The sequence below is a fragment of the Ruegeria sp. AI2 genome (assembly GCF_056541275.1).
Window position 1 is genome coordinate 55027 of record NZ_JBQFYB010000005.1, and the last position, 56551, is coordinate 111577.

At 58.4% G+C, this 56551-nt stretch carries 53 protein-coding genes, 2 tRNA genes and 1 pseudogene (2 of these 56 running past the window's edge); 25 read left to right on the forward strand and 31 right to left on the reverse strand.

The window, feature by feature from the left end; translation table 11 throughout:
• Positions 1 to 69, reverse strand: partial view of a FliH/SctL family protein gene (locus ACR0LL_RS11750; protein ID WP_480586847.1) — the 5' portion only. The gene continues 528 nt to the left of window position 1, outside the view; 69 of the gene's 597 nt are visible here — the first part of the coding sequence; its start codon is at positions 67 to 69; its stop codon lies beyond the left edge, outside the window.
• Complete coding sequence (fliF, locus tag ACR0LL_RS11755) at positions 69 to 1652, reverse strand: flagellar basal-body MS-ring/collar protein FliF (protein ID WP_480586850.1); 1584 nt, start codon at positions 1650 to 1652, stop codon at positions 69 to 71. Before fliF ends, ACR0LL_RS11750 begins: the two co-directional genes overlap by 1 nt.
• Before the next feature lie 118 nt (positions 1653 to 1770).
• Here fliF and ACR0LL_RS11760 point away from each other — a divergent pair, with 118 nt between their 5' ends.
• The 5 genes from ACR0LL_RS11760 to ACR0LL_RS11780 are packed head-to-tail and all read left to right on the forward strand — an operon-like array spanning position 1771 to position 6402.
• Positions 1771 to 2268 carry a flagellar basal body-associated FliL family protein gene (locus tag ACR0LL_RS11760; RefSeq protein WP_480586853.1) on the forward strand — a complete coding sequence of 166 codons (498 nt, stop codon included), beginning with the start codon at positions 1771 to 1773 and terminating at the stop codon, positions 2266 to 2268.
• A gap of 9 nt (positions 2269 to 2277) precedes the next feature.
• Positions 2278 to 2760 (forward strand): DUF6468 domain-containing protein, encoded by a 483-nt coding sequence (locus ACR0LL_RS11765; RefSeq protein WP_480586856.1) that lies wholly within the window; start codon positions 2278 to 2280, stop codon positions 2758 to 2760.
• Complete coding sequence (locus ACR0LL_RS11770) at positions 2757 to 3341, forward strand: MotE family protein (RefSeq protein WP_480586859.1); 585 nt, start codon at positions 2757 to 2759, stop codon at positions 3339 to 3341. Before ACR0LL_RS11765 ends, ACR0LL_RS11770 begins: the two co-directional genes overlap by 4 nt.
• A gap of 47 nt (positions 3342 to 3388) precedes the next feature.
• Positions 3389 to 4258 (forward strand): flagellar motor stator protein MotA, encoded by an 870-nt coding sequence (motA, locus tag ACR0LL_RS11775; RefSeq protein WP_209505140.1) that lies wholly within the window; start codon positions 3389 to 3391, stop codon positions 4256 to 4258.
• Positions 4255 to 6402, forward strand: coding sequence for a hypothetical protein (locus ACR0LL_RS11780; RefSeq protein WP_480586862.1), 2148 nt, complete (start codon positions 4255 to 4257; stop codon positions 6400 to 6402). Before motA ends, ACR0LL_RS11780 begins: the two co-directional genes overlap by 4 nt.
• Positions 6403 to 6459: 57 nt before the next feature.
• On the opposite strand, the gene ACR0LL_RS11785 is transcribed toward ACR0LL_RS11780, so the two are convergent.
• A complete protein-coding gene (locus tag ACR0LL_RS11785) occupies positions 6460 to 7827 on the reverse strand; it encodes an MmgE/PrpD family protein (protein ID WP_480586864.1) in 1368 nt (455 codons plus the stop codon).
• Positions 7828 to 7946: 119 nt separating this feature from the next.
• Complete coding sequence (gene betB, locus ACR0LL_RS11790; RefSeq protein ID WP_480586867.1) at positions 7947 to 9401, reverse strand: betaine-aldehyde dehydrogenase; 1455 nt, start codon at positions 9399 to 9401, stop codon at positions 7947 to 7949.
• A 187-nt stretch (positions 9402 to 9588) separates the two neighbouring features.
• On the opposite strand from betB, the gene ACR0LL_RS11795 reads away from it, so the two are divergent.
• A complete protein-coding gene (locus tag ACR0LL_RS11795) occupies positions 9589 to 9918 on the forward strand; it encodes a hypothetical protein (RefSeq protein ID WP_480586870.1) in 330 nt (109 codons plus the stop codon).
• 3 nt (positions 9919 to 9921) lie between these two features.
• Here ACR0LL_RS11795 and ACR0LL_RS11800 read toward each other — a convergent pair whose 3' ends face one another.
• Both ACR0LL_RS11800 and trhO read right to left on the reverse strand, forming a co-directional pair.
• The gene (locus ACR0LL_RS11800; RefSeq protein WP_480586873.1) at positions 9922 to 10434 is read right to left on the reverse strand and encodes a potassium channel family protein; all 513 of its coding nucleotides are present in this window, start codon (positions 10432 to 10434) and stop codon (positions 9922 to 9924) included.
• A gap of 65 nt (positions 10435 to 10499) precedes the next feature.
• Entirely contained in the window at positions 10500 to 11405 is a 906-nt protein-coding gene (gene trhO, locus ACR0LL_RS11805) for an oxygen-dependent tRNA uridine(34) hydroxylase TrhO (protein WP_480487027.1), read from the reverse strand.
• 97 nt (positions 11406 to 11502) lie between these two features.
• Here trhO and pncA point away from each other — a divergent pair, with 97 nt between their 5' ends.
• Positions 11503 to 12096 carry a bifunctional nicotinamidase/pyrazinamidase gene (pncA, locus tag ACR0LL_RS11810; RefSeq protein WP_480586875.1) on the forward strand — a complete coding sequence of 198 codons (594 nt, stop codon included), beginning with the start codon at positions 11503 to 11505 and terminating at the stop codon, positions 12094 to 12096.
• Here pncA and ACR0LL_RS11815 read toward each other — a convergent pair.
• Entirely contained in the window at positions 12093 to 12626 is a 534-nt protein-coding gene (locus tag ACR0LL_RS11815) for a hypothetical protein (RefSeq protein ID WP_267364920.1), read from the reverse strand. The genes pncA and ACR0LL_RS11815 overlap by 4 nt on opposite strands.
• A gap of 164 nt (positions 12627 to 12790) precedes the next feature.
• Here ACR0LL_RS11815 and pncB point away from each other — a divergent pair, with 164 nt between their 5' ends.
• Positions 12791 to 14083 (forward strand): nicotinate phosphoribosyltransferase, encoded by a 1293-nt coding sequence (gene pncB, locus ACR0LL_RS11820; RefSeq protein ID WP_480484546.1) that lies wholly within the window; start codon positions 12791 to 12793, stop codon positions 14081 to 14083.
• A 57-nt stretch (positions 14084 to 14140) separates the two neighbouring features.
• On the opposite strand, the pseudogene tnpA reads toward pncB, so the two are convergent.
• Together tnpA and ACR0LL_RS11830 are read right to left on the reverse strand one after the other, a co-directional pair.
• Positions 14141 to 14550: pseudogene (gene tnpA, locus ACR0LL_RS11825) on the reverse strand (IS200/IS605 family transposase); the annotation flags it as partial.
• Positions 14551 to 14625: 75 nt separating this feature from the next.
• A tRNA-Thr gene (locus ACR0LL_RS11830) sits at positions 14626 to 14701 on the reverse strand.
• 238 nt (positions 14702 to 14939) lie between these two features.
• Here ACR0LL_RS11830 and ACR0LL_RS11835 point away from each other — a divergent pair.
• Genes ACR0LL_RS11835 through arsJ form a run of 3 tightly spaced genes read left to right on the forward strand, consistent with a single transcriptional unit; the run spans position 14940 to position 18030 of the window.
• The gene (locus tag ACR0LL_RS11835; RefSeq protein WP_480586879.1) at positions 14940 to 15773 is read left to right on the forward strand and encodes an arsenate reductase/protein-tyrosine-phosphatase family protein; all 834 of its coding nucleotides are present in this window, start codon (positions 14940 to 14942) and stop codon (positions 15771 to 15773) included.
• The gene (locus ACR0LL_RS11840; RefSeq protein ID WP_480586882.1) at positions 15770 to 16768 is read left to right on the forward strand and encodes an ArsJ-associated glyceraldehyde-3-phosphate dehydrogenase; all 999 of its coding nucleotides are present in this window, start codon (positions 15770 to 15772) and stop codon (positions 16766 to 16768) included. Before ACR0LL_RS11835 ends, ACR0LL_RS11840 begins: the two co-directional genes overlap by 4 nt.
• Positions 16765 to 18030, forward strand: coding sequence for an organoarsenical effux MFS transporter ArsJ (gene arsJ / locus ACR0LL_RS11845; RefSeq protein ID WP_480586885.1), 1266 nt, complete (start codon positions 16765 to 16767; stop codon positions 18028 to 18030). Before ACR0LL_RS11840 ends, arsJ begins: the two co-directional genes overlap by 4 nt.
• A gap of 201 nt (positions 18031 to 18231) precedes the next feature.
• Here arsJ and ACR0LL_RS11850 read toward each other — a convergent pair.
• Positions 18232 to 18308: transfer RNA gene (locus ACR0LL_RS11850), tRNA-Arg, on the reverse strand.
• A 115-nt stretch (positions 18309 to 18423) separates the two neighbouring features.
• On the opposite strand from ACR0LL_RS11850, the gene ACR0LL_RS11855 reads away from it, so the two are divergent.
• On the forward strand, positions 18424 to 19449 hold the full coding sequence (locus ACR0LL_RS11855) for a LacI family DNA-binding transcriptional regulator (RefSeq protein WP_267366879.1): 1026 nt from the start codon (positions 18424 to 18426) through the stop codon (positions 19447 to 19449).
• Positions 19446 to 20657, forward strand: coding sequence for a winged helix-turn-helix domain-containing protein (locus ACR0LL_RS11860; RefSeq protein WP_480586887.1), 1212 nt, complete (start codon positions 19446 to 19448; stop codon positions 20655 to 20657). The genes ACR0LL_RS11855 and ACR0LL_RS11860 overlap by 4 nt, the downstream gene beginning before the upstream one ends.
• Before the next feature lie 3 nt (positions 20658 to 20660).
• Here the strand turns inward: ACR0LL_RS11860 and ACR0LL_RS11865 are convergent, their stop codons facing one another.
• Together ACR0LL_RS11865 and hpaR are read right to left on the reverse strand one after the other, a co-directional pair.
• Entirely contained in the window at positions 20661 to 21359 is a 699-nt protein-coding gene (locus ACR0LL_RS11865) for a fumarylacetoacetate hydrolase family protein (protein WP_480586889.1), read from the reverse strand.
• Between the two features lie 601 nt (positions 21360 to 21960).
• Positions 21961 to 22395 carry a homoprotocatechuate degradation operon regulator HpaR gene (gene hpaR / locus ACR0LL_RS11870; protein WP_480586891.1) on the reverse strand — a complete coding sequence of 145 codons (435 nt, stop codon included), beginning with the start codon at positions 22393 to 22395 and terminating at the stop codon, positions 21961 to 21963.
• Between the two features lie 188 nt (positions 22396 to 22583).
• On the opposite strand from hpaR, the gene ACR0LL_RS11875 reads away from it, so the two are divergent.
• The gene (locus tag ACR0LL_RS11875) at positions 22584 to 23354 is read left to right on the forward strand and encodes an HpcH/HpaI aldolase family protein (RefSeq protein ID WP_480586893.1); all 771 of its coding nucleotides are present in this window, start codon (positions 22584 to 22586) and stop codon (positions 23352 to 23354) included.
• A 4-nt stretch (positions 23355 to 23358) separates the two neighbouring features.
• Here the strand turns inward: ACR0LL_RS11875 and ACR0LL_RS11880 are convergent, their stop codons facing one another.
• On the reverse strand, positions 23359 to 24501 hold the full coding sequence (locus ACR0LL_RS11880; protein WP_480586896.1) for a DUF3095 domain-containing protein: 1143 nt from the start codon (positions 24499 to 24501) through the stop codon (positions 23359 to 23361).
• 140 nt (positions 24502 to 24641) lie between these two features.
• Here ACR0LL_RS11880 and ACR0LL_RS11885 point away from each other — a divergent pair, with 140 nt between their 5' ends.
• From ACR0LL_RS11885 to ACR0LL_RS11905, 5 genes are all read left to right on the forward strand, one after another.
• Positions 24642 to 25814, forward strand: coding sequence for an MFS transporter (locus tag ACR0LL_RS11885; RefSeq protein WP_480586898.1), 1173 nt, complete (start codon positions 24642 to 24644; stop codon positions 25812 to 25814).
• Positions 25815 to 25835: 21 nt separating this feature from the next.
• Entirely contained in the window at positions 25836 to 26867 is a 1032-nt protein-coding gene (locus tag ACR0LL_RS11890; RefSeq protein WP_480586900.1) for a glycosyltransferase family 4 protein, read from the forward strand.
• A 103-nt stretch (positions 26868 to 26970) separates the two neighbouring features.
• Complete coding sequence (locus ACR0LL_RS11895) at positions 26971 to 27993, forward strand: aspartate-semialdehyde dehydrogenase (RefSeq protein WP_267367255.1); 1023 nt, start codon at positions 26971 to 26973, stop codon at positions 27991 to 27993.
• A 123-nt stretch (positions 27994 to 28116) separates the two neighbouring features.
• Positions 28117 to 29748 (forward strand): DUF4139 domain-containing protein, encoded by a 1632-nt coding sequence (locus tag ACR0LL_RS11900; RefSeq protein WP_480586903.1) that lies wholly within the window; start codon positions 28117 to 28119, stop codon positions 29746 to 29748.
• 217 nt (positions 29749 to 29965) lie between these two features.
• Complete coding sequence (locus tag ACR0LL_RS11905; protein ID WP_480586906.1) at positions 29966 to 30883, forward strand: endonuclease/exonuclease/phosphatase family protein; 918 nt, start codon at positions 29966 to 29968, stop codon at positions 30881 to 30883.
• Between the two features lie 267 nt (positions 30884 to 31150).
• Here ACR0LL_RS11905 and ACR0LL_RS11910 read toward each other — a convergent pair whose 3' ends face one another.
• Entirely contained in the window at positions 31151 to 31801 is a 651-nt protein-coding gene (locus ACR0LL_RS11910) for a carbonic anhydrase (RefSeq protein ID WP_267363919.1), read from the reverse strand.
• A gap of 144 nt (positions 31802 to 31945) precedes the next feature.
• On the opposite strand from ACR0LL_RS11910, the gene ACR0LL_RS11915 reads away from it, so the two are divergent.
• From ACR0LL_RS11915 to ACR0LL_RS11925, 3 genes are all read left to right on the forward strand, one after another.
• Entirely contained in the window at positions 31946 to 32335 is a 390-nt protein-coding gene (locus ACR0LL_RS11915) for a hypothetical protein (RefSeq protein WP_480476854.1), read from the forward strand.
• 63 nt (positions 32336 to 32398) lie between these two features.
• Positions 32399 to 33781 (forward strand): leucyl aminopeptidase family protein, encoded by a 1383-nt coding sequence (locus tag ACR0LL_RS11920; RefSeq protein ID WP_480586909.1) that lies wholly within the window; start codon positions 32399 to 32401, stop codon positions 33779 to 33781.
• Entirely contained in the window at positions 33778 to 34515 is a 738-nt protein-coding gene (locus ACR0LL_RS11925; RefSeq protein WP_480586912.1) for a C40 family peptidase, read from the forward strand. Before ACR0LL_RS11920 ends, ACR0LL_RS11925 begins: the two co-directional genes overlap by 4 nt.
• On the opposite strand, the gene ACR0LL_RS11930 is transcribed toward ACR0LL_RS11925, so the two are convergent.
• The 14 genes from ACR0LL_RS11930 to ACR0LL_RS11995 all read right to left on the reverse strand — a co-directional run bounded on the left by ACR0LL_RS11930 (position 34512) and on the right by ACR0LL_RS11995 (position 48972).
• Positions 34512 to 34862: a DUF2794 domain-containing protein gene (locus ACR0LL_RS11930; RefSeq protein WP_209598949.1), complete on the reverse strand. Its 351-nt coding sequence runs from the start codon at positions 34860 to 34862 to the stop codon at positions 34512 to 34514. The genes ACR0LL_RS11925 and ACR0LL_RS11930 overlap by 4 nt on opposite strands.
• Positions 34863 to 34935: 73 nt before the next feature.
• Positions 34936 to 36600, reverse strand: a complete 1665-nt coding sequence (locus ACR0LL_RS11935) for an ABC transporter permease (protein ID WP_480586914.1) — start codon at positions 36598 to 36600, stop codon at positions 34936 to 34938.
• A gap of 122 nt (positions 36601 to 36722) precedes the next feature.
• Positions 36723 to 37940: a phenylacetate--CoA ligase family protein gene (locus ACR0LL_RS11940; RefSeq protein WP_480586916.1), complete on the reverse strand. Its 1218-nt coding sequence runs from the start codon at positions 37938 to 37940 to the stop codon at positions 36723 to 36725.
• A gap of 19 nt (positions 37941 to 37959) precedes the next feature.
• Entirely contained in the window at positions 37960 to 38793 is an 834-nt protein-coding gene (locus ACR0LL_RS11945) for an ABC transporter ATP-binding protein (protein ID WP_480482435.1), read from the reverse strand.
• Between the two features lie 111 nt (positions 38794 to 38904).
• On the reverse strand, positions 38905 to 40188 hold the full coding sequence (locus ACR0LL_RS11950; protein ID WP_480586919.1) for an ABC transporter substrate-binding protein: 1284 nt from the start codon (positions 40186 to 40188) through the stop codon (positions 38905 to 38907).
• A 74-nt stretch (positions 40189 to 40262) separates the two neighbouring features.
• On the reverse strand, positions 40263 to 41339 hold the full coding sequence (locus tag ACR0LL_RS11955; protein ID WP_480482437.1) for a branched-chain amino acid ABC transporter permease: 1077 nt from the start codon (positions 41337 to 41339) through the stop codon (positions 40263 to 40265).
• A gap of 3 nt (positions 41340 to 41342) precedes the next feature.
• A complete protein-coding gene (locus tag ACR0LL_RS11960; protein WP_209506939.1) occupies positions 41343 to 41600 on the reverse strand; it encodes a hypothetical protein in 258 nt (85 codons plus the stop codon).
• Between the two features lie 3 nt (positions 41601 to 41603).
• Positions 41604 to 42590 carry a branched-chain amino acid ABC transporter permease gene (locus ACR0LL_RS11965; RefSeq protein ID WP_267363929.1) on the reverse strand — a complete coding sequence of 329 codons (987 nt, stop codon included), beginning with the start codon at positions 42588 to 42590 and terminating at the stop codon, positions 41604 to 41606.
• A gap of 29 nt (positions 42591 to 42619) precedes the next feature.
• Positions 42620 to 43438, reverse strand: a complete 819-nt coding sequence (locus tag ACR0LL_RS11970) for an ABC transporter ATP-binding protein (protein WP_480559234.1) — start codon at positions 43436 to 43438, stop codon at positions 42620 to 42622.
• A gap of 78 nt (positions 43439 to 43516) precedes the next feature.
• Positions 43517 to 45490 (reverse strand): AMP-binding protein, encoded by a 1974-nt coding sequence (locus ACR0LL_RS11975; RefSeq protein WP_480586922.1) that lies wholly within the window; start codon positions 45488 to 45490, stop codon positions 43517 to 43519.
• A gap of 306 nt (positions 45491 to 45796) precedes the next feature.
• Positions 45797 to 46408, reverse strand: coding sequence for a hypothetical protein (locus ACR0LL_RS11980; RefSeq protein ID WP_480586924.1), 612 nt, complete (start codon positions 46406 to 46408; stop codon positions 45797 to 45799).
• Between the two features lie 88 nt (positions 46409 to 46496).
• Entirely contained in the window at positions 46497 to 46895 is a 399-nt protein-coding gene (gene mutT / locus ACR0LL_RS11985; protein WP_267363933.1) for an 8-oxo-dGTP diphosphatase MutT, read from the reverse strand.
• A complete protein-coding gene (gene argJ / locus ACR0LL_RS11990; protein WP_480586927.1) occupies positions 46892 to 48118 on the reverse strand; it encodes a bifunctional glutamate N-acetyltransferase/amino-acid acetyltransferase ArgJ in 1227 nt (408 codons plus the stop codon). Before argJ ends, mutT begins: the two co-directional genes overlap by 4 nt.
• A 5-nt stretch (positions 48119 to 48123) precedes the next feature.
• The gene (locus ACR0LL_RS11995; RefSeq protein ID WP_480586929.1) at positions 48124 to 48972 is read right to left on the reverse strand and encodes a peptidylprolyl isomerase; all 849 of its coding nucleotides are present in this window, start codon (positions 48970 to 48972) and stop codon (positions 48124 to 48126) included.
• A gap of 177 nt (positions 48973 to 49149) precedes the next feature.
• Between ACR0LL_RS11995 and secA the strand changes: the two genes are divergently transcribed.
• The 3 genes from secA (at position 49150) to ACR0LL_RS12010 (ending at position 54466) form a co-directional block, all read left to right on the forward strand.
• A complete protein-coding gene (gene secA / locus ACR0LL_RS12000; protein ID WP_480586931.1) occupies positions 49150 to 51867 on the forward strand; it encodes a preprotein translocase subunit SecA in 2718 nt (905 codons plus the stop codon).
• Between the two features lie 100 nt (positions 51868 to 51967).
• A complete protein-coding gene (locus ACR0LL_RS12005) occupies positions 51968 to 52885 on the forward strand; it encodes a hypothetical protein (RefSeq protein WP_480586934.1) in 918 nt (305 codons plus the stop codon).
• 24 nt (positions 52886 to 52909) lie between these two features.
• On the forward strand, positions 52910 to 54466 hold the full coding sequence (locus tag ACR0LL_RS12010) for a phosphate ABC transporter substrate-binding/OmpA family protein (RefSeq protein ID WP_480586937.1): 1557 nt from the start codon (positions 52910 to 52912) through the stop codon (positions 54464 to 54466).
• Positions 54467 to 54469: 3 nt separating this feature from the next.
• Here ACR0LL_RS12010 and radC read toward each other — a convergent pair whose 3' ends face one another.
• The 3 genes in view from radC to ACR0LL_RS12025 are tightly spaced (at most 35 nt apart) and all read right to left on the reverse strand, a layout consistent with a single transcriptional unit that may run on beyond the window.
• Entirely contained in the window at positions 54470 to 55225 is a 756-nt protein-coding gene (gene radC, locus ACR0LL_RS12015; protein WP_480586940.1) for a RadC family protein, read from the reverse strand.
• Positions 55226 to 55260: 35 nt separating this feature from the next.
• Positions 55261 to 55995 carry an ABC transporter permease gene (locus ACR0LL_RS12020; RefSeq protein ID WP_480538346.1) on the reverse strand — a complete coding sequence of 245 codons (735 nt, stop codon included), beginning with the start codon at positions 55993 to 55995 and terminating at the stop codon, positions 55261 to 55263.
• Positions 55992 to 56551 carry the 3' portion of an ABC transporter ATP-binding protein gene (locus ACR0LL_RS12025; protein ID WP_480586943.1) on the reverse strand. It continues 169 nt past the right edge of the window, so 560 of the gene's 729 nt are visible here — the last part of the coding sequence; its start codon lies beyond the right edge, outside the window; its stop codon occupies positions 55992 to 55994. The genes ACR0LL_RS12020 and ACR0LL_RS12025 overlap by 4 nt, the downstream gene beginning before the upstream one ends.

Here is a 56551-nt window from a genome sequence, read left to right on the forward strand (position 1 = left end):
GTCCAGAAACAGAACGGCTCCGGCGCTGGTTCGGGTGGTGAAATCCTCAAGCAGATGAGCGATGGACATCACACGCGCTCCTCACCTTCTTCAAGCCAACTGCGCAGGATCTCGACCGTTTCTTCCTGTTTGTCGCCGATCATTGCGCGCAACCGATCAACCGGGTCCCCGATGGCACTGACTCCAAGCACGGGAACGGTCCCTTGTTGGGGCAGCGGCGTGAACTCTGCCGTTCCGTCCGCCGCGATTTCACCGGTCAGGACCGACGGGGGCGGAGCCCCCCCCTCCGCAGCTGGCAACAGCGCCGGGACCATCGCAGGTTTCATCAGGATCGGACGGATCACGAACAACGCCAGCACCAGCGACACCAGCGCCAACGCTGCCATCTGGATCAGTGACATGGCGTCCAGATGGATGTTTTGCCAAAGCGAAGAGGAAACCAGCGTGCCTTGTGGCGAGACCGTTGGTAAATCCAGCGATTTCAGAGTGATGACATCCCCGCGCGCGGCGTCAAATCCCACAGCCGAGGCCACCAGCTCTTCAAGTGCGTCGAGTTCCGTCTGCGGCAGCGGTGTGAAGGATTCAGCGCCCGAGGCATCCACCGCCCGCGTTCCGTTGACCAGAACGGCAACCGTAAGGCGTTTGATCGCACCGGGGGCGGTGTGCACCTCCAGCTCGGTTTCGGAAACCTCGTAATTCACCCTCTCACGTGTCTGGGTCGCGGTCGAATTCGATTCGTCCCCCCCCGCGCCATCGCCGTCGGGCAGGTTTGAGGCCACGGTGACATCGGCTGACTGGTTGCGCGCGCTGTCGGAGCGTTCCTCGACATCTGTACTGATCGCCACCCTGCCCTTGGGGTCAAAGCGCCGCTCACGCAGGGATTCTGTCCTGGTTTCAGTATCGACAGAAACCTCGACAACGGCATTTCCCGTACCAACGCGTGCTTCGACCAGACGCAGAACCCGTTCCCGCAACTGCCGGGCTTTGTCATCTGCCGTATCGGCGGCCACGGCGGTGTCCTGCCCGCCAATCACGGACCCGTTCGAATCGATCACTGTCACGCTTTCAGGTGACAGACCACTAACGGCCGAGGCGACAAGAAACCGGATAGCCTTGGCCTGATCGCCGGAGATCTCGCCCCCCGAGGGCACCAGATAGACCGAAGCCGTCGGTGCGACGCTGCGCTGAAACGGATTGGCAGAGCCATTGGCGATATGAACGCGGGCCTGGCTGACATGCGGGCTGCCCACGATTGTGCGCGCCAGTTCACCCTCTTTCGCGCGCCAGTAGGCGGCATCAAACATCTGGGAAGTGGTGCCGAAACCGTTCAGCGAATCAAGCAGTTCGTAGCCCTTGGTGCCGTTGGCAGGCAGGCCTTCGCTGGCCAAAGTCATCCGCAGCTCGTCCCGCTGTGCGCCCGAGACGTAAATTGATCCGCCCCGAATCTCGTAGGCCACGCCACGCTGATCCAGCGCGCGCACGATATCCCCGGCGGCCCCGCTTTCCAGACCCGCGTAAAGCAGGGTCATCGACGGCGCTGTCGCAAGGCGCGACATTCCGAGGATCCCCAGAAACACCAGCACAACCGCACCGGCAACGACGATTTGTTTACGCCTGTCCAAACTTGCCCAGACAGTTCCGATCTGCTGCACGCTCACCTCCGACTCGCCGACATTCTGCCCCGCGCATCCTCTGTTTGGACGATTGCCCTTAACAATCGGTTAGTCCCTGCAAGGTTATGACAGGACAGATCACAGGAATGAGGACGTCATGACCGACGCAACGGCTGAACAGGCGGAAACCCCGGAAAAGAAGGGGAAAAAAGGAATGATCGTCGGGGTGATTCTGGCCATCGCCGGTGCCGCCGGTGGGTATTTCCTGACCTCGTCCGGGCTGCTGCCGCTGGGGAACAAGGCCGAGAAGGCGGAAAGCCATGACTTGGAAAAGGAAGAACCGGCCAAGGCATTGGCGGATGTTGCCTTTCTCGATTTGCCGCCGGTGATCGTTTCGGTGAATTCCGGCGGCGCGCGGCATCTGAAGTTTCACGCACAGCTTGAGGTTAACGCCCCGTACATGACTGACGTGGAAAAAATGCGACCGCGAATCATGGATGTCCTGAACGGGTATCTGCGGGCCGTCGAACTAAAAGATCTTGAAGATTCACTGGCGTTGATGCGCATCCGGGGCCACCTGCTGCGCCGCATCGAGATTGTCGTTGGCGAAGGTCGCGTGCGCGATGTGCTGGTGGTGGAATTTGTTCTGAACTAGGAGGCGAAATTGGAGCTGATTGCGGATATTTTGCTGGTCGCCGGCGCCATGGGTGCGGGTCTGTATTGTTTTGTGCTGTCGCGCCGTCTCAAGCGTTTTGCTGATCTTGAAAAGGGCGTTGGCGGCGCGGTGGCGGTGCTGTCGACCCAGGCGGAAGAGCTGCGGAGATCACTGGATGATGCGCGCAATGCCTCTGATCAGTCGGGCGATCAGCTTAGGGCACTGACGGCGCGTGCCGAAACGGTGGCACAGCGGCTGGAACTCATGATGGCGTCAATGCACGACGTCGTGCCCGAAAAAGACGCTGACCCCCAACCCGAGGCAGAGGTTTCAGCGACAAGCACCACCACCGAAGTTCCGGAGAGCGTGAAGCACGAAGGCAAACCCGAGCCGAAGGCCAGCGAAGCCGCTACGCCCGAAGAACAGACACGCGCACCTGAGGGGCTGATGTTCTTCCGGCATGACCGCAAGCAAGGCGAGGCGCAGGCATGAGCCGCCCGCGGATCAACACTCCCAACGTGCGGTCCCGTGGAGGTGTGCTTGCCGTGATCTCATTGCTGATGATCGGCTCGGCCACCATTCGCATCGGGCTGGAAGCCGGACCCGCCTTTGCCAAACCAGCCAAACCTGAGGCGGAACACGATGAACCCGCCCCGTCCGACACCCGTGACATGCAGGTTCTGCTGACCGAGCTTCTGCGCCGGGAAGAGCGTGTCAAACAAAAGGAAGACATGCTGCGCGAGCAGGAAAACGCTTTGGAAATCGCGGGTCAAGCTATCGAGATGCGCATGGCCGCGCTTGAGGAGGCCGAAGAGGCGTTGCGCACCACTCTGGCGCTGTCGGACAGGGCGGCGGAAAACGACCTGACGCGCCTGACCGATGTCTATCAGAACATGAAGCCGAAAGACGCGGCCGCGCTGTTCGAAACCATGGACCCGACCTTTGCCGCCGGGTTTCTGTCACGCATGTCACCGGATGCGGCAGCCGGGGTTCTGGCGGGGCTCAGCCCCGAAACGGCCTATACGATCAGCGTTGTCATGGCGGGTCGAAACGCCTCGACCCCGCAGGAATAGCTGCCCGTGTTCCCCGCGATTGCAACACACATAGCCGGAGATCTCAGATGATTGGAATTGTTGGAATTGTCGTCATTTTCGTGATGGTCTTCGGCGGCTATCTGGCCGCTGGCGGCAAGATGACCATCATTCTAAAGTCGCTTCCGTTTGAAATGATGATGATCGGTGGTGCCGCGGTTGGTGCCTTTTTGATCAGCAACGACATCGGCGGCGTGAAACACACGATCAAGGACATGGGGAAGGTCTTTAAAGGCCCGAAATGGAAGCCCGAGGATTACCGCGACCTGTTGTGCCTGCTGTTTTCCCTCATCCGCATTGCCCGTGCCAATCCGGTAGAGGTGGAACAGCATATCGAAGACCCCGGCAGCTCGGACCTGTTTTCGTCCTACCCCAGAATTCAGGCCGACAAGGAAGCGGTTGATCTGATTTGCGACACGATGCGGTCCGCGGCGATGAATTACGACGATCCGCATCAGGTCGAAGAGGTTCTGGAGAAACGGATGGAAGCGAATTTCCACCATGCCCTGCATTCGAGCCACGCCTTGCAAACCGTGGCCGACGGCCTGCCCGCGCTTGGAATTGTCGCCGCCGTTCTGGGGGTAATCAAGACAATGGGGTCCATTGATCAGCCACCGGAAGTTCTGGGAAAACTGATCGGCGGCGCCCTTGTGGGTACGTTTCTGGGTGTCTTTCTGGCCTACGGTCTGGTTGGTCCCTTTGCGGCCAAGCTGAAATCCGTTGTCGAGGAAGACAACCACTTCTATCAGTTGATCAAGGAAGTTTTGGTTGCAAACCTGCACAACCACAATGCTGCCATGTGCATTGAGGTCGGACGCCAGAACACACCAACGCATAACCGCCCCGGTTTCTCTGAGCTTGAGGATGCGTTGAAAGAGCTCAAACGGGCCGCGGCATGAGGCAAATCGGGACATTGGTTGCAGCACTGATCACGCTTGCAACGGCCGCAACCTCTGAAGAGGTGACTGTGCGGTCCGGTGAACATGACGGCTACACCCGGCTGGTTTTCACCGTTCCACCGGATACGGGCTGGGTTCTGAGCCAACGCAAGAACGGCGCCAAGCTGGCAATTGACCTGAAGGGTGTCACATTTCGGACGGGTTCGGTGTTCGGGCGGTTGACATCAGATCGGCTGGCCGCGCTGTCGCAGGCGCAACCCGGTGGCGCGCTTGAGCTAGAATTCGGGTGCGCCTGCACGGCGTCGGCGTTCCTGTTTCGAAACTCGATGATCGTTTTGGACATTGCGCCAGCAATAGCCCTGCCGCCCTTGCTTGCGGAAATCCCTCCGCCGACCCGAAAAAAACCGGCAGCGCCGAAAGCTTCTCCCGCGGAACACAAGCTTCTTTCACAGCTGGACCTGCCGCTTCTGACCGGGAAGACGCACGGGATCAGGGATCAGTTGTCGACCCGTCTGGTGCAAGGGGCGGATCGTGAGCTGCTGGACCTGAATCTGGCACCTGTCGGACCGCGCCGTTCTGCCTCGTCCGAGGCCGTGACGCTGTTACCCGGATTGACATCGAACATCCGCGTGACCTCGGTTCTGGATGATCTGCAGGACATTCTGAACTCTGGTTTGCAGCAGATCGATAACAACCCGGTTTGTATCTCAACGGCTGAACTGGGCTTCACGACTTGGTCCGGGACGCGCCCGTTTCCAGAGCAGGTGTCCGTCCTGCGCACCGCCCTGTACAAAGAGTTCGACCGTCTTGACGCGGAAAGCGCGCTGAAGCTGGCAAAGCTCTATGCCTATAACGGCTTTGGGGCCGAGGCGCTGAAGGTTTTGCAGTTATTCAACACCCCATCGGATGAGATTGGCCGTGTTGAAGGGATTGCACGGCTGGTGGATGAGCGGCCAGCACAGGTTTCAAATCCATTCAGGGGCCAGCAACGGTGCAACAGCGACGTCGCACTTTGGGCCGTGCTATCTGAGGGAAAGTTGGCACCTGATGCACATCTTGAAGCCATCGAACACAGCTTTGCAAAGCTGCCAGAGCATCTTCGCCGCCACCTTGGCGCGCGACTTTCGGATATCCTGACAGACGCGCAGGAACTGGAGGCCGCGCGAAGGATCATGCGTTCGGTCGACCGGATTGAACAGAACCCGTCCCCGAACGCCACGCTGGCCCGTGCTGGCGTCGCCGAAGCCGAAGGCGACAGCGCCCTTGAAGAGGCGCTGCTGACCGAGGTCACGACCTCGGCCGGGGCCAAGTCCGAGGCGCCGGTGGCTTTGGCGCGGCTGGTGGAAAAGCGATGGTCCGACCGCAAGACCGTGTCCTCCAAGGAACTTGAACTGGCCGCGTCTTACGCGATCGAGTTCCGGCGATCTGAACTGGGCCCGATGATGAACCGCACCCATGCGATTGCCCTGGGTCTGAGCCAGGATTTCGACAGCGCATTCGATGTGATCCAGTCTTTGCCAGACGGTTCGGACAGCAACAGCGCTTTCAACCGTCACCTGCAATTGCTGGCAGAACGCTCAGACGACCTTACCTTTTTGCGTCAGGTCACATTGGTGCAGCAGTCGGGTCGGGCGGCGGCGCTATCCACGGATACCGCGATTGCACTGGCCGAACGCCTGGCCGTGCTTGGCTTTGCCGATCAGGCCGTTGCGCTGACAAACAGGCCTGAAGATCAGGCCCGGCGGTCAGAGCGTGCCCGTCTGCGCGCCCGTGCGGCGTTGTTGTCTGACCGCCCGCAACAGGCCATGCTTGAGCTGGCCAATGATACCTCGGACGAGGCGCTCGTCCTGCAGGCGCAGGCGTTGGACAAGGTGCAGGACTATGCGGCGGTGGCCGAACTCATGCAGAACCGCGGGCAACAGGAAGAAGCAAACCGATACCTATGGCTGGCCGGGTTACCGGAAGAAAGGATTGGGCCCTCTGACGGAAAGTACGCAAGCCTCAACCAAACCTCCGAGGCCCTTTTGGCCCCGCCGGTTCGCGTGTCAGGCAAGCCGTTGGCGGATGCGGGAAGCCTGCTGGAGGACAGTCTGGCAACGCGGCAGAGGATCGTCGAAATGCTGAACACGGTCAGGGTGGAGTGAGGTTTCCCAGCCAACCGGTCCAGTTGCCCGGATCGTTGCAGGCGGGTCGGGTACAGTTCACGGTTCTGGTGGATCAAAAATCAGCGGTGTCAGGTCTGCATACCGCGCGCTTTTGTCCGGCCAGCCAAGTATCACACGACGGATGCGGTCGGCACGATCCTGTCCAAGCACAGGGGCCGCAAACTGCGTATACTTGGCGATGACATCGTCCCGTGACATGGGGGCCTCGGGGCCGCCGCGGGCACGGATATCCCCGGATTTCAGAACACGGCCATCCGTTGTCGTGATCGTGACGTCTGCCCAGCGCCCTTCGGGAAACCGGGCGCTGTGGTGTTCGCTTTCCGCGACCGTGATGCCGGACATCAGATTGGCGACCGCAGGATCAGACAGGCCAGACCCTGAGATATGTTCAACGCCGATGCGCCCGTAAACGGCCTGAACTGCCACGGCAAATGGCAGGGAATACTGCGCTTGCGAGGTTGTTTCGGGCAGTCCCGCAAAAAGGCAGGCCGCCTGATGAAAGCTATTGATATGCAAAGTTTCGATTCGCGCGCTGGTCAGGTCATGCGCGATCATGACAGCGCGCACGCCATCAATCGCGGCATGGGCCCAGCGACAGATCGGATAGGGTTTCACGTATTGATGTTCGACCTGCCAAAAGGTGCCCAGATCCTCCCAGTAGGGTGTGACCTCTTCCGCCTCGATGGTGATGGCGGGCGCGCCGGTAAAGCCGCGTTCGGCCAGAACAGCGGCGGACAGCCCCACCATCGCGCCCCAGCCCGACCCGTCATGCAGCATTGTGGGGTTGGCAATCTCGCGCATCATCTGGCTGCGTGGACCGTGATATTCGGCGATCCCCATCGCCTGCTGCATCTGGTCGACAGATAATCCGCGCAGGCGCGCCGCCATCGCAACCACGCCAAGCGCGTTCCAGGCACCGGATGTGTGGTAATCGCTGACACTGGCGTGCAGCGATAGGCCCGCGCGCCCGGCCACCTCGTACCCGGTAACGACCGCCGCCAAAGCCTCGGGTCCGGTCAGGTTCGGGCAATGTTCGGCCAGTGCAGCCAGCGCTGGCAACACGACCACCCCGATATGGCCCTTGGTGGGGTTATATCCGTCGTGACCGTCCAGATTGTCGGTTTGCGTGGCGGCAGCATAGGCGGCACCCGCCATGCTGACAGTGCGGCCATCGAACAGCATCCGTGCGCCATATGCAGGAATTGTGCTGGCATAAAGCAATGCCGCCGTGTCCCGCGCGATCACACCTGCCTGCATCGGGCCGGATGCGATCAGGATCCCCATCGTGTCGAGCATCATCAGCGCCGCAGCCTCTAGTGCGCTTTCAGGCATGTCCGAGGCCGCGCGGGTCAGCGTGAAATCGGCAACCCTGGAAAATGTATTTGTCTGCGGGTTATGCGTCATGAGAGCTCTCCTGTCGGGCGGGGCCGGTACAGGAAAGTCAGCCACAGGTAAGGGCGGGCTTGTACTCTGTTCCCGACGCCAAATGTCGGGAACAGAGGAAAACGAACGAAGAAAAGACCCTAGTAAGGGGCTTCGACGTCATTCATGGAAACGTAGACTGTTTTCATTTCCGAAAAATGGTTGATCGCCAGCTTCGAGTTCTCGCGTCCGACACCCGACATTTTCGATCCCCCAAACGGGGCTTCGACCGGGGCAAGGTTATAGGTATTGATATAACAGGTTCCCGCCTCGAACCCGGCCACAACACGGTGCGCGCGGGTCAGGTCATTGGTGAACACGCCTGCGGCCAGACCAAATTCAGTGTTATTGGCACGGGCCATGACCTCGGATTCCGTGTCGAAATCCAGCACCGACATGACGGGGCCAAAAATTTCCTCGCGCGCGATGGTCATGTCATCGGTCACATCCGCAAAAACGGTTGGCTGCATGTAGAAACCGTCGCCTTCGATCCGGTTGCCGCCGAAGACCAGCCTTGCGCCCTCGGCCCTGGCTTTGTCGACATAGCTCAGCGCGATGTTCAACTGGTTTTCGCTGACCATCGGGCCAAAGCTGACGTCCTCGTCCATCGGATCACCGATTTTGGCGTTGGCCAGACGTTCGGACAGGCGTTTCAGGAAGGCATCCTTGATACCTTTTTGCACAAAGACGCGGGTACCGTTGGAACAGACCTGGCCCGATGAATAGAAGTTGCCAAGGATCGCGCCGGACACCGCGTTTTCGATGTCGGCATCGTCAAAGACGATCATCGGAGATTTGCCGCCCAGTTCCATGGTCACGTGCTTCATACCGTCAGCTGCCGCGGCATAAACCTTGCGGCCTGTCGGCACCGATCCGGTCAGCGAGACCTTGGCCACACGCGGATCGGTGACCAGCGCGGCGCCTACGTCGCCATAGCCCTGAATCACGTTGTAGACACCCTTGGGCGCACCGGCCTCGACAAGAATCTCGGCCACTTTCAACGCCGAAAGAGGCGTGGTTTCCGAAGGCTTGAAGACCATCGTATTGCCGCAGGCCAGCGCCGGGGCACCTTTCCAGCAGGCAATCTGCGTGGGATAATTCCACGCCCCGATGCCGACGCAAACGCCCAGCGCCTGACGGATGGTGTAAACGAAATCGCCACCGCCCAGCGGAATATGCTCGCCGGTCAGAGAGGCGGCCAACCCGCCGAAATATTCCAGCGCATCCGCACCTGATGTGGCATCTGCCACCGTAGTTTCCTGAATCGGTTTGCCGGTGTCATGGGTTTCCAGAACCGACAGGTCATAATTGCGGTCGCGCATGATGTCAGCCGCGCGGCGCAGAATGCGGCCGCGTTCTGTTCCGGTCAGTGCGGCCCAGGCTGCCTGAGCGGTTTTCGCGCTGTTCAAAGCCTTTTCCACAATCGCCGGTGTCGCCGAATGCAGGCGGGCTATCACCTCGCCGGTTGCGGGGTAGATCACGTCAATGGCCGTGCCATCGGTATCCTCGACATAGGCGCCGTCGATGAAATGGCTGGCCTTGGGCTGAAACTTCATACCGTGTCCTTTTCGCTCGACCCCGTCCGGACGGGGCATTTGGTCGTTTGGAATCGGCCCTAAAGGTTATTGACTGGTCAGTCAATAAAATCATCCAAGCGGCAAGATAACGCCTGCCATCGCTCACAAACCTTGAAATTTTTGGTTAATGTTCTATATATGTTCCACATAGTCAGAGGACAAACCGATGACCCAGCACATGCACCACGTGGCACTGAACGGGCCAAACAACGACTACCATCTGCTTCCGGTAACAGACCGGCAGATGCGATATGCGCGCGCCATTGCCGAGAAATCAGCGCTTGAGATTCCGGTCGAGGCGCAGCGCGACAGGCAGTTGTTGTCCGACTGGATTTCAGCCCACAAACCGCGCGGCACCTCGCAATTCGACGATTACCCGACGGGCAAGCAGGTGGCATTCGCCGAACGGATCTCACGCAGCAAGCGCCGCCCGATCCCGTCCGAGTGTTTTCGGGACAAGAAAATGATGTCCCGCTGGATTGATCACAATAGATAACCCTTACTTAGGGTCTTCTGGCGCATGATTGCGGGTATAAAGCGCAACAGCAGCCGCAACAAACATACCCAGCAGAATGTAACCGGTCACAGCCTCGGACACGGCAAGCCCGCGACACAGGCCGGTCGGGAACATGTCGCCATACCCGACCGTGGTGAAGGTGACATATGAAAAATACAGGACATCCCCCGGACCCTGCGCCCCGACGACACAGTTGTCATTGTACCCAAATGCCCCGTAGACGGCGGCGAACAGGAACGGGACGACCTGGATGAATGACACGCCCATCAGGAACAAAAGCCGTCGCGGCGATTTCACCTGTGTCATGTAGTACCAGGATTGCGACACCAGCCAGATCAGCAGGCCAACCGACGCGATTGTTCCGATCATGTCACCTGCAGCGGTTTCGTTCAGACGCGACAGCCCGAACCAGGCAAGAAAACTTGTCAGAACCAGCCCCAATGCCGCAATCAGGGTCGATTTCCATTCTTCCAAAGTTGTGGGTTTGCGATGCATGAACGCTCTCTCAACCTAGTCTGAGGGTGATCATCCGACCTAAAGCAAGGGCCTGCAACCCGCTTTCAGTCCTGACGCAAATGCGGCTCGCCCCGCTTGCGCGCAAGCACTATCTGTTTTTGCCGTTCACGAAAGCGCATCTTGTCGGCCTCGGAGGTTTCGTCGATGCATTGGTGACAGGACACGCCATGTTCATATTCGGGGCGTTTCATATCCTCGGGCAGGATCGGGCGACGGCAGCCATGGCACAGCTTGTGCGGTCCTTCAACAAGGCCGTGCCCTACCGAGACACGATTGTCGAACACAAAACATTCACCCTGCCACGAGCTGTCTTCGGATGGCATCTCTTCAAGATAGCGCAGGATGCCACCTTTGAGGTGATAAACATCATCGACCCCCTGCCCCAGCAGGTAATTGGTGGACTTCTCGCACCGGATGCCGCCGGTGCAGAACATGGCAACGCGCTTGTTGTGAAAGCGGTCCTTGTTCGCCTCCCACCAGGCAGGAAATTCGCGGAAGCTGGCTGTTTCAGGGTCTATTGCGCCTTCAAACGTGCCGATCGCCACTTCGTAGTCATTGCGGGTGTCGATCACCACGACATCGTCCGAACGGATCAGATCATTCCAGTCCTGCGGATCGACATAGTTGCCGACACGGGCGCGCGGATCGACATCCGGCTGACCCATGGTCACGATCTCTTTCTTCAGGCGCACCTTCATCTTGCCGAAAGGCGGATGGTCCGAGGTCGCCTCTTTCCACTCCAGATCCGAGCAACCGGGCAAGGCCCGGATATGTGCCAATACCGCATCGATCCCGGCGCGTGGACCTGCGATGGTGCCGTTGATACCTTCCTGCGCCAGCAACAGCGTTCCCGTGACGGACTGCGCGCGGCACAGGTCAAGCAACGGTTCGCGCAGTGTGACGGGGTCTGGGAATCGGGTAAAGTGATAGAGGGCAGCGATCGTGTACATATGCGCGATCTACCCCCGCAAACCCGGAGTCGCAAGGGATTGCATTGACGCCCCGGCCCCTGCCCCCTACCGATAAGGCAGTTATACGGAGGCCGCCATGACCCATGCCCTGCTTGTCATCGATGTCCAGAACGATTTCTGCCCCGGCGGTGCCTTGGCAGTGGCCGGAGGAGACGAAATCGTCGCGTCTATCAATACCATGATGGAGGAGTTCGACGCCGTGATCCTGACGCAAGACTGGCATCCGGCAGGGCATTCTTCCTTTGCCAGCTCGCACAAAGGCAAAAACCCGTTCGAGCTGATCGACATGCCTTATGGCCCGCAGGTGCTGTGGCCGGACCATTGCGTTCAGGGCTCAAACGGTGCTGCGTTTCACCCTGAACTGCGCACTGATGGTGATTTGATCCTGCGCAAGGGGTTCCGCAGTGGCATCGACAGTTATTCCGCGTTCTTCGAAAATGACCATCAGACGCCAACAGGCCTGAAAGGCTATCTTGAGACCCGAGGCATCACCCGTTTGACACTGGTTGGATTGGCGACCGATTTCTGCGTTCTCTATACGGCTGTAGACGCTGCCCGGTTGGGCTTTGATGTCACAGTCCGGATGGATGCCTGCCGCGCGATTGACATGGACGGATCACTGGCTGCCGCCGAGCAGGCCATGCGCGACGCCGGTGTTACGCTGGCCTAAGGTGTCGCCCCGGCAGCCGCCAGCAGTTTGATCGTCACAAACAAAACAACGGCCAGCCCAAACGCCAGCCCGATACGCCCCGAAATAGAACGCCGACGGTCCGAAACAGGCTGCTGTGGCTGTGGCGGCGGTTTTCGCACCTGACGCGTACGCACAATCCCGGCCATGGGCTGCGCCATCCGAATGTAATGCAGAAAATCCCACAGGTTGAATTCGCCGCAATACTCCCCCTGAACGCCGCGCGATTTTATATTCTCAAACAGAGAACGCAGAATTCTGACCCGGTCCACCTGATCTTCGGCCGGAAACACACCGGGCACGATGCCGCTGTTCCGCGACTCGAGGCTGAACCCGGCATCCAGGAAAATCTTGCGGATTTTCGGCGATGTTCCCCGTAGCGCATCTGCCGTTCTGATGTCACGAAACACCGCACACACCTGGCGTTCCACATCAGAGTCTGACCCCAGCTTCTCCGGGTCAATTTCGTTCAGTGCTACATTAACAATATCAAAATCGTACTCGAGACCCATTCACAAACTCAGTTTCGTCTTTCCATCCCCTTCTCTCACTAACCGGCGAAAACAATGCACAATATGCCCGTATTGTGACGTCATGCTGGCATTGTCACCAAATCAGCGACTCTTGCCATTCCCGTTGTCGATTGATCTAACTACGGAAATCGCAGGAGTTCCCCATGGTCGACATCGCGACCCGCGTCTACAATCATAAATGGAAGATTGACCCGATTGTCCGGTCTTTAATCGACACAGACTTCTACAAACTGCTGATGTGCCAGTCAGTGTTTCGAAACAAGCCCCAAACAAATGTGGTGTTTTCCCTGATCAACCGGTCGAATCACGTGCCTTTGGCCCGTTTGATCGATGAAGGCGAGCTGCGGGAACAGCTGGATCATATCCGCTCGCTTAGTCTCAGCCGGGGGGAAAGCACCTGGCTACGGGGCAACATGTTCTATGGAAAACGCCAGATGTTCCGTTCCGATTTCATGGAATGGTTCGAGAATATGCGCCTGCCGCCCTACCACCTTGAACGCAAAGGCGATCAGTATGAACTGACCTTCGAAGGTAAATGGCACGAGGTCATGTTGTGGGAAATTCCGGCGCTGGCGGTGCTGATGGAACTGCGATCGCGTGCGGTGCTGAACGACATGCGCCGGTTTGCGCTACAGGTGCTATATGCCCGCGCGATGACCCGCGTATGGGAAAAGATCGAAAAGCTGAGCACGATCAACGGTCTTGGGATTGCCGATTTCGGCACACGACGACGGCATTCCTTCCTGTGGCAGGACTGGTGCGTGCAGGCAATGATCGAAGGGCTTGGCCCCGCGTTTACCGGAACCTCAAACTGCCTGATCGCGATGCGGCGTGAGGTTGAGGCCATCGGCACCAACGCGCATGAGCTGCCGATGGTCTATTCCGCGCTGGCCGACACCGATGCCGAACTGGCGCAGGCCCCTTATGACGTTCTCAGCGATTGGCATGACGAACATGACGGCAATCTGCGCATCATTTTGCCCGATACCTACGGCACCAAGGGCTTTCTGGACAACGCACCCGACTGGCTGGCGGGCTGGACCGGTATTCGCATCGACAGCGGTGATCCGGCCACCGCCGCCGAGGTGGCCATCGACTGGTGGAAAGCGCGCGGTGAAGACCCGACCCAGAAACGGATCATTTTCTCGGACGGGTTGGATGTGGACAAAATCCAGGAATTGCATGCGCAGTTTGCTGACCGCACCAAAGTATCCTTTGGCTGGGGTACCTTGCTGACCAACGATTTCCGCGGTCTGGTTCCAAATGACTCGCTGGCACCGTTCTCATTGGTCTGCAAAGCCGTATCCGCCAATGGACGCCCGACGGTAAAGCTTTCGGACAACCCGGAAAAGGCGATGGGCCCGAAGGACCAGATCGAACGCTATAAGCGGGTGTTTGGCGTTGGCGCTCAGGAGGCGATCGAGGTGATTGTCTAAGCCAAGGCACAATATCAAACACTTATCCTCAATTCATATGATGCCGGGACTAAACGACTACAGACTGGCGTCGGCAGGATCGGCGATATGGTTTTCGAGGTATTGCAGCACGATGTTCTCGGTGATGGCGCCGTTGGTGGTTGAGAAATACCCCCTGCCCCAGAACCGGCGTCCATAGTAGCGGCTGCGTAGCGCGGGAATTTCCCGTTGCACCTTGTGAGACGAACGGCCCTTCATCTTGCGCACCAGACCCGAGATGGCAATCTTCGGCGGCACCGACACGAACAAATGCACGGGATCGCTCGACAACACCCCGCGCAAGATGTCGACCTCGTTCTCGTGGCAGACCTGACGGACGATGGCGCGCACCCGCAGGCGCACCGCACCGGTCAGCACCTTATAGCGATACTTGGTCGACCAGACGATATGGTGCGGTGATAGAAAACGCAGTGCTTGCCAACATCATAACACGATTCTCCGCATTGAAGCGGGCCCGACCGGAAGTCGAAGGGTTTGCATCAAAGCGTGGATACTGAAACTTGTGGTGCCGCTGAAGGGACTCGAACCCCCGACCCCATCATTACGAATGACGTGCTCTACCAGCTGAGCTACAGCGGCGCCTTGAGTCATCCGAAACTGGTCTCTTCCGGATGAGATGGCTCATTTAAACTGTCAGCCTGAAGCCTGCAAGACCAGTTGTGTCCGTTCGGGCCTTTCCTCTCTTTTCACAAGATGTTGTCGTCGAGGTATTGGGCCAATGATAAATCTAATGGGGCGAGCTTCCAGTTTGTGAAATTTTTGTAACTACGCAAAAGGCGTTTTGACTTCATACCTATAATTCCATATTTCATGAAATATGGCTGAAAAGATAACCAACCAGCTGGCCATCCTTGGCCACCCACAACGTATCACCGTTTTTCGCATGTTGATGCGAAGGTACCCCGACACTGTTCCGGCGGGCGAAATGGCGTCGGAATTGGGGATCAAACCCAGCACCTTATCGAACTATCTCAACTCGTTGCAGCGGTCTGGGCTGGTCAAGCAGGAACGCTCCGGGACGTCACTGCTCTATTCGATTGAGATGAAGAACGTGCAGCACATGTTCGATTTCCTGCTCATGGATTGCTGTCGCGGCCGACCCGATCTTTGCGTGCCCTTGGCGAAAGGACGCGAGCCCATGGCCGACCGAAAGTTCAATGTGTTGTTCATTTGCGTGGGTAATTCTGCCCGGTCGATCTTTGCCGAATCCCTTTTGCGGGATATCGGCGGGGATCGGTTCAATGTGTATTCGGCCGGCATACGACCGTTTTCCGAACTCAACCCGTTTGCAATTCGGGTTCTGCAAGACAAGGGGCACGATACTTCGGCGCTCCGCTCAAAGAATGTATCCGAGTTCTCGGGGTCGGGCGCGCCTGAAATGGATTTCGTTTTTACGGTCTGCAATCAGGCTGCAAACGAAGAATGTCCCGCCTGGGAAGGCCAGCCGATCAGCGGTCACTGGGGCATAGCGGATCCAGTCAAGACAGAAGGCTCCGATGCCGAGAAAAGCCTGGCCTTTCAAAACGCGTACGGCGCGCTGAAGCGTCGGATTCAAGCCTTTACATCGCTGCCGGTTGAAAGCCTGGACCGGATCGCACTGCAATCCGCCGTTGATGAAATCGCGCGATCGCCACTTGAGGATGCACCATGACGACTTACGCTTTGAACGGCCTTGGCCGAATGGGGAAACTGGCCCTGAAGCCACTCTTGGAACAGGGGGCAAAGATTGCCTGGATCAACGATGCCGTCGGCGACCCCCAGATGCACGCGCATCTGTTGGAGTTCGACACCGTGCATGGGCGATGGGATGCAGAATTCAGCTTTGATGCCGACAGCATCACTGTGAATGGAACCCACCTGCCGTTCATCGGCACGAAAGACCAGAACACCCTACCGCTGGACGGCGTCGACGTCGTGATCGACTGTACGGGCGTGTTCAAGACCGAGGCCAAGCTGGCCCCGTATTTTGATGCCGGGGTGAAGAAGGTCGTCGTCTCGGCCCCGGTCAAAGACGGCCCGACGGCCAATATCGTTGTCGGTGTGAATGACGGCACATACGACCCCGCGACCCATAAAATTGTGACAGCGGCCTCTTGCACAACGAATTGCCTGGCGCCGGTGGTCAAGGTGATCCACGAGAATCTGGGTATCCGCCATGGGTCGATGACCACGATCCATGACGTGACCAACACGCAAACGATCGTTGATCGGCCCGCAAAAGACTTGCGGCGCGCACGGTCGGCCCTCAACTCACTGATCCCGACCACGACCGGCTCGGCCACGGCCATCACTCTGATCTATCCCGAACTCAAGGGGCGTCTGAATGGTCACGCCGTCAGGGTGCCGCTTTTGAACGCCTCGCTGACCGATTGCGTATTCGAAGTTGAGCGGTCCACCACGGTTGATGAGGTCAACGCCCTCTTCAAAGCCGCGGCTGAGGGTGATCTGAAGGGTATTCTGGGTTATGAGACCCGCCCACTGGTATCCACCGATTACACCAATGACAAACGCTCCTCGATTGTCGATGCGCCTTCGACCATGGTGATAAACGGGACGCAGGTGAAAATCTATGCGTGGTACGACAATGAGATGGGCTATGCGCACCGCTTGGTGGATGTGGCGCTGATGGTTGGGTCCTCGCTGTGACCCAGCGGCCCGAAGGACTGTCGGCTTATATCGCGGTCACGGCGGCCTATTGGGCCTTCATGCTGACCGACGGGGCGCTCAGGATGCTGGTGCTGCTGCACTTTCACACCATGGGATTCTCACCTGTTCAGCTGGCCTATCTGTTTGTGCTTTACGAGATTGCTGGGATCGTCACCAACCTGGCCGCAGGCTGGATTGCCGCCCGGTTCGGGTTGACGTCCACCCTTTATGCAGGATTGGGGCTGCAGGTGGTGGCGTTGCTTGCCATGACGCAGCTTGATCCGCACTGGACCGTTACCGCCTCAGTCAGCTTTGTGATGATGGTGCAGGGGGCAAGCGGAGTGGCCAAGGATCTGGCCAAGATGTCGTCGAAATCATCAGTCAAATTACTGGCCCCGGCCGAGGGCGGAGGGCTGTTTCGGTGGGTCGCGGTGCTGACCGGATCAAAAAACGCCGTCAAAGGGCTGGGTTTCCTGTTGGGCGCGGCCATGCTGGCCAAGTTGGGATTCATGGCGGCAATCCTGGTCATGGCGGCGGTTTTGGCACTGATCCTGTTTGCAGTTATCCTATTCATGCCAGCTGGCCTGCCGAAGGGGCGAAAAGGGGCAAAGTTCTCGGAAGTATTGTCTAAATCCGCCAATGTGAACTGGTTATCCGCAGCGCGCGTCTTTCTGTTCGGTGCGCGCGATGTCTGGTTCGTGGTCGGCATTCCGATCTATTTCTACACCGTCCTGTCGGATGGCACCGACGACGGCAACCGTGCCGCGTTCTTCATGATCGGAACATTCATGGCGCTGTGGGTCATCCTCTATGGCGCAGTGCAGGCCTACGCGCCAAAGATCCTTCGTGCGGCGGATCGAATCGAAGGCGATTTGATCCGCGCGGCACGTAATTGGGCGATTGCCCTTTTCTGCGTTCCTGCGGCTCTAACATTGGCCGTATCGCTGTCAAATGGGCCTGAAACCTGGCTGACCAAAACGCTTGTGGTTGGGCTGCTGATCTTCGGAGCAATATTTGCGGTGAATTCATCGCTGCATTCCTATCTGATCCTGGCTTTCACCCGGTCCGAACGTGTGACAATGGATGTCGGATTTTATTACATGGCAAATGCAACAGGCCGGCTGATCGGCACGGTTCTGTCCGGCCTGACTTATCAGATCGGAGGATTGCCAATGGTCCTCGGCACCGCGTCCGTGATGTTGGCCCTTGCTGCGCTGACTTCAGGCCAACTGACGGACCAAACCTCCGACGCACTGATGTGACCGTTTTTGAACGATACTTCATTGACTGAATCGCCCTCGCCATGATTGGTGGCGATCTGATCGGCGGGGCTGCGCAAGGTTATAGAAAATCGAATGGCGCGAATTTTACATGTTTCGGCATATGCCTTCGCAATGTTCAGTAAACCATGACGACACCGCTGGCCGCTGAATCCCGGTATCCGATATATTATCCTGTATTTTTGGTGACCCCGGCAGGATTCGAACCTGCAACCTGCCCCTTAGGAGGGGGCTGCTCTATCCAGTTGAGCCACGGGGCCGTGCCAGGCTCTCTGTAACCGGGATTTTCCGGGTTGTCATCGCCTTTGCACAATTGTTGTACACGCCGACCTGATCACGCTACCATCGGACAAAATAACAACGCAGGTGCCTCCCGTGAACAGTGAAACCAAACGCCCGCTTACCCTTCGTGATGTGTCCGAGGCTTCCGGAGTATCCGAGATGACGGTAAGCCGGGTTCTGCGTAACCGGGGGGATGTGTCTGACGCCACCCGCACCCGCGTTCTGGCCGCCGCCAAAGAGCTTGGCTATGTCCCCAACAAGATCGCGGGCGCATTGGCGTCCAGCCGGGTTAATCTGATCGCGGTGATCATCCCTTCACTTTCGAACATGGTCTTCCCCGAGGTGATGACAGGCATTAACCAGGTGTTGGAAGACACCGAATTGCAACCCGTGGTCGGGGTAACCGATTATCTGCCCGAGAAAGAGGAAAAAGTGCTGTACGAGATGCTCTCGTGGCGGCCCTCTGGCGTGATCATTGCGGGGCTTGAACATACCGAAGCCGCGCGCGCCATGCTGGATTCGGCGGGTATTCCGGTGGTCGAGATCATGGACACGGATGGCAAGCCGGTGGATGCGATGGTGGGGATTTCACACCGCCGCGCGGGGCGCGAGATGGCGCAGGCAATCCTGAAGGCCGGATATCAGCATATCGGTTTCATGGGCACCAAGATGCCACTGGATCACCGCGCACGGAAGCGGTTCGAAGGCTTTACCGAAGTTCTTGGCAAGCACGGGATCGAGATCGAGGATCGCGAGTTCTATTCCGGTGGATCAGCCCTGGCCAAAGGGCGCGAAATGACCCAGGCCATGCTGGAACGCTCGCCCGAGCTGGATTTTCTGTATTACTCGAACGATATGATCGGGGCCGGTGGTCTGCTGTACCTGTTGGAACAGGGTATCGATATTCCGGGACAGATTGGCCTAGCAGGCTTTAACAATGTCGAGCTTTTGCAGGGCCTTCCCCGAAAACTCGCTACGATGGATGCCTGTCGTCTGGAAATCGGCCGTCAAGCTGCCCAGATCATCGCCGAACGTCTGGAAAATCCTGATACCGAGATCGAGACACGCGTTACTCTGACCCCCACGATCAGTTATGGTGACACGCTGAAACGGCGATGAACACATCCCTGAAAAGGCTCGACAACCGGACGGCACGGGCCACCTTCATGGACCGACACGCGTTGGGTGAACAACCCTCGGGCTCGGCCAAAGGTTCCGCGCTTCTGGACCTGATCCACCGGCTTGGGTTCGTTCAGCTTGACAGCATCAACACCGTTGCCCGTGCCCATGACATGATCCTGTTCTCTCGCCGGCCCGCCTATCGCAGCGCCAATCTTAAAAGGCTTTATGAAAGGGACAATGCGCTATTCGAGCACTGGACGCATGACGCGGCGGTCATTCCGATGGAGTTCTATCAGCATTGGCATCTGCGCTTTCAGCGGGATGCGGATATGTTGAAGGCGCGGTGGAAGAATTGGCGGCGGGATGGGTTCGAACAGCAGTTTGACACAGTGCTGCAACACATCCGCGACCATGGGGCGGTGTCGTCCTCGGATGTTGGCAAGGATGAAAAGAAGGGCTCGGGCGGGTGGTGGGACTGGCACCCATCGAAAACCGCGTTGGAGTATCTGTGGCGCTCGGGTGCCCTCACTGTCGTCGGTCGGGATGGGTTCCAGAAACGCTATGATCTGACAGAGCGCGTGATTGAATCACATCTCTGCCCCGGCAACACGCCCTGTGATGCCGAAGCGACCGTGGATTGGCTGTGCAACGCCGCATTGGACCGGCTGGGGTTTGCAACATCCGGAGAGTTGGCGGCTTTCTGGGACACCGTCAGCGCGGCTGAGGCAAAAGACTGGTGCGCAGCGGCACTGGAAAGTGGCGACATTGAAGAAATCGAGGTTACCTGTGCCGATGGGCGCTTGCGCAAGACATACGCCCGCCCAGACCTGACGACCGAAGTACCGCAACGACCAGGCCGCATTCGCGTGCTCAGCCCGTTTGACCCCATGCTGCGCGACCGCAACCGGGCCGAGCGGCTGTTCGGCTTTCACTACCGCATCGAGGTTTTCGTCCCCGAGGCCAAACGAACCTATGGATACTACGTTTTTCCGCTGCTCGAAGGCGACCGTATGATTGGCCGTATCGATATGAAAGCCCACCGCGATCGTGATCTGCTGCACGTCAAAGCGCTCTGGCCCGAGCGCGGGGTGCGCTGGTCAGATGCCCGTACCCGACGCCTGACCGCCGAGCTGGACCGGGTGCGGCGACTGGCCGGTGTGGAACGTGTGACGTTCGCCAAGGACTGGCTGAAAGAGCCTATTTAGGGTCTATTCTGCGTCTGACAGGGTCAACTTGACCGGCTCCAGCCCATCAATCTTACCTGTCAGAACATCCCCCGCAACGACCGGACCAACACCAGCCGGTGTACCGGTCAGAATCAGGTCACCGGGGCGCAGGTGGTAAAAGCCGGACAGGTGCATGACAATCTCGTCGATCTTCCAGATCAGCTCTTCGAGGGTCGCGTTCTGGCGCAACTCTCCGTTTACGCTTAGCTGAATGCGTTTGTCATCCTCCGGGATCCAGTCGGCAGCTGGTGTCAACGGGGCAAAGACCGCTCCGTTTTCGACGTCCTTTCCCAGATCCCAGGGCCGCTGCTTGTTGCGCTCGCGGATTTGCAGATCACGACGCGTCATATCCAGGGCGCAGCCATAGGCATAAACGGCTTCCCACGCCTGCGCACTGGTGGCGCGAAACACGGGCTTTCCAATGGCCAATGCCAATTCCATCTCATGATGGTAATTCTGGGTCCCGGCAGGATAAGGAACCGTCGCACCCGAGAGTACGGCGTTCGGGGCGGATTTGGTGAAGTAGAAAGGTGCCTCGCGATCCACCTCATTCCCCATTTCTGCGGCATGGGCGGCATAATTTCGACCGACGCAGAAGATCCGTCCAATGGGATATCCGGCCGCCGCGCCGACAACGGGGATGGTGATCGGGTCCGGAAGCGAAAACAGGCTGTTTGGCATGATAGTCCCTGAAGGTTGCGTAGCTGCCATATTACGTCTGCCAGACCCGCCAGCAAGACCGGAAAACACGCTGTATTTCGCCAATCTCGAAGTGGTGTTTCAGCGTGAAACGGCTCAATTCTGACCTGATTGACTGACGCCGTGTCAAAAATTGGTTTCATCAGTTTTTATGGTCTCACCAGTACACGAACAGGTCGAAACAACTCTTGGCTCAGCCAAAAGCCGGGCAAAATCCTCAGGTAGTCAGGCCCGCGCCGATTTCGGTGCGGAGTCAAAATTCAAAACAGCAGCTTTGGTAAAGCATTTCACCAAAGTGACGTCGGCAAACCATACGCTGACCCATTTACCGGTCGGCAACTGCCTAAACCAGTTTCGGAGAGTATAGGTGCAAGGTCCCTCCCCCAAGGGCCGAAAGACCCTGTTCAGAGCCACATCACAGGCTTTTCAGATACTCCGAAGCACAGGCCGGACCGTCAGGTTTGACGTAACCGGTCTTAGGCCAGGCACCAACGACCAGTCCGGGTCTGGCCGCCCCGTCGGAGACTCCCCCTACAGTTTCCGGCGGGGTCACTGCCGACGACACCGGATTCAGTGAGAATAATCAAGATTCGAGGTCCTTCAACTCGTTCAGCAGATCCAGCAGTAACTCATGCTTGTCCGGTCCAAGCTGAGATCGAATACGTTCCGCCTGGGCTGTGCTTGCAGCCAGATTGGCACGAATGATCTGAACCCCTTTTGAGCTGATCTCAACAACCTGGCGCCGTCGGTCTGCCGGATGGCTGCGCCGCGTGATCAGTCCGCGGTTCTCCAGCTTTTGCAGAATGCGCGTCAGGCTTGGCAGCAACAGGCAGGCGCGATCGGCGATGTGGGTCGGCTCTTGCGGGCCTTCTTCATTCAACACCCGCAACACCCGCCACTGCTGTTCCGTGACACCAGCGTCAGCCAGCATTGCTCGAATGGGTCCCATAACCTTTTCCCGCGCCCGCAAAAGCGCAATGGGCAAAGATCGCGACGTCAGAGGGAGATCGTCGGTCATAAGAAAATTATCACCGAAATCCGGGATATAAGCAAGCAACCCGACACGCAGCAGCAGCGCCCACTCCCGTATTCGCACGTTATGCGGGCCGATTTCAGGCTGGACAATTAGGAACGACCGTTGATGATGCGACCGAGGTCCATTTCATGTCCTTCTCACCTGCTCCGGCTCAAATATGAGGTTTCAGCATGTCAGCCCCAAAGAATATGTTCAAACAGGCTCTAATAAAGGGCGAACAGCAGATTGGTTGCTGGATGAGCTTTGCTGAATCCGTCACCGCCGAGATCATGGGAACCGCGGGTTTCGATTGGCTGGTGATCGATGGTGAACATGCGCCAAATGAGATCCGCTCGATCCGGGATCAACTGACAGCTTTGACCGGTAGCGCATCTCATCCCGTTGTTCGGGTCCCTGTTGGAGAGACCTGGCTGATCAAGATGGTTCTGGATGCTGGTGCCCAAACAGTACTGGTTCCGATTGTCGAAAGCGCCGCGCAGGCGCAGGATCTGGTCCGTGCCTGCCGCTATCCACCGGACGGGGTGCGGGGTGTTGGCGCAGCGGCATCGCGCGCCACGATGTATGGGTCGACAAGCGACTATATCCAGACCGCAGATCAGGAAATCTGCCTGTTGTTGCAGGTAGAAACCCGCGCCGGAGTGGCCGCGTTGGATGACATTCTTCAAATCGAAGGTGTGGATGGCGTTTTCATTGGCCCCGCTGATCTGTCAACCGACATGGGGTACAAGGGCAACAGCGCCGCACCCGAGGTGCGTGCGGTCATCGCGGACGCCCTGGCCCGGATCAAGGCCGCAGGCAAAGCGCCGGGCATCCTTGCCACCAATGACGAAGCGCGTCAGGCCTATCTGGACATGGGCGCCCAATTTCTGGCGGTCGGTATAGATGTGATGCTGCTGGCACAGGCGGCACGCGCGCTGGCCGCGCAATGGAAACCTTCCTAGACACTCAAGTGCGCATGGCCGCAGCGGCCTGCGCATAGCCGCCCGAGGCTCCATCAACAAAATGCACATGGTCATCCCGTGTGGCCGAGGGGACGATACATGTCATCATCGCCTCGTCCTGTGCGTGCAAACCGTATCTGATTTTCCCACGGCGACGCGCCTCTTCAAGCAGGTGTTCGATTTGGCGCAATGTGTCCGGATCGCAGTCGAGCGTCATTTTCAGCCCGTCATCAAACTTTCGGTAATCGGCATTACTACTGACCATATGTCTGTAATGGTCCGGCTCAAAGCGTCCCATCCGCAGGCCAGTTTTGAACAATACCGCGATCAACAGGTTTTGAACCAGCAGGACGAGCTTGTGCAAAATCACATGACGCCCGTTGCGCGACACATGTGCGTCGATGTCAAGGCCGGGTGGAGGCCATGTCATGGGCGGACCCTTTTCCGACACCGGATGGCCAGCACGCTCAAGCGCTTCCGACGCGGACAAGACGGATTGCGCAAGATCGGCAAAGTCCCGTTCGGTTGCTGACGGTGTGGGCTGTACGACCAACGAAACGATTTGACCGTGACGGGCCGGGCTGTTGGACCACCTGCAAGAAAGGCCTGTCAGATCCGGCTGCGCACCTGGCCCTGCGGGTGTGACCATATTTTGCCCGGCTTTCATCCCGGCCTCGGCCCAGGCCAGACCACCGCCGGAAAACATGGCGTAATCCACTCCGGCAGAGGGTGCATAGCGAGCAACGCGCAGATCCTTACCCACTTTGCGAATATCAGCCACCGACACCAGCGCCGCCCGTAATGGCATGGAGAACTCTTCATCTGCCCAGCGCCGCAAATCCGCCAGCGTAGTCCGGGCGGTTTTAGCTTTTCCGGGCGGGACAGCAAATCCCGCCCCATCGCCGCCAAAGACATATGGAAACAGCGCGCCGTCCATTGCATTGATCATGGCCGAAATGACCGCAGCGCCCACAGTATTGACTGTCTTGTACCGGCCCCGCGCGATTTCGCCTGTTGAATCGACAATGTCAGCAACACCCAGAACCCAATCATCGGGCAGTTTTGAAAACTGTGCGGGGTCTGCCAGGCGGGTAAAATCGCGCTGCAGGGGAAGGTTTTCGTAAAAAGTGAACTGGAGGTCTTTCATGCTCCCCCTCGGAATCAATGTTTTGACAAAGATAGCCGGAAGGCGAGCCATGTCCTGACTTTGAAACATAATACACAGGCTTGTGCGTTGCATCACGGCGTGCCAAGCATTTTCCTCGGACGAGCAGGAAAGGGCTGAAGATGCAGGCAGGTTTGGTGGTTTTATGCCTGGGCTATGTGCTCAGCCAATTTTTCCGCGCTTTCCTTGCGGTTCTCAGCCTAGATTTGGAACGTGACATCAGTGCCATGCCCGAAGATTTGGCCTTTGCTTCCGGTCTTTGGTTTATCGTATTCGCCGTCATGCAGATCCCGGTCGGATGGGCGCTGGACAGGATTGGCCCCCGCCTCACGTCCGCGGCACTGCTTCTGGTGGGCGGGGCAGGTGGAGCGGCGGTTTTTGCAGCCGCAACAACGCCCCTGCACATCAGCATAGCCATGGGCCTGATCGGTGTCGGGTGCTCTCCGGTTCTTATGGCCTCCTACTATATCTTTGCGCGTGAATACCCCCCGGCGCGGTTTGCCACATTGGCCGCCGTGATGTTGGGCGCAGGGTCCGTTGGAAATCTGGTGGCTTCTTATCCAACCGCGCTTGCCGTGGAATGGATGGGGTGGCGCGCAACGATGGTCGCGCTGGCCACGGTGTCCGCCGCAATCGCATTGGGCCTGTGGCTGACAGTTCACGACCCGGCGAAGGTCGAAACAGAACACAAGGGATCCCTGCTGGATCTGCTGAAGGAGCCTGCCCTGTGGCTGATCCTGCCTCTGATGCTGGTTGCCTACGCCCCCTCTGCTGCGCTGCGAGGGCTTTGGGCCGGGCCTTACCTGAACGACGTCTTTGGCTTAAGTGCCACTCAGATCGGTACTGCAACGCTGATCATGGGTGCGGCTATGATTGCGGGCACTTTTGTTTACGGACCGCTGGACCGCGTTTTTGGTACCCGGAAATGGGTGGTTTTCGCTGGCAACGCACTGGGCGCAGCTGCGTTGGGCTTGCTCTGCCTGTGGATCGAGGATGCAACATGGCTGTCTGTCCTGCTGATGGCCGTAATCGGCTTTACCGGTGCCAGCTTTCCGGTCATCATGGCCCATGGTCGGGCCTTCGTGCCTCCGCATCTGGTGGGGCGTGGTGTGACATTGCTGAATCTTTTCGGCATCGGCGGCGTTGGCATTGCTCAATTCGTCACAGGACGTATTCACGCAGCCACCGTGCAAGACGGATCAACGGCACCCTACACCGCAATATTCGGGTTTTTTGCGGTCACCCTTGCCATTGGTTGCGTGATCTATCTACTCAGCCGGGATAGTGTGGATTGACGCAGCCATCAGGAGAGTCCGTTGAAAGACCCCGTTGTCATAGCCCCAAATCTGAAACGCAGACTTTCGGGCGTAACAGCAACCATCGCAAGGCTGGTTCCGCTGCAGGCGCAATGGATCGACATCGCCGCCACTGGACCGGGTCTGCCCGCCGACACGCCGCACATCCCACTGGGTCGACTGCCTTTCCTGTCGCGTCGTAAAAGGCGGGTCTGGCACGCACGCCGCAACACCGAGATGTTGCTGGGGCTCATCCTGCGCGATGTGTTCCGGTTAAAGCTCAAAATGCTGTTCACAAGCGCGTCCCAAAGGCCGCACACCGGCTATACCAAATGGCTGATCGGAAAGATGGATGCGGTCGTTGCAACCTCGCGCAAAACCGCAGGGTATCTTGAGCGAGACTCGCAGGTGGTGATGCATGGCATCAACCTGGAGGACTTCGTTCCGCCTTCAGACAAGGCCACCGTCCGTGCTCGGCTGGGGCTGCCGGATGGGGTACTGTTAGGGTGTTACGGCCGTATTCGACACCAAAAAGGCACGGATGCCTTTGTCGACGCCATGATTGACGTGTGCGGGCGGTTCGACACAGTGTCAGGCATCGTCATGGGCCGGGCAACCGAGAAACACACCGCATTTCTGGCTGAACTGAAGGATAAGGTCGCAAAGGCTGGCTTGTCGGATCGCATCCTTTTCAAGCCCGAGGTGACCGTAGATCAGATTGCTGAATGGTATCAGGGTCTGGACCTGTTTGTTGCGCCACAAAGGTGGGAGGGATTTGGTTTGACCCCTCTCGAAGCAATGGCCTGCGGTGTTCCGGTTGTAGCCACAGATGTCGGTGCGTTCTCCGAGATCATTACTGATCCATCCTTTGGCAAGGTGGTGACCGCCGATGATGTTCCCGCCTTGGTCGAGGCGATTGCCCAGATGTTGAAATGCAATGATTCCCTATCACAAGCGGGTCAGGCATCCCGCACCCATGTCGAGCAGAATTTTGACATTCAGGGCGAAGCAAAGACGCTGGTTGCGCTATATGAACGACTTTTGAACGATTGAACCGCTTGAATTCAGCATCAGTCGTTGAAAACCCCGCTGATAGCCCTTTTTTCTTCGCCGCAACGCGGCTATGAACGCGCGTCCTTAACTTTGGAGACATGAAATGGGCTATCGCGTCGTAGTCGTCGGCGCCACGGGCAACGTGGGCCGCGAAATGCTGAACATTCTGGCTGAACGCCAGTTCCCGGTTGATGAACTTGCCGCCCTGGCAAGCCGTCGCTCGCTGGGTACCGAAGTAAGCTTTGGCGACAAGACCCTTACGACCAAAGATCTGGACACGTTTGATTTCACCGGCTGGGACATGGCGCTGTTTGCCGTGGGTTCCGAGGCGACCAAAGTCTACGCCCCCAAGGCAGCTGCGGCAGGTTGTGTGGTGATCGACAACTCGTCGCTCTATCGCTATGACCCGGACATTCCGCTGATCGTGCCGGAATGTAACCCGCAGGCGATCCACGACTACAAGAACAAGAACATCATCGCCAACCCCAACTGCTCGACAGCGCAGATGGTTGTCGCGCTGAAGCCGCTGCATGACCGCGCCAAGATCAAGCGCGTTGTTGTGTCGACCTATCAGTCAGTTTCGGGTGCCGGCAAAGAGGGCATGGATGAGCTTTGGGATCAGACCAAGGCCGTCTACAACCCTACCACCGAGGTCGCCCCGAAGAAGTTCCAGAAACAGATCGCCTTCAACGTCATTCCGCAGATCGACGTCTTCATGGAAGACGGCTCGACCAAGGAAGAGTGGAAGATGGTTGTCGAGACCAAGAAGATCGTCGATCCGTCGATCAAGGTCACTGCAACCTGCGTCCGCGTGCCGGTGTTTGTCGGCCATTCCGAGGCCGTGAATATCGAGTTCGAAGAGTTTCTGGACGAAGACGAAGCCCGCGATATCCTGCGCGAAGCGCCCGGCATCATGGTGATCGACAAGCGCGAAGCGGGTGGCTACGTCTCGCCCATCGAATGCGCAGGCGACTTTGCCACATTCATCAGCCGCATCCGCCAGGATTCGACTATCGAAAACGGTCTGAACCTGTGGTGCGTCAGCGACAACCTGCGCAAGGGTGCCGCCCTGAACGCGGTTCAGATCGCCGAACTGCTGGGCCGTGAGGTCCTGAAAAAGGGCTGAGGGCTTTCAAAGCTGAAAACCCCTAAGGGTCGCCCTTTGCAGGCGGCCCTTTTTTGTGCTTGCAGTCGACCATCCGGGCTGCAACCCTTGCGGGAAGATAGCCCCTGATTTCCGCGAGTGATTATGAGACCCCTGATTTACCTTCTGGCCCTTGCGCCCACTGTCCTGAATGCTGAAATATTTTTGATCGACACCAAAGTCAGTGAGGTCACGGTTTACCCCAGAGGAGCCGACATTATCCGCACAGGGGCCTACGAAATTCCTGCTGGCAACCATCGTTTGATCTTGCAGGGCATTCCCGCACGTGACGAAAATCAGTTGTTTTCAATTCAGGTTCTGACCGAAGGTCTGACACAAACCGCGTTGCTGCGGCGCTTTGAAAACCTTCCGGTACAGGACCGCAAAAGCGAAGCTGTAATGCAGGCCGAGGACCGGATCGAAGCCATCGAAGATCAGATCACTGCTGTCACTGACAAGGCAAAAGCCACCCGTTTACGCGCCGAGGCTGCACGCCAATCCTTATTGTTTCTTGGTCAATTGGGACAGAATGAAGGCCTGCCTGCCGACCCAAACACGCTGCGTGAGATCACCCGCATGATCGCCGAGGAATCTCTGCGCGCCGAGCAAGAAGCCCAATCGGCGGAAATCGAAGCCCGAGGTGTCGAGCGGCAACTGGAACAGCTGGAAGAAGATTTGTTGATTGCTCAGGCTGATCTGGCAGCACTGATCCCCGAAGCTGATGACCATGTATTCGTTGCCGTCGACGTGACCGCCGACACAGCAACAAGTGGCGCTCTGACCGTGTCTTACATCGACTCCTATGCCGCAGAATGGTCTCCGGGATACGAGTTTCATTTGGCAACCGGCGACGCGCCCACAGTTCGGATCGACCGCAACATCCTGATCACGCAGGACACCGGTGAAAACTGGCGCGATGTTACGATGCATGTTTCGACCATTGCCCCCACAGGGCAGAACGCTGCATCATGGCTGCCTTCAGTACGACATTGGATACGCGAAACACCGCCGCCGCAACCAGAACAGGGAAATTTCGGGAAATTGGCAGAAGCGGTTGTCGAGGCACCTGTTATAGTGGAAGAGACATCCATAGGCACGATGTTGACCTCGTCAGTAGAAGGCACCGGTATCACATACACTTTGCCAAATCTCATCTCGGTTTCCACTGGTTATGAGATTACCGAGGTCGCATTGGACTCGATCACCCAATCTGCCGAGGTTTTTGCGCTTGGCGTGCCCTGGCGCGATGACACAGCGTATCGGACCGCGCGGTTCACAAACCCAATGGATCAGAGGCTTCTGGAGTCGGCTGCCGCGCGGTGGTTTGTAGACGATATTCTTGTTGCTGCCGGAGGGTCGCAGGAAATTGGCCCTCGGGAAGAAATCGAGATGGGATTTGGTCCCATCCATGGTCTGACACTTTCGCGACAGATCCTGAACCGCAGCAACGGTGACACCGGGATCATTTCGCGGTCCAATCAACGGATCGAACAGGCTGAAATCAGCATTGAAAACCTGACGGACCAAACCTGGCCGCTGCGCCTTTTGGACCGGGTTCCATATTCCGAGCAGGACGATCTGGAAATCACGTGGAACGCCAATCCGCGCCCAAATGAAGAAAATGTGGACAACCAACGCGGAATTCTAGCTTGGGAAATGGATATTGCCCCCGATCAAAAGGCAAACATCACCTTGAACCTTGAAATGAACTGGCCCGAGGGGATGGACCTGAGGTAGCTTCCAAAGACGCTCGGATTTTGCCGTCTATTTCATCAGCCGCACCCATCAAGGCACCGACCGGACCCCAAGCATTGGCAGAGCGCTGACGGCAATCCAAATTGCCGACCAGTTGACAAATTCAGGCGTGCTTGCCAGCTAATCACCGACCTGAACGTGATGGATGGGACAATACAGACAACAGGTGGTGCCCCGCACAGGGCATCAGGGGCAGAGCATGGGAAATTCGACCAAACGCAGAATTGGAAGATACCTGATCTTAGGATGTACAGGCATTCTGGTTGGGCTTATCCTCATCGGGTTTACCGGGCAATTCCTGGCGGTCGGAGATTCCTTTGCGCTTTTCCGCCCGCAAGCTGGCGTTTTGCTTTTGCCGTGTGCCGCGATCCTGCTGTATATGCGCGCCAGATACCTTGCTTTGGTCACCCTGGCCTTTGCCGCCGTTGCTGTCGGATCAATCGCAACCAGTTTCGCCGCCCCGCCCAAGGACTGCGACGGTCCGTGTCTGACCCTGTATCAAAAGAACCTTATGAGCCGGGCGTGGCCCCGGTATTCGCTGGCCGACGACATCATTGAATCCGATGCTCAGATCGTGACGTTGCAGGAAGTCTCGAGTCACAACCGTGAATACATGAGCAACCTGTTCGAGCATTACCCCGAAAAGGTGATCTGTGAGTTTCGTCCCGAACAAAACGTTGCCATCCTGACAACTTTGCCGATTGTCGAAGGGTCCGGGTTCTGCCTGAAAGGTCATGGTCTTGTCGGAATACAAGTCGAAGCCCCGGACGGGTCTTTGGTCTGGATCGTATCGATCCACCTGAACTGGCCTTTTCCTTATGACCAATCAACCCAAAGCCGGATCATTGCGGAACGCATTGCGGATCTGGATGGCCCGGTTCTGATAGCCGGGGATTTCAACATGGTTCCTTGGGGTGCAAGCGTCCGGCGGATAGCGGCGGCAGCAGACAACCAGAGTTTTGGGGCCGTCCTGAACACTCATGATCTTGGCAGCTGGCACCTACCGTTGCCAATCGACAACCTTTTGCTCCCGAAGGGAACAACCGGAACAGTCGAACTGCGCCCGTTCATGGGATCCGACCATTTCGGCAAATTCGCGCGGTTTCGCTTGGACTAATCCGCGAGGTCTCCGCCGCCTTGGTGGGCATACCAGAGCGCATGTTGCGATCTCAAGAAGGGTCTAGGTGTTATTTTCGATCAGCACTTTCAGATTATTCAACCCGCGCTCGTAATCGCCGCCAACCCATTTATCCATCATCAACTCCATCCAGCGGGACATGGGGTTGAGCCCTAGATCGGATTCAAACGTCATGTGTGGAGCATACGAAGTAACGGCTCTGAAACAGAGCCGTATTCCGCATCATTTTTTCACTATGAACTGTCGTCAGACCGGAACGAATTTCTTCTGTATGGGGTCGAAACTCTCTAACCCGCCAGCGCCGATATCGGTCCACAACCCGTGCAGGCTCAGGGTGCCCTGTTCGACCGCTGACGAGATGAACGGGAACGTCATCAGGTTTTCAAGCGACGCAACAACCGACTGGCGTTCCAGCTGCCGGGCTTGTTCGAGGCTGTCTTCGATATCAGCGACAAGTTCGAATTTTGGTTTCAGAATGTCCATCCAGCGACCGACAAAGCTTTCCTTTGCGTCCAGTTGCGGCGCCTGACCCTTGCACATGTCGATACAGCCCTGAACACCACCGCATTGCGAATGGCCAAGAACCATCAGATGCGCAACCTTGAGAGAAGTGACGGCGTACTCGATTGCTGCGCTGGTACCGTGATGATCGCCGTCCGGCGCATAGGGTGGCACCAGATTGGCGATATTGCGGTGGATAAAGAAATCGCCCTGATCGGCACCGAACATCGAGGTCACATGGACCCGGCTGTCGCAGCAGGAAATCACCATCGCCCGGGGCCGCTGCCCTTCATCTGCCAGCCGCTTGAACCAGACCTGGTTTTCCGAATACGTGGTCGCTTTCCAGCCGTGATACCGCGTGACCAGATAGCTCGGCAAAGGTTTGGCAAATTCCATTACGGTGTCCCCGTTCTTGTCGCTGACCGATCCTCTAAACCGAATTCTAGGAAAATTCGAGCAATTATCCGATTTCTCTGCAAGGTTTTGCAAAGGAATTTGTCACCAGTATCAAACCTGCGCCGTGGGGGCGTCAGAAATAGGGTGAATGTGGTGGAAAAAATAATCACGCTTGAACACAAGGAATCCGTCCGTCTGGATTCGGATCAACTAAGTGGCCTTTACCGTCAACTGGGCGACAAGAACGCGCTGGATGTGCTGTGCCGCACCATCGAAGAACTGGCAGTGCGCCTGTCGAACTGCGAACGCTTTTGGCGTCAGCGCGAATGGGCCGACCTGCGCAAATGCGCAAGGTCCCTGGTTGCGATTTCCGAACAGGTCGGGATGACAGTTCTGGCCAGGGTTGCAGGTGACGTGGCGCAGGCCGTCGATGCCGGTGACGCGGTAGCCGCAGGCGCGACGCTGGGACGTCTGATCCGCGTTGGTGAGCGGTCATTGACAGCCGTCTGGGATCAACAGGACCTTTCCGTCTGACAGGGGTTGCGGGCAGAATATGCGCGGCTAGTCTGTGCACAGAAACAATCTGTCGAGGCGCCCATGACACTGTCCTTCGCCCCATCCTCTGACCCTTCCATACCGCTTCATGTGATCGCGCAGCCGGATTTGGACGGCTGGCTTCTGGATCAGCCCGAGCGCGTGCAGTCCTGGGTCGCAGCAAACGGGTTTTCCGGTGCGCTGGGGCAGGTCCTGCCTGTGCCAGCCTCGAACGGCGCAATTGAATTCGCGCTGGCCGGTTACGGAACCGAAGAAAAACGTGTGCGCAAACGGTTTCCCCTCGCGGCAGCGGCTTTGGCGCTGCCGGAAGGCACCTACGGCATTGCTTCGGGCATTCCTGCGGATTTATTGGAGATGGAGTGTCTTGGCTGGCTGATGACCAGCTATGCTTTTGATCGATACGCGTCCCAGACCGGAGGGTCAGCGGCATTGATTGCGCCTGATGGCATCAACGCCGCCCGTATCGAAGCCATGGCAAATGCCGAGGCTCTGACGCGCGATCTGGTCAACACGCCCACTTCGGACATGGGGCCGGATCAGTTGCAGCAAGCGGTCGAGGTTCTGGCGGATGAATTCGGCGCGTCTTGCAACGTGATCACCGGCCATGCGCTGCTGGATCAGAACTTTCCCATGATTCACACAGTAGGACGGGCCGCGGAACAGGCCCCCCGGCTGATCGAGCTGAACTGGGGCACTAGTGGCCCCAGACTGACACTGGTGGGCAAAGGTGTATGTTTCGATACCGGCGGGCTGAATTTGAAACCGGGCGCATCCATGGGCCTGATGAAAAAAGATATGGGTGGCGCGGCCAATGTGTTGGGACTGGCACGGATGATCATGGCGCTGGACCTTCCCCTGCAACTGCAGGTTCTGATCCCGGCCGTTGAAAACGCGGTATCAGGCAATGCCTTCCGCCCCGGTGATATCCTGACCTCACGCAAGGGTCTGACCGTCGAAATCAACAACACCGACGCCGAAGGGCGTCTGGTTCTGGCTGATGCGCTGACTTTGGCGGATGAAGGGAATCCCGATCTGGTGATCTCGATGGCAACGCTGACCGGTGCGGCGCGCGTGGCCGTGGGCCCTGATCTGGCACCGTTTTACACCGACGACGAAAGCTGCGCTGTGGCCTTGGCACAAGCGGCCAAAACGTCTGCTGATCCGGTCTGGAGAATGCCGTTTCACACACCCTACGAGGCGATGATCGAACCCGGCATTGCCGATCTGGACAATGCCCCCGCGGGCGGGTTTGCCGGGTCTATCACCGCCGCGCTGTTTCTGCGCCGGTTCGCAGGGTCCAGCCGCTATATCCATTTTGACATCTACGCGTGGCAACCCAGCAATGAACCCGGCCGCACAAAAGGCGGTCTGGGTCAGGGCTCACGCGCAGTGCTGTCGGCATTACCGGAGGTATTGGGATTATGACCAAGCGCCGCGTATCCAAACCGGTCGTCGACCTGCTGCGTGCCCCTGACGGGCCGCGTGACCGGCAATTGCTGCTGGGGGACGCGGTTCATGTCAAAGAAAACCACGGCGGGTGGAGCAGGATCGTCGCAGAAAAAGACGGATATGCTGGTTGGCTGGAAACAGACAACCTGTCCGAGGATATGCCTGCAACGCATTGGATCAATGCGCCAGCAACACATGCCTACGCGGCCCGCGATATCAAAAGCTGCGATCTCTTGTCTCTGAGTTTCGGAAGTAAAATCCATGCGACTGCCGAAACGGATCGGTTTGTGCAGACCGAGTTGGGTTTTGTCCCAAAGGTTCACACGGCCCCAATTGCAGAAAAACCGCGTGATCCGGTTGCCGTGGCCGAGTTGTTCCTGGGCACGCCCTATCTGTGGGGCGGCAACAGCCGGTTCGGCATCGATTGCTCAGGGCTTGTTCAAGCCGCGCTGCTGGCCTGCGGTATTCCCTGCCCCGGCGACAGCGGCGATCAGGAACAAGCCTTGGGCGCTGTCCTGACAGCTGAATCACCTGCGCAGCGTGGGGATTTGCTGTTCTGGAAAGGGCACGTGGCCTGGGTTTCGGGCGACAACATGATTTTACATGCGAACGCCAGCCATATGGCGGTTGTGTACGAGCCAATGGACCGGGCGATTCAGCGCATTCAGGATCAGGGCGACGGACCTGTTACAGCGCGAAAAAGGCTCTAATCCGGGTTTACGGCCCGGATGAGCTTGCGTTCCAGCACCCGCAGTACCGCGCGCAGATCATGGCCGCGTTTCAGGATACGGCCATCCATACCTATGACTGAGTACATACCCTGCCGGGACTTCAGGCGCGGGTGCTTTTCGACGCGGTAGATCGGGTGCTCAGCGGTGCGCCGGAAGATCGAGAATACCGCCATGTCGCGCAGGTTTGAGATACCATAGTCTCGCCACTCTCCGGCGGCGACCATCCGTCCATAAACGGACAGGATTTGCGACATCTCATGCCGGTCAAAGGCCACGGGCATCTGCGCTGCGTTTGCCGAAAACCGGTTGGGAGGCTGCATGTTCATACCACCAGCCTTGCCGGAAATCATGTTTGAATCAAGCCTGATGCGCTGTTGCTCAGCTTTTACAACACAAGTGTTACCGCCGACCAACCTGACGGCAGATCAGGATTACCGGCAGCAGGCCGACCGCCAGAATGACCAGCGACGGCACGGCGGCGCCCTCAAGCCTCTCATCCGAGGCAAGCCTGTACGCCTGTACGGCCAGTGTGTCGAAGTTGAACGGGCGCATGATCAGGGTGGCAGGCAATTCCTTCATCACGTCCACAAAGACGATCAACAGCGCGGTCAGCAGCGACGGCGTTAAAATGGGCAGGTGAACGCGCCGCAATGTCCCCAGCGGAGTTTGCCCCAACGACCGGGCCGCGGCATCCATATTGGCATGAACCGTGCTTTGACCCCCCTCATATGCGCTGAGCGCAGCGGCAAGGAATCGCACCATATAAGCGGCGACCAGCAGCCAGATTGAACCGGTAACCAACAACCCAGTCGACACATCGAATGTCTGCCGCATCCAGGCATCCAGCGCGTTGTCAAAGCTGGCGAAAGGTACAATCAAGCCGACTGCGATGACGCCACCGGGCACGGCATATCCCAGCCGCGCCATGTAGGCCGTCGCCGACGACGCGCGCCCGGGTCTCAGACGTTGAAAGAACCCGACACAGATCGCCGCAAAGACAGTGACGACCGCGGCCGTGCCAGCAAGGATCAGCGAGTTCTGGATGAAACCGATATAGCGCCGCGACAGCAGGTTCTGTTCCGATTCCAAACCCATCTCGACCAGTATGATAACGGGCAACAGAAACCCGAAGATAACGGGTATCGTACATAACAGGAATGCCGCGACAGCGCGAAGACCGGTCAGGTGTTCCGCCGGTTGGGCAGCATGTTTCTTTCCGGCCTGATAGTATTTTGCCTTACCGCGCTGGGTGCGTTCGGCCACAGCCATGATCAGTGCAAAGACAAGCAGGCACCAGGCCAGCTGCGCCGCCGCCGCACGGTCGGCCATTGAAAACCAGCTGGTGTAAATCCCGGTCGCAAAGGTCTGCACACCGAAATAAGACACGGTTCCGAAATCGGCGATGGTTTCCATGATGGCCAGTAGCACACCACCGGCGATTGCCGGGCGCGCCATCGGCAGCGAGACGCGCCGAAACGCAAGCCATGGATTGTTGCCTAGCGCCCGAGCAGCCAGAAACGCCGAAGCACTTTGTTGCAGGAACGCAGCCCGCGCCAGCAGGTAGACATAAGGGTACAGCACCAGAATCAGCATCACCGCAGCGCCCCCGGTCGAACGGATTTCAGGGAACCAATAGTCGCGCGGCCCCCAACCCGTTACATCCCGCAAAGTGCTTTGAACGATACCCGGATGATCCAGAATAAAGGTGTACGCATAGGCAAGCACATATGCCGGAAAAGCCAAGGGCAAGACCAGCGCGATCTCAAGGATCCTGACACCGGGAAAGCGGGTCATCGTCACCAGCCAGGCAGCGCCCGTGCCGATACTGAACGTACCCGCCGCGACCAGCACCACAAGTATCAGGGTCGTCACAGTATAGCTGGGCAGCACCGTGTCCATCAGGTGCGAGATCGTATCTGTCCCGCCCGTCACTGCCGCCAGAACCACGGCCACCATGGGCAACAGGCATGCGGCAGCCACAAGATAAGCAACTGCGGCCAACAGCCGTGTGCCGCGTACACCGCGATTGCGTGATCCGTTTTCTGAATAGTCGATCTGGGCCATTATCCCGGCTTTTGATTGGCAAAGGCTTAGGGTACGCCTTTAATCGACCAAAATGCTCGGAAACACCAGTGCGTCGGTCAACAAATCTGCGGCACAAACTGCCGCAGACCTGTTATTGACCACTATTCGTAGACGCGCTGATCCTCGATCACCAACCCGTCTTTGGGCAGCGAGCCGGGGGCCACGACTTCGATTGCGCCTTTCAGTTTCAGCACTTCGGCCACCGATCTGGCATATGCCTTATCATCCCCGCCTGTGCTTTCGATCTGGACAGTCATCGAATCCATCTCGCCCTGGCGGGTGGCGACGACACGAGCCTTGACGATTTCCTCATGCTTGTCGACCAAAGCGGCAACCTGTTCCGGACGCACGAACATACCTTTGATCTTGGTCGTCTGATCTGCACGCCCCATCCAACCTTTGATCCGGGTGTTCGTGCGACCGCAGGGGGAAATCCCCGGCATCACGGCGGACAGGTCGCCTGTCGCAAAGCGGATCAGCGGGTAATCGGGGTTGAGAGAGGTCACCACGACCTCACCCACCTCACCCGGTGCCACCGGAGTTCCGGTTCCAGGTGTCACAATCTCGACAATCACGTGCTCGTCGATGATCATCCCGTCGATCGCGGCGCTTTCATAAGCAATATTGCCCAGATCCGCTGTCGCGTAACATTGAAGGCACGAGATACCCCGGTCGGCATATTCCTGTCGCAGAGACGGGAACAAGGCACCACCGCCAACGGCGGCTTTCGAGAAATGCAGTGAAACGCCCATCTCGTCGGCTTTGTCCAGAATGACCTTCAGGTAATCCGGCGTGCCTGCATAGGCCGTACAGCCAACGTCGCGGGCGGCAGTCACCTGCAACTCGGTTTGTCCGGTTCCTGCGGGCAGAACAGCCGCGCCGACAGCCCTTGCGCCATTTTCAAAGATCATGCCGGCTGGGGTTAGGTGATACCCAAAACAGTTCTGGACAATGTCCCCTGCGCCAACACCCGCGGCATTCAGGAAACGGCCCATGCGCCACCAGTCGTGATCAGTGCTGCCCGGCTCATAGATCGGTCCCGGCGACTGGAACACATGATGGAAATGCCGCGCCGGTTTCACTGTAAATCCACCAAACGGGGGGCGTTTGGCCTGTGCTCTGGTCAGGTCCGATTTCCGCAGAACCGGCAATGTCGGCAAATCTTCAACTGATTTTACCTTATTAGTGTCTGATTCTGACAGATGCGACGCAAATCCAGGGGCCGACATCGCGCGTTTGATCTGCTCCACTAGTGCCCTGGCCTGGTCCGAGGCGCGTTCGTCTACCGAGCGTGTTTCGAGTGCGTCGAAATAGGTCATAGCCATATCCTCCATCCGCTCACAGCCACCTTTTGCGACGACGATAGGACCGCACATCGCGAAAGCTTTTGCGGCCTTCGTCGGACATGCCCAGGTAAAACTCTTTCACATCCGGGTTTTCGCGCAGGTCGGCTGCCGGGCCATCCATCACGACACGCCCGGATTCAAGAATGTAACCGTAATGTGCAAAGCGCAGGGCGACGTTGGTGTTCTGCTCTGCCAGCAGAAAGGACACGCCCTCTTTTTCGTTGAGGTCCTTCACGATACTGAAAATCTCTTCGACCAGCTGCGGAGCAAGACCCATTGAGGGTTCGTCCAGCAAAATCGTCTCGGGCCGCGACATCAAGGCCCGCCCCATGGCAACCATCTGTTGTTCCCCACCCGAAGTATAGCCTGCCTGCGACCGGCGGCGTTCCTTGAGCCGGGGAAAATATGCATAAACCATCTCAAGATCCCGCTGGACCGCAGCCGCCCCGTCTTTGCGGGTGTAGGCGCCGGTCAGCAAGTTTTCTTCGACGGTCAGGTGCTCGAAACAGTGGCGGCCTTCCATCACCTGAATGACACCCTTTTCAACCAGATCGGCCGGATCGCTTTCATGCACGTTCTGGCCGCGATACTTGATCGAACCTTTGGTGACTTCTCCGCGTTCGGAATGCAGCAGGTTCGATACGGCCTTGAGCGTGGTTGTCTTGCCCGCGCCATTGCCGCCCAGCAACGCTGTGATGCCGCCCTTTGGAACGCTCAGGCTGACGCCTTTCAACACGAGGATCACGTGGTTGTAGATCACCTCGATATTATTGACCTCAAGCAGGGTTTCCGCCTGCACGTCAGTGGTTTGTGCCGCATCCAGCATCAGCGCGTTTCCTCATGCCTGCCCGTTCCGGGGCTGTTCGTGAGGAGCGGCAGGTGACCCGCCGCTCCGGTTGTCTGAACGCCCCGGATCACATCCGTGGCGCAACATGCCTTACTCGCAACGTGGCGAGATGCTGTTTTCGGTTGCGTAGGCACCGGAATCTTCTTCGATCAACGCGCCGATAACTTCGGCATCTGTCGGTTTGAAGTCCTGTATCGGGTTCCAGGCGCCAGTCGCCGCATCCCACTGAACAACACCGACAAGGCCGGGGCCGCCGTGGTTTTCGCAGGAGACCGAGAATTCAGGGCCGAACCCGGACATGCCAAGCGCTTCCATCTTGGCGTTGGTCATTTCCAGTGCTTCCATGCCGTCGCGCATCATCGACGCGTCGATATCAGCGGTTCCGTGCATCGCCTGCGCCGTTTTCACAGCCTCGGCTGCCAGCATGGCGGCGTAAAGACCACGGTTGTACTGAACTGTACCCAGCTGATCGCCGGCACCCGCAGCCTTGCCCGAGTCAACGACGTACTTTTTCAGGTCGTCATAGACAGGATAGTCCATGCCAAGGCCGGTAAAGGTCAGCGCCTTGTAACCGGTCGCTTTTTCGCCAGCAGGCTGAACGTCGAATTCCGCGCCAGACCACCAGACACCGATGAAGTTTTCCATCGGGAAACGGATGTTGGCCGCTTCCTGAACCGCAACCTGGTTCATGACGCCCCAGCCCCACATGATAACATAGTCAGGCTTTTCGCGGCGAATTTGCAGCCATTGCGACTTCTGCTCCTGGCCTGGGTGATCTACCGGCAGCAAGGACAGCTCATACCCATGCTTTTCAGCCAGAGTTTCCAGCGTCCGGATCGGTTCCTTGCCATAGGCCGAGTTGTGATAGACCAGCGCAATCTTCTTGCCGCTCAGGTCACCGCCATTTTCATCCAGCAGATAGTTGATCGCACCGGACGCACCATTCCAGTAGTTGGCCGGATAGTTGAACACATGGCTGAACACTTTGCCGTTCGCAGCCGAGGTCCGGCCATACCCCATCGTGTGCAGAGGAATGCCGTCGGCGGTCACTTTGGGGATCAGCTGATAGGTGATACCGGTCGACAGCGGCTGATACACCAGCGCGCCTTCACCTTTGGTGGATTCATAGCATTCCACGCCTTTTTCGGTGTTATACCCGGTTTCGCATTCGATCACGTTTGCTGGTACACCGCCAATGCCACCGTCCCGCTCGTTCAGAAGCGTGAAATAGTCGGCGTAACCGTCCGCGAATGGAATACCACCAGCCGCATAGGGCCCGGTTCGATAGCTGAGCGACGGGAACACAAGATCCGCCATCGCAGGTCCTGCCGCCATCAGGGCGCTCAGCGCCACGGTTGCCAGTTTCTTGTTCATCGGGTGTCTCCTCCCTTGATTGATCCGATATTGAGTTCGGGCTTGATCACCCGTCTTTATGATTGGGCCAGCCCTCAGTGCGGGAACGGCCAGAGTCTGAGTTTCTCTTTCGCCACGCGCCACAACTGTGCAAGACCGTGGGGTTCCAGGATCAGGAACATGATGATCAGCGCGCCCACGATCACCAGCTGAAGATGGGCAACGATATCGGTCGGCCAACCCAGAAGATCGACGCCAACCAGTTTGAGCAGAACCGGCAGCAGCACGAGGAAGGCCGCCCCGGCAAAAGACCCGAAAATCGAGCCTAATCCGCCGATAATCACCATGAACAGCACCAGGAATGACTTCTGAATGCCGAATGCTTCGCCCACCTCGACCGCGCCGAGATAGACGGCAAAGAACAAGGCCCCTGCGATGCCCACAAAGAACGAGCTGACAGCGAAAGCGCTGATCTTGGCTTTCAACGGGTTCACCCCGATGATTTCGGCGGCGATATCCATGTCGCGGATCGCCATCCATGTCCGCCCGGTCGTGCCGCGGGTCAGGTTGCGCGCAATAATCGCGCTGAAGGTCAGGAAGATCAGGCAGAACAGGTAGGTCGCCCAGGCCGGGGCGTTCGGGCCCGAGATGATGATGCCGAACACGTCACGCTCGGGCGCGTTGATCTGACCCGAGGCCGAGTAGTTGTAAAACCACGGCACCCGGTTGAAGAGCCAGACCAGAAAGAACTGTGCCGCAAGCGTGGCCACCGCCAGATAGAACCCCTTGATCCGCAGGGAAGGCAGGCCGAACAAGACGCCTACAATCGCTGTGATACCACCAGCCAACAGGACATGAATGAACATGCTGACATCTGGAAATGCGGTCATCAACTTGTAGCAGGCATAAGCACCCACTGCCATGAAACCGCCTGTACCAAGGCTGACCTGCCCGCAATAGCCCACGAGTATGTTCAATCCGATCGCCGCGATGGCATAGATCAGAAAGGGCAGCAGCAGGGCGTTTGCCCAATAGTCGTTGATGATGAACGGAATGATCCCGAACGCCACCGCCAGAACGACATAGTACCGGTACCGGTCGAACTTGATCGGGAAAGTCTGGCTGTCATCCACGTAGGAGGTTTTGAAATCTCCGGCCTCACGATAGAACATCTGTTACTTTCCCCATTCTTCCTGCGCCCGGTTACGGGTCGCGGCGTCCAGCTGGCTGGACCCTTTGGCATATCCGCTCGCCTCAGAGGCGCGCACCAGTTTCAGGTAGGCCAGAACGCCCATGATCAGACCGGCAAAGGCCAGGATCGCGGCAATCGTCAGCTGGCTGTCAGTCAGGTCATTCGAGGTCAGCGCGATATAGCCAAAGGCCCAGAACCCCGCCCATGCGATCACGTTGATGATGGCGATCAGCTTGGTCATGCGTTACACCCTCTCGATGATCTTCTCGCCGAACAGACCCTGCGGTCTAAACACCAGGAAGATCAGCGCCAGCACATAGGCAAACCAGTTCTCGGTCGCGCCGCCGACCAGCGGGCCAACCGAGAATTCGAACAGCTTCTCGCCCACACCGATGATCAGACCGCCGACGATGGCACCGGGGATCGAGGTGAACCCGCCCAGCATCAGCACCGGCAGCGCCTTGAGTGCGATCAACGACAGCGAGAACTGCACGCCCGATTTGGTGCCCCACATGATTCCCGCGACCAGCGCTACGAACCCGGCCACCGACCAGACCATGACCCAGATGAAGTTAAGCGAGATCCCGACCGAAAGTGCCGCCTGATGGTCATCCGCCACAGCACGCATGGCCCGCCCCTGCTTTGTGTACTGGCTGAAGGCCACCAGCGCCGCCACCAGAAGCGCCGCAATCACCGTTGCCACGATGTCGAGGTTGTCGATGAAGAAGCCATAGCCAAAGATATTAAAGGTGACCTCGTCGATCCACAGGTTGATGCCCTGCGGCAGACCCACATCCAGCGTCTTGATCTCGGAGCCCCACATCAGGTCGGCCACGCCTTCAAGGAAATAGGCCAGACCGATCGTGGCCATGAACAGGATGATCGGCTCCTGCCCAACCAGATGCCGCATGACAAAGCGCTGCACACACCAGGCCAGCAGAACCATCACGCCCATTGTCAGGATGATCGCCAGCAGGGCGGGGATGTTCCAGCCGAAGTTATAGACATGAGTACCGAAGGTCGCGTTGATCAAATGCGCGAAGGGCACCTGCCCGTTCATGATCCCGACCAATGTCATCGCCGCAAACAGGGCCATAACCCCTTGCGCGTAATTGAAAATTCCCGAGGCCTTGTAGATCAGCACAAAGCCCAGCGCGACCAGCGCATAAAGCACCCCGGCCATCAGACCGTTAAGGATGACCTCCGTGGCAAAGATTAACTGCTCAGGCATATGTGCCTCCCCGGATATCTGCTTTGGTCTCAGTCATGGCTGACCCCCAGATAGGCGTCGATGACTTCCTGATTGTTGCGCACCTCGTCGGGTGTACCGTCACCAATCTTCTTGCCGTAATCCATCACGACCACGCGGTCGCTCAGGTCCATCACCACGCCCATATCGTGTTCGATCAGGGCGATGGTGGTGCCGAATTCGTCATTCACATCGAGGATAAAGCGGCTCATGTCCTCTTTCTCTTCGACGTTCATGCCCGCCATCGGTTCATCCAGCAGCAAGAGCTTTGGTTCTGCTGCCAGTGCGCGGGCCAGTTCGACGCGTTTTTTCAGGCCATAAGGCAGGCGCGCAACGGGCGTCTTGCGGATGTGCTGGATTTCAAGGAAATCGATGATTTTCTCGACCGCCTCACGGTTTTCAACCTCTTCCGCCTCGGCCTTTCCCTTCCACCAGGCCTGCTGGAGGATGTTGGTCCGCATGAAATTCAAGCGCCCGGTCATGACGTTGTCCAAAACACTCATCCCCTCGAACAGCGCGATGTTCTGGAACGTCCGCGCGATCCCCTGCTGCGCCACCTCAAAGGGCCGCATCGCTGGGCGTTTTGATCCGTGGAACCAGACCTCGCCTTCCTGCGGGACATAGAACCCCGAGATAACGTTCAGCATGGATGATTTTCCGGCCCCGTTCGGCCCGATGATGGCGCGAATTTCGCCTTCGCGAATATCGAACGAGATGTCTTTGATCGCCACGACGCCGCCAAAGCGCAGGGTGATGTTCTTCATTTCCATCACCACGCCGCCGATCTTGCGACCGTCTTCGGTGACATATCCTTCGGCGTTATCCAGCATCAGTCACTCCCTGACTTGCGCAAAAACGGGATGGCGGGCGTGGCGATGGCCGCAGGTCGCGCGTTGCTATGGCGGCCCTCATTCCGCTGCCACCTTGTGCTGCGCAACCGGTACGACCGGCGCATCCACGATTTTCAGCGTCGCGCTGATTGATCCCTTGCGCCCATCTTCATAGGTCACTTCGGTCGTGGTCGACACGCTTTCGGATCCGTCATAAAGCGCCGCAATGATGTCGTGGAACTTCTCTTCGACAAACCCGCGCCGCACTTTCCGGGTGCGCGTCATCTCACCATCATCAGCGTCCAGTTCTTTGTGCAGAACGACAAAGCGATGCACCTGGCAACCGGACAGCATTTCATCAGCTGCTACCGATTTGTTGACCTCTTCCACATGCGCCCTGATCGTCTCTAACACACGCGGATGGCCTGCCAGTTCCTGATAGGAGGCATAGGCCACGTTGTTGCGTTCCGCCCAGTTGCCGACCGCTGTCAGGTCGATATTGATGAAGGCCACGCAGCGATCCTTGCCGTTTCCGAACAGAACGACCTCGAGAATATCGGGATAGAATTTCAGTTTGTTCTCGACATATTTCGGCGCAAACATGGACCCGTCGGCCATTTTGCCCACGTCCTTGGCGCGGTCGATGATCCGCAGATGGCCGCTGCTTTCCTCGATGAACCCGGCATCACCCGTTGCCACCCAGCCTTCGGCATCTTTGGTCGATGCCGTGGAATCCGGGTTGTTGTAATATTCGACAAACACGCCGGGTGAGCGGTAATGGATCTCGCCCTTGTCGTCGATCTTGAGCTCGACATCCGGCGCGGGCACGCCAACCGTGTCGGCCCGAACCTCGCCATCCGGCTGTACGGTGATGAACACGGTTGCTTCGGTCTGGCCATAAAGCTGTTTCAGGTTGATGCCCAAAGATCTATAGAAATCAAAGATTTCCGGTCCGATCGCTTCACCCGCGGTATAGCCAACCCGGAACCGGCCATAGCCCAGGGTATCCTTGAGCGGCCCGTAGACCAGCAGGTTACCCAGCGCGTATTTCATCCGGTCGCCAAAGCCGACGGGTTTGCCATCCAGCAACTTGCCACCCACCTTTTTGGCATGCGCCATGAAGTGATGGAACATGCGCTGCTTCAGCTTGCTCGCATCCTCCATCCGGATCATTACATTGGTCAGCTGGCTTTCAAACACGCGCGGCGGGGCGAAGAAATAGGTCGGCCCGATTTCGCGCAGGTCGGTCATCATCGTGTCGGCGCTTTCCGGGCAGTTCACGCAGAACCCGCACCAATAGGCCTGACCGATGGAAAAGATGAAATCACCGACCCATGCCATCGGAAGATAGGAAAGGATATCTTCATCGCGGGTCAAATGGTCGAAAATCGCTGAATTCTTGGCGCTTTCGATCACATTGCGGTTCGACAGAACCACCCCCTTGGGCTTGCCCGTTGTGCCCGAGGTATAAAGCATGACGCAGGTGTCGTTATAGGTGATCTCAGAGATGCGCTTGTCCAGCTCTGCATCAAACCGCTGATGTCCTGCCTGACCTTCGGCCATGAGGTCTTCCAGCGCGTTCATCTGGCTGTGGTCGTATTTCCGCATCCCCCGCTTGTCGGTGTAGAGGATGTGCTTGATCTGGTGCACTTTTTCCTGAATCTCGATGACCTTGTCGACCTGTTCCTGATCACCGCAGACGACATATTTCGCGCCGCAATGTTCCATCACATAGGTCATCTCTTCGGCGACTGCGTCTTGATACAGAGGCACCGGAATTGCACCGACCATCTGTGCCGCGACCATGGTCCAGTAATGTGCTGGCCGGTTGCGTCCGATCACGGCAATGTGGTCACCGCGCTCAACGCCAATTTCAAGAAATCCAAGAGCGAGCGCACGAATCTCCTTGGCCGCTTCAGCCCAGGTCCAGCATTGCCAGATCCCAAATTCTTTTTCCCGATAGGCCGGGGCATCCCCGAACTGGGTCGCGTTGCGGTGTAGAAGCGCCGGAAGGGAATGCAACCCTTCGGCGCCCGACTGCGTCTGAGCCAATCTTTTTCTCCTCCCCATCCGGCCTCCTCAAAGCCGGAAATGGCGAATCCGGGAAAGCCCCCGGATGCCAGTGCCCCCGATTTGGGACACCCGCACGATCAGCGTCAACTTTTTCCTGATGTTTTCTCAATTCTTACGAATTGTAACAGGTGCGGAGGGGTGATGTTACGTTTTTACAAGATGTACAAATGCAGACTGTCACGAGGAACCCGATAGTCCCAAGCTATTGCCGCACCAAACAGGTCCTGTGTGCAGCAGGAACGCCGGACCGGCAAACAGAATTCGACTTTCGGCAGGTTGGCGCGGCTACTGATACTTAGCTTTTAATGCTGCTTTTTTAAAACGACCAACAGATGTTGAGCGCAACGTGTACAGCAACCCCAAAAGTTTCGTGTTCAAGGGCATTGTCTTATCGCGGTAAACGAGGCTTGCCTCATAGGGCTTGTTGGCGTCGCAAAGTTCGATGATTTCGCCTGCGGCCAAAACCATCTCGTCCATCAGGGCTTCGGCAGCTTCCGCCTTGCTTGCCTCATCCTCTGAAATTGTTTTGTCTCTTTGGGACTTTCGGCGGAAATCCACAATGGCGGCGGGCACGTATTCAGTGACCCGATTTCTGAAGCGCGTCATGTCAGAGCCATTGGCCTGAGTGCCATCCGATTTGGTGTAGGAGTTGTAATCACCGTATAGGGCCAGGATCGTGCTCGTCTGGTGAAACAAAAGATCCTGCCGCGCAAAATCGAGTTCAACGTAGCGGTCAATTCGGGCCTGTTCTTCGATCATGACCGTTATCGAAGCCGTCGCATCATCTGCTTTGACACCATGAACTGCCAAAACAACAAAGGTCAAAATCAAAACAATCCTGGGCACCCAAAGCTTTGCAACTCGACTTGCAATCATAACGAGGTACTCCTTCACCATTGAGAAAGCACTCGAACACTACCACAAATCGGCAAACAAATCCGTCAAGCTGAAATTCTGGCGCTGGCGCCCGGCGCCCCTTGAGCCCTTACAACCAATCCCGCAGGATCGGGATCAGGGGCACATCCGCGGCGGGCATGGGGTAGTTGCGCAGGTCATTTGCGCGGACCCATTTCAGCGCCTGCCCCTCTTTCGACTGCGGGATGCCCTGCCATTTGCGGCAGGCGAACAGCGGCATCAGCAGGTGGAAATCATCATAGCTGTGGCTGGCAAAGGTCAGGGGGGCGAGGCACGAGGCCCATGTGTCGATGCCCAGTTCCTCGTGCAATTCGCGGATCAGGGCGGCCTCGGGGGTTTCGCCGGGCTCGATCTTGCCGCCGGGAAATTCCCAAAGACCGGCCATGGATTTACCCTCGGGGCGTTGGGCCAGCAGCACCCGGCCCTCGATGTCGATCAGGGCGACTGCAGAGACCAGCACGGTTTTCACGAGCGGTAATCCGCGTTGATCTCGATATATCCATGGGTCAGATCGCAGGTCCAGACGGTGGATTTGCCCGCGCCCAGACCCAGATCAACGGCGATGACCAGATCCTGACCTTTCATATAAGCGGCGGCTGCGTCTTCGCTGTAATCGGGGCTGACCCAGCCTTTTTCGGCCACAAGGATATCGCCGAACGAAATGCTCAGCAGGTCGCGATCCGCCGCGGCACCGGATTTACCGATGGCCATGACGATACGGCCCCAGTTCGGGTCTTCGCCCGCGATGGCGGTTTTGACCAGCGGAGAGTTGGCGATGGCAAGGCCGTGGATCTTGGCGTCAGCGTCTGTTGCGGCCCCTGTCACGCGGATCTCGACGAATTTCGTGGCACCTTCGCCATCGCGCACCACTTGCTGGGCCAGATCCAGCATCACAGCCTCCAGCGCCTCGGCGAAGGCCGCGTTGCCGGTGGCGTCCACACCCGAAGCGCCGGTGGCGCACAGCAGCAGGCTGTCCGAGGTGGATGTATCGCTGTCCACGGTGATGCAGTTGAACGTCCGGTCTGTCTGCGCGCCCAGCATCGCCTGCAACGCCGATTGTTCGATCCGGGCGTCGGTAAAGATATAGACCAGCATGGTCGCCATATCGGGCGCAATCATGCCGGAACCCTTAGAAATCCCCGCAATAGAGACTGTTTTGCTATCAATTTCGACCTGCGCCACGGCCCCTTTCGGGAAGGTGTCCGTGGTCATGATCGCGCGTGCGGCGTCTTCGATCGCGTGACGGCTGAGACCCGCCTTCAGCGTTTCAAGCTTGGCAATGATGCGGTCATGAGCCAGCGGTTCACCAATCACGCCGGTTGAGGAGGTAAAGACCCGCTCGACCGGAACACCTGTCGCCTTCGAGACGGCCTGCGTCACCTCGGCCACCGACGTCTGACCATAATGCCCGGTAAAGGCATTGGCATTGCCCGAGTTCACCAGGATCGCCGCCGGGCCATCGCTGGGCCCGCCGATCTTGTCCTGACAATCCAGAACCGGGGCGGCACGCGTGGCTGAACGGGTAAAGACCCCGGCCACAGATGTGCCCGGGTCCAGCACGGCCAGCATGACATCGGTGCGGCCTTGATATCGCACGCCCGCCGCGACGGTGGCGAACCGCACACCGTCAATTGCAGGCAAATCAGGGAAGGACGCTGGCGCCAGCGGCGAAACCTTGGTGATCTTGGCCACGGGGATTACTCCTGAATCAGGTCCAGCTGGCGCAGGACTTCGGGTCCGGCACCTTCCAGAGCGGGGCGGTCGATCTGGGCCTGCTGTGTCAGTTCATCAATGCGCGCCTGAATTGCGTCCTGCTGAACGGTTTGCGCAAGCTCTTCGCGCACGGCGTCCAACGCGGGCGCTTCGGTTTTGCGCTTGTCGTTCAGCTTGACCACATGCCAGCCGAACTGCGTCTGAACCGGATCGGACACCTGCCCTTTTTCAAGCGTGACCACGGCTGTTTCGAATTCCGGTACCATCTGGCCCTTGCCGAACCAGCCCAGCGCACCGCCATTGGGGCCGGACGGACCGGTGGAATGCGCGCGCGCGAGTTCGGCGAAATCCGCCCCGTCATCAAGCTGCGCCTTGAGGTCGTTGGCCTGTTCTTCGGTCTCGACCAGAATGTGGCTGGCATCGAATTCGTCTTCACCCGCGAAATCGTTGTACTGCGCGTCGTAGGCTGCCTGAATGGCCTCGTCTGTGACAACCGTATCGGTCAGGGCTGTGACGGTCTGAACCGCCAGAAGTGAGCGTTCTTCATTTTTCAGCCGCAGCGTGTTCAGTTTGTTCAGCCCGTCCTGCTGTTGCCCCAGCAATTGCTGCTGGATCAGCTGTTCCAGCACGAAGTCGAACAATACGTCATCTTCGGCCTGCTGGTACTGCGGCGGCAGGGCGGCAACGGTAGCGATCACGTGACCCAAAGTGATCTCATCCCCGTTCACACGCGCCACCACGGTGGATGCATCCGGCTGGGTTTCGGCGGCCAGCGGCAAGGCCATCATGGCGGTCAGAGCCAGCGATGGCAGAAAAGTGAGGCCTTTGGGCATTGAATCATCCTATTTCCTTGCCGCGGCAGGGCGCAGCGTTGACACTCTGGAACCTGCCGCTTACATCGCTTTGAAGCCTTGGACAGGGCCGCCTTTCACCCCCCGTATCTATGGGTTGCGCGCAAGGTGGGCAAGCCTGTCAAAAACCAAGACAAGAACAGATCCGCTGGAGTGAACATGCTGGGACTCGGAACGCTCGCCAAAAAGGTGTTCGGAACACCGAACGACCGCAAGATCAAGGCGACCCGCCCCCTGATCGAAAAGATCAACGCGCTGGAACCCGAGTTCGAGAAACTGTCCGATCAGGGCCTGATCGACAAGACAGAAGACCTGCGCAAACGCGCGCTGGATGGCGAAAGCCTTGACGATCTGCTGCCCGAAGCCTTTGCCAACGTGCGCGAAGGCGCCCGCCGCGCGCTGGGGCTGCGCGCCTTTGACGTGCAGCTGATGGGCGGTGTTTTCCTGCATCAGGGCAACATCTCGGAAATGAAGACGGGTGAGGGCAAGACACTGGTCGCGACCCTCCCTGCCTATCTGAACGCGCTGACCGGCAAGGGCGTGCATGTGGTCACGGTGAACGAATACCTGGCCAAGCGCGACGCGGAATGGATGGGCAAGGTGTTTGCTGCCGTAGGAATGACCACAGGCGTGATCTGGTCGGGCCAGCCTGACGCGGAAAAACTGGCCGCCTATTCCTGCGACATCACCTATGCCACCAACAACGAGCTGGGTTTTGACTATCTGCGCGACAACATGAAGGCCGATTTAGAGCAGGTTTACCAGAAACACCACAATTTCGCGATTGTGGACGAGGTCGATTCGATCCTGATCGACGAGGCGCGGACGCCGTTGATCATCTCGGGCCCGGCACAGGACCGCTCGGACCTGTATACCGCCATCGATGCGCTGATCCCGAGTCTGACCGACGAACACTACACGTTGGACGAAAAGGCCCGCAACGTGACCTTCACGGATGAGGGCAACGAGTTTCTGGAGCAGCAGCTGTTGGCTGCCGGCCTGATTCCTGAAGGCCATTCGCTGTATGACCCGGAAAGCACGACCGTGGTGCATCACGTGAATCAGGGTCTGCGCGCGCACAAGCTGTTCCAGCGCGACAAGGATTACATCGTGCGCGACGGCAATGTCGTTCTGATCGACGAATTCACGGGCCGCATGATGCCGGGCCGCCGCCTGTCCGAGGGCCTGCATCAGGCCATCGAAGCCAAGGAAAACGTGCAGATTCAGCCTGAGAACGTGACTCTGGCCAGTGTGACCTTCCAGAACTATTTCCGCCTTTACGACAAGCTGGGCGGCATGACCGGGACCGCCCTGACCGAGGCCGAGGAATTTGCCGAGATTTACGGCCTGGGCGTGGTCGAGGTTCCGACCAACAAGCCGATTGCCCGTGTGGACGAGGACGATCAGGTCTATCGCACCGCCATGGAAAAATATGGCGCTATGATCGAAGAGACCAAATTGGCGCAGGAAAAGGGCCAGCCGGTTCTGCTGGGCACGACCTCGATCGAGAAATCGGAACTGCTGAGCCAGATGCTGACCAAGGAAGGCATCGCCCATAACGTTCTGAACGCCCGCCAGCACGAGCAGGAGGCGCAGATTGTCGCTGATGCCGGCCGTCTGGGCGCGGTAACCATCGCGACCAACATGGCCGGTCGCGGTACCGACATTCAGCTGGGCGGCAATGTCGAGATGAAGGTGCTGCAAGCGATTGCGGACAACCCGGAGGCCGATCCGTCGGAGCTGCGCGCCGCAGAAGAGGCGCGCCACGCGGAAGAAAAAGAAAAGGTTCTGGCCGCAGGGGGCCTTTATGTTATGGCGTCCGAACGCCATGAAAGCCGCCGCATCGACAACCAGCTGCGCGGCCGTTCGGGCCGTCAGGGCGATCCGGGCCGTACCGTATTCTACCTGAGCCTTGAAGACGACCTGATGCGTATCTTTGGCTCGGAACGGCTGGACAAGGTGCTGACCACGCTGGGCATGAAAGAAGGCGAGGCGATCATTCACCCGTGGGTGAACAAGTCGCTGGAACGCGCGCAGTCCAAGGTCGAGGGCCGCAACTTCGACATGCGCAAGAACGTACTGAAATTCGATGACGTGATGAACGATCAGCGCAAGGTGATCTTTAGCCAGCGCCGCGAGATCATGTCGGCCAATGACCTGTCCGAGATCGTCTCGGATATGCGCGAGCAGGTGATCGACGATCTGATTGACGAATACATGCCGCCGAAATCCTATGCGGATCAGTGGGATACCGACGGTCTGCATGCGGCGATCAAGGACAAGCTGACCATCGATGCACCGGTTCAGGACTGGGCTGCCGAAGAAGGCGTGGATGACGAGCAGGTGCGCGAGCGCCTGATCAAGGCCGCGGATGAGATGATGGCCCAGAAGGCCGTTGCCTTTGGTCCCGAAAACATGCGCAACATCGAAAAGCAGGTGCTGTTGCAGACCATCGACAGCAAATGGCGCGAGCATCTGCTGACGCTGGAACATCTGCGCTCGGTCGTGGGTTTCCGCGGCTATGCCCAGCGCGACCCGCTGAACGAATACAAAAACGAAAGCTTCCAGCTGTTCGAATCCATGCTGGACGGTTTGCGGGAAACCGTGACACAGCAATTGTCGCGCGTGCGTCCACTGACCGAAGAAGAGCAGAGGGAAATGCTGGCGCAGATGGCGGCGCAACAGGCGCAGGCACAGCAGGCCGTGGACAAGGCCGCAAGCCAGGCCGAGGCCAAGGCCGAAGCGGCGGCGTCAGGCGATGCGCTTCCGGGGTTTGACGAGAGTGATCCGTCGACCTGGGGTAACCCGTCGCGAAACGACCTGTGCCCCTGCGGATCCGGCAAGAAGTTCAAACACTGCCACGGCAGATTGACCTGACGTTAACACCCTTTAATCACAATGAGTCCGTCTCGCGGCCACAAATTGGCCGCGATTGGTGGCGAGAGTGCAAGCTGCTCCTTCAACTGGGGAGGGTGTCTTGTTTGTAGTTCGCAACTACGTAACCATGTGCGGAACGGTCGCTTGTGCCCTGGGCATAGGCTATCTGATGCAGAACGGACCGGCTGCGCAGCAGAACCGCGCGCAGGGCGGTGTCGATGTGGCCTCTGTTACCGATCAGTCTTCGATCCTGTCGGGACTGGACAGTATCGTTCTGACTTCAGCCACCGTATCAGATGCTGATCCGGTCACTGTTACACCGGCACCCCGCGCTGTGCCCACTGCCCCCAAGACATCGAACTGCCGGATCAGCGCGCACGCAAACGCAGCACCCGGTGCCTTGGCACACCTGTCGCTGAAAGCGCCCTGCCACACGAACGAGCGGATTGAAATTCACCATAGCGGCCTGACTGTTAGCCAGATGACGGATGCCAGCGGCGCGCTGGACATGGCGATCCCGGCTCTTTCGGAATACGCGATCTTCCTGTTTTCCTTCGAAGATGAAACAGGCACCGTCGCCACCACTCACGTTCCCGAAATCGCCGGTTTTGATCGTGTTGTCTTGCAATGGCAGGGTGATACCGAGCTGCAGATTCATGCGTTGGAATTTGGTGCCAGCTATGGCGCGGATGGCCATGTCTGGGATGACGCATCTGCCGAAGGCGCCGGTAAGGTTATGCGTCTGGGTCAGTCCGGTTCCGGTGTGACGCAGAATATCGAAGTGTATTCTTTCCCGGCCAGTACGTCGGATCAGTCCGGCACGATTGACCTGACCGTCGAGGCCGAAGTGACCGATGCAAATTGCGGCCACACGCTGAACGTGCAGTCGCTGGAGTTGTTGTCGGACCGCCGCCTGCGGTCGCGCGACATGTCAGTGACCCTGCCGGATTGTTCGCGCGCAGGCGAGTTTCTGGTGTTGAATAATCTGCTCTCAGACCTGACAATCGCGGCAAAGTAATCCGCAGGCAGGCTTGAACCTCTTATGACATTTTTCCGTGTGGCGGTGGCTGCGCTGTTTTCCGTGACGGCGGCGACCGGTGCTTTTGGGCAGGACATCACGTTGACCTCGCATGATGGCAAGGTCGAAGTGACCGGCAATCTGCTGAGCTTTGACGGTGAGTTCTATCGCGTCGATACGCAATTCGGGACGTTGACCGTGGATGGTTCGGGCGTCACTTGTGAGGGGCCCGCCTGCCCCAATCTGATCGATTTCGTCGCCGAAGTGCAGTTTTCCGGATCATCGGTGATGGCCGAAACGGTGCTGCCCGCCCTGATCATCGGCTTTGCCCGTCAGGAAGACCTGACCGCGACCCCCGCCCGCGTGGATGAGGACACCTTTGTTTACGAGCTGCATCAGGCGGGCCGGGCGGCGCCGCTGGCACGGTTTTTCTTTGACGTGGGCACCACGGATCGCGGGTTCAGTGACCTGATCGCGGACCGGGCGGATATCGTGATGGCCCTGCGCGAGATGCGCGAGGCCGAGCGGGAGGCTGCCGAGGCTGCGGGGTTGGGTGATCTGAAGCGCGCCCGTCGGTCACGGGTCATTGCACTGGATGCCATGGTCCCGGTCGTGGCCCCCGACAGCGTGATGCGGCAGGTTTCGCTGGCGGACCTGGCCCGGATTCTGTCCGGAGAGGTCAGCAACTGGGCGCAGCTGGGTGGGCCGGAGGCCCCTATTGCACTGCATGTGCCAGAGGCCGGGTCGGGGCTGGCGCAGGCGGTCGAGGATCAGGTTCTGAAAACCGCCGGTGTGGACCTGACCGATACGGCGATCCGCCACAATCGCATACATGACCTGACCGCGGCCGTGGCTAAGGATCCGTTCTCCATCGGGGTCGCCAGCAAGGCATCGGCCCATGGCACCCGCGCTTTGCCGTTGACCGGCGGGTGCGGGCATCCACTGGCCGCGACCCGCCAGTCGATCAAGACTGAAGATTACCCACTGAATATGCCCATGTTCCTGTATCTGCCGGAACGACGCCTGCCCCGGATTGCGCGGCAGTTTCTGGCCTATAGCCAAAGCCCCGATGCGCAGATGGCCATACGTGACGCAGGATATGTGGATCAATCTGCTGAAACCCTGCCGGTTGGCGTACAGGGGGACCGGCTTGCCAATGCGGTCGTCACTGGTGGAACTGAGGTCGGACTTGAGGAGTTGCAGCGCATGATCAAGACCCTGCGCCCCTTGTCGCGCCTGTCCCTGTCGGTTCGGTTCGAACCCGGATCGTCCCGCCCGGACGCGCAGTCACGCGCCAATATTCAGCAACTGGCACAAATGCTGGACGCGGGTACGTTGCAGGCACGCAAGGTTGTGTTTGCAGGCTTCAGCGATGGGGACGGGGGTGCCGTTTCAAATGCCCGCATCGCCCTGCGGCGCGCGCAAACCGTGCGAAACGCGGTTATCGCCGCGCTTGAAGCCCCGATCCCTGACAGTATCGCGGTTACCGCCGAAGGATTTGGCGAGGCGATGCCCATGGCGTGCGACGACACCGAATGGGGCCGCAAGGTCAACCGGCGGGTCGAGATTTGGGTGCAGTAGCCGCTAGAGATACCCTTCGGAACGAAAGCTGAGCTCGGTCGATTTGCCGATGATCAGGTGGTCATGCAGCGTCAGCCCCAGGGCGGAACAGGCATCCTGTATGCGGTTGGTCATGTCGATGTCCGACTGTGACGGCGTTGGGTCGCCCGAAGGATGGTTGTGCACCAGGATCAAGGCCGAGGCATTCAGCTCCAGCGCCCTTTTGACCACTTCGCGCGGATAGACGGGCACGTGATCCACGGTGCCTTTGGCCTGTTCCTCATCCGCGATCAGGACGTTCTTGCGATCCAGATAGAAAACGCGAAATTGCTCGGTCTCGCGATGCGCCATTGTTGTATGGCAGTAATCCAGCAGCGCGTCCCAGCTGGATATCACGTGCCGTTGCATCACCCGCGCCCGTGCCATCCGATGCGCGCAGGCTTCGAGGATTTTCAGATCGGTGATGATCGTATCACCAACGCCCTTGATCTGGCGCAGCCGTTCTTCGGGCGCTGTCAACACGCGGTTGAAATCGCCAAAGGCATTCATCAATGCGCGCGCCAGTGGTTTCACATCCTGCCGCGGGATGGACCGGAACAAAACCAGCTCCAGCAACTCATAATCCGGGATCGCCGCCGACCCGCCCGCCATGAACCGTTCGCGCAGCCGCTTGCGATGGTCTTTGATGTAGGAGGGTAACCGACCATTCGGCAGCGGCTGCGCTGGCGCTTCGTCCGTATCAAACAGCATGGGGGCTTCGGCAAAGGCGTCCTGTGTCATGCGTTTACCCTGTCGCAGAATCACTTTCCGAAAGGTTAACGCGCCTCTCCTGCCATACGCGCGGTGGCGCGGCGGACAATCATGTGCAGAAGGATCGAAAACACGCCCAGCGTCAGCATCGCCGCAAACATCAGGTCCGTCTTGGCGCGGCCATTGGCCAGCAGCATCAGATATCCCAGACCTTGCGATGAACCGACCCATTCGCCGATCACGGCACCGATCGGCGCATACACCGCCGCCAGCCGCATCCCCGAGGCCAGAGACGGCAACGCCGCAGGGATACGGATGTGCCACAACACAGCGCGCTTGCCCGCCTGCATCGTGCGCGCAAGGTCCAGATACCCCTGCGGTGTCCGCATCAAACCGTCAAAAAAGGACGACGTGATCGGGAAATAGATGATCAGCACCGCCATCGCGACCTTGGACAACAGGCCATAGCCCAGCCACAGGGTCAGCAACGGGGCCAGCGCAAAGACCGGCAGGGCCTGAGTGAACACCAGCATTGGCTGTACCAGAACCCGTGCGGCGCGGGAATTGGCCAGCTGCAATGCGGTGACAACGCCCAGCAGCGTGCCGCAGGCAAGGCCGATAATGACCTCGATGGCTGTGATCCAGGTGTGTTCTGCAATCAGCCAGCGGTTCTGCCACCAGGTCTCGGCAACCACTGCGGGACCGGGCAGGATGAATTTTGGCAATCCGGTCAGGGTCACGATCCCCTGCCAGATGGCAAGGGCAAACAGGGTTGCAGCCAGAACAGAGAGAGACTTCATACACCGCCCCCTCGCAGCAGCCGCAAAAGCGCGCCTTGTGTTTCCAGCGTCTGCAAATCATCCACGCTGCGCGGGGCTGGAGCAACCGGCGGGTCGCAGGGCGTCAGCCCGTGCTGTGTCATGACGACGATGGATTGCCCCAGACGCGCGGCCTCGCCCGGATCGTGGGTCACCAGAAGGACAGTGCGGCCTCTTAGCGCCTCGGCGGCCAGATCCTGCATATCGGCACGGGTTCGGGCATCAAGGGCGGAAAAGGGTTCATCCAGCAACACAATCGGCCGGTCTTCCATCAGGGTGCGGGCCAGCGCCACGCGCTGACGCTGCCCGCCCGAAAGCTCGGGCGGTTTCTTGGTCATATGGTCCTGCAACCGCATCCGTTCGATCAGGCGGTCACGCCGGTCAACGTCAACTTTCTCGCCCCGCAGCCGCGCGCCCAACGAGACGTTCTGCGCAACACTCGCCCAAGGCAGCAACAGGTCGTCCTGCGCCATATAGGCAACCCGGTCCGAAACCGGCTGGCCATCGCTGGCGGTGATCCGGCCCGAGAATTCAGCAC

What these genes read in the sequence shown, in the direction of transcription:
- ACR0LL_RS11940 (WP_480586916.1), bottom strand. Translation starts at nt 37,940, where the DNA reads ATGACCTATTTCGACGCACTCGAAACACGCTCGGTAGACGAACGCGCC.
- ACR0LL_RS11770 (WP_480586859.1), top strand. Translation starts at nt 2,757, where the DNA reads ATGAGCCGCCCGCGGATCAACACTCCCAACGTGCGGTCCCGTGGAGGT.
- ACR0LL_RS11995 (WP_480586929.1), bottom strand. Translation starts at nt 48,972, where the DNA reads ATGCCCAAAGGCCTCACTTTTCTGCCATCGCTGGCTCTGACCGCCATG.
- ACR0LL_RS11835 (WP_480586879.1), top strand. Translation starts at nt 14,940, where the DNA reads ATGGCTGAAAAGATAACCAACCAGCTGGCCATCCTTGGCCACCCACAA.
- ACR0LL_RS11910 (WP_267363919.1), bottom strand. Translation starts at nt 31,801, where the DNA reads ATGGAATTTGCCAAACCTTTGCCGAGCTATCTGGTCACGCGGTATCAC.
- trhO (WP_480487027.1), bottom strand. Translation starts at nt 11,405, where the DNA reads ATGTACACGATCGCTGCCCTCTATCACTTTACCCGATTCCCAGACCCC.
- ACR0LL_RS11955 (WP_480482437.1), bottom strand. Translation starts at nt 41,339, where the DNA reads ATGTTCTATCGTGAGGCCGGAGATTTCAAAACCTCCTACGTGGATGAC.
- ACR0LL_RS11950 (WP_480586919.1), bottom strand. Translation starts at nt 40,188, where the DNA reads ATGAACAAGAAACTGGCAACCGTGGCGCTGAGCGCCCTGATGGCGGCA.
- ACR0LL_RS11945 (WP_480482435.1), bottom strand. Translation starts at nt 38,793, where the DNA reads ATGCTGGATGCGGCACAAACCACTGACGTGCAGGCGGAAACCCTGCTT.
- motA (WP_209505140.1), top strand. Translation starts at nt 3,389, where the DNA reads ATGATTGGAATTGTTGGAATTGTCGTCATTTTCGTGATGGTCTTCGGC.
- pncB (WP_480484546.1), top strand. Translation starts at nt 12,791, where the DNA reads ATGGTCGACATCGCGACCCGCGTCTACAATCATAAATGGAAGATTGAC.
- ACR0LL_RS11935 (WP_480586914.1), bottom strand. Translation starts at nt 36,600, where the DNA reads ATGGCCCAGATCGACTATTCAGAAAACGGATCACGCAATCGCGGTGTA.
- hpaR (WP_480586891.1), bottom strand. Translation starts at nt 22,395, where the DNA reads ATGACCGACGATCTCCCTCTGACGTCGCGATCTTTGCCCATTGCGCTT.
- ACR0LL_RS11800 (WP_480586873.1), bottom strand. Translation starts at nt 10,434, where the DNA reads ATGCATCGCAAACCCACAACTTTGGAAGAATGGAAATCGACCCTGATT.
- ACR0LL_RS11865 (WP_480586889.1), bottom strand. Translation starts at nt 21,359, where the DNA reads ATGCCAAACAGCCTGTTTTCGCTTCCGGACCCGATCACCATCCCCGTT.
- ACR0LL_RS11980 (WP_480586924.1), bottom strand. Translation starts at nt 46,408, where the DNA reads ATGGTGAAGGAGTACCTCGTTATGATTGCAAGTCGAGTTGCAAAGCTT.
- ACR0LL_RS11760 (WP_480586853.1), top strand. Translation starts at nt 1,771, where the DNA reads ATGACCGACGCAACGGCTGAACAGGCGGAAACCCCGGAAAAGAAGGGG.
- ACR0LL_RS11795 (WP_480586870.1), top strand. Translation starts at nt 9,589, where the DNA reads ATGACCCAGCACATGCACCACGTGGCACTGAACGGGCCAAACAACGAC.
- ACR0LL_RS11875 (WP_480586893.1), top strand. Translation starts at nt 22,584, where the DNA reads ATGTCAGCCCCAAAGAATATGTTCAAACAGGCTCTAATAAAGGGCGAA.
- ACR0LL_RS11885 (WP_480586898.1), top strand. Translation starts at nt 24,642, where the DNA reads ATGCAGGCAGGTTTGGTGGTTTTATGCCTGGGCTATGTGCTCAGCCAA.
- ACR0LL_RS11880 (WP_480586896.1), bottom strand. Translation starts at nt 24,501, where the DNA reads ATGAAAGACCTCCAGTTCACTTTTTACGAAAACCTTCCCCTGCAGCGC.
- ACR0LL_RS11960 (WP_209506939.1), bottom strand. Translation starts at nt 41,600, where the DNA reads ATGACCAAGCTGATCGCCATCATCAACGTGATCGCATGGGCGGGGTTC.
- ACR0LL_RS11840 (WP_480586882.1), top strand. Translation starts at nt 15,770, where the DNA reads ATGACGACTTACGCTTTGAACGGCCTTGGCCGAATGGGGAAACTGGCC.
- ACR0LL_RS11925 (WP_480586912.1), top strand. Translation starts at nt 33,778, where the DNA reads ATGACCAAGCGCCGCGTATCCAAACCGGTCGTCGACCTGCTGCGTGCC.
- ACR0LL_RS11860 (WP_480586887.1), top strand. Translation starts at nt 19,446, where the DNA reads ATGAACACATCCCTGAAAAGGCTCGACAACCGGACGGCACGGGCCACC.
- ACR0LL_RS11905 (WP_480586906.1), top strand. Translation starts at nt 29,966, where the DNA reads ATGGGAAATTCGACCAAACGCAGAATTGGAAGATACCTGATCTTAGGA.
- ACR0LL_RS11970 (WP_480559234.1), bottom strand. Translation starts at nt 43,438, where the DNA reads ATGCTGGATAACGCCGAAGGATATGTCACCGAAGACGGTCGCAAGATC.
- ACR0LL_RS11895 (WP_267367255.1), top strand. Translation starts at nt 26,971, where the DNA reads ATGGGCTATCGCGTCGTAGTCGTCGGCGCCACGGGCAACGTGGGCCGC.
- ACR0LL_RS12010 (WP_480586937.1), top strand. Translation starts at nt 52,910, where the DNA reads ATGACATTTTTCCGTGTGGCGGTGGCTGCGCTGTTTTCCGTGACGGCG.
- betB (WP_480586867.1), bottom strand. Translation starts at nt 9,401, where the DNA reads ATGAAGTTTCAGCCCAAGGCCAGCCATTTCATCGACGGCGCCTATGTC.
- ACR0LL_RS11920 (WP_480586909.1), top strand. Translation starts at nt 32,399, where the DNA reads ATGACACTGTCCTTCGCCCCATCCTCTGACCCTTCCATACCGCTTCAT.
- ACR0LL_RS12020 (WP_480538346.1), bottom strand. Translation starts at nt 55,995, where the DNA reads ATGAAGTCTCTCTCTGTTCTGGCTGCAACCCTGTTTGCCCTTGCCATC.
- ACR0LL_RS11815 (WP_267364920.1), bottom strand. Translation starts at nt 12,626, where the DNA reads ATGGGTCTCGAGTACGATTTTGATATTGTTAATGTAGCACTGAACGAA.
- ACR0LL_RS11930 (WP_209598949.1), bottom strand. Translation starts at nt 34,862, where the DNA reads ATGAACATGCAGCCTCCCAACCGGTTTTCGGCAAACGCAGCGCAGATG.
- pncA (WP_480586875.1), top strand. Translation starts at nt 11,503, where the DNA reads ATGACCCATGCCCTGCTTGTCATCGATGTCCAGAACGATTTCTGCCCC.
- ACR0LL_RS11780 (WP_480586862.1), top strand. Translation starts at nt 4,255, where the DNA reads ATGAGGCAAATCGGGACATTGGTTGCAGCACTGATCACGCTTGCAACG.
- secA (WP_480586931.1), top strand. Translation starts at nt 49,150, where the DNA reads ATGCTGGGACTCGGAACGCTCGCCAAAAAGGTGTTCGGAACACCGAAC.
- radC (WP_480586940.1), bottom strand. Translation starts at nt 55,225, where the DNA reads ATGACACAGGACGCCTTTGCCGAAGCCCCCATGCTGTTTGATACGGAC.
- ACR0LL_RS11785 (WP_480586864.1), bottom strand. Translation starts at nt 7,827, where the DNA reads ATGACGCATAACCCGCAGACAAATACATTTTCCAGGGTTGCCGATTTC.
- ACR0LL_RS11965 (WP_267363929.1), bottom strand. Translation starts at nt 42,590, where the DNA reads ATGCCTGAGCAGTTAATCTTTGCCACGGAGGTCATCCTTAACGGTCTG.
- ACR0LL_RS11900 (WP_480586903.1), top strand. Translation starts at nt 28,117, where the DNA reads ATGAGACCCCTGATTTACCTTCTGGCCCTTGCGCCCACTGTCCTGAAT.